A 54,825-nucleotide genomic window follows, 5' to 3' on the forward strand; every position below is an offset into this window, starting at 1 on the left:
GCGGTGGCGTATTCCGCCACCGCCCCGCCGCGCCGACCCCGAGGGGCCGCTGCCGTACGACGTCAGAGCACCGCGCCCAGGAACTCCCGGGTCCGCTCGTGGGTCGGGTCCTCGAACATCCGCTCCGGCGGACCCGACTCGATGACCCGGCCGCCGTCGAACATCAGCACGTCGTCGGAGATGTCACGCGCGAAGTTCATCTCGTGGGTGACGCACAGCATGGTGATGTCGGTGGACCGCGCGATGTCGCGCAGCACGTCCAGCACGCCGGCCACCAGCTCGGGGTCGAGCGCCGAGGTCACCTCGTCGAGGAGCAGCACCTGCGGACGCATCGCCAGCGCCCGCGCGATGGCGACGCGCTGCTGCTGGCCGCCGGAGAGCTGCGAGGGGTAGACGTCGCACTTGTCGGCGAGCCCGACCAGCTCCAGGAGCTCGCGCGCCCGCGCCTCGGCCTCGTCCTTGGACAGGCCGAGGACGGTGACCGGCGCCTCGGTGACGTTGCGCAGCACCTTCATGTTGGGGAAGAGGTTGAACTGCTGGAACACCATGCCGATGTTCTTGCGCACCTCGGCGACCTCCCGGCGCTTGGCCGGGTACAGCTTTCTGCCGTCGACGGTGATGGTGCCCTCGTCGGGCCTGGTCAGCGTCATCAGCATCCGCAGGATGGTGGTCTTGCCGGAGCCGGACGGGCCGATCAGGGTGACGTGCTTGCCGGCCTCCACGGAGAAGTCCAGCCGGTCCAGCACCGTGTTCTCGCCGAACCGCTTGGTGACCTGGTCGAACCGGATCAGCTCCCCGGGGGCGGCGGTGCGCGCGGGGGTTGGGGTCAGGGGATCAGGGGTGGGGAGGGTGTCAGACAAGACGTCGCTCCAGGGATCGCAGGAGGAGGGAGGCGAGGTAGGAGATGACGATGAAGGCCACGCCGATCACCGTCACCGGCTCGGTGAACCGGAAGGCGTTCTGCGAGAAGAGCCGCGCCTCGCCGAGCATCTCCAGGACGGTGACGGTCATCAGCAGCGGCGTGTCCTTGAGCATCGAGATCACGTAGTTGCCCAGCGCGGGCACCACGCGCCGCACGGCCTGCGGCAGGATCACCGCGGTCCAGGTGCGGCGCAGCGGCAGGTTGAGCGCCTTGGCGGCCTCCCACTGGCCGGCCGGCACGCCTTCGATGCCGGCGCGATAGACCTGCATGGTGTAGGTCGAGTAGTGCAGGCCCAGACCGATGACGCCCATGGTCAGGGCGGAGAGGGTCAGGCCCCATTCGGGCAGGACGTAGAAGAGGAAGAAGAGCTGCACCAGCAGCGGCGTGTTCCGGACGAACTCGGTGAACACGCCGACGGGCCAGCGCACCCAGCGGCTCGGGACCCTCATCAGCAGCGTCCACACCAGGCCGAGGGTGAAGGAGAGCAGGGAGCCCAGCGCCAGCGCCTGCAGGGTGACCAGCAGGCCGTCCCAGAAGTGCGGCATGAAGTCCGCGACAGCGTTCCAGTCCCAGTTCACGCGGCAGCACCCGCCTTCGAGCCGGCCGTGGCCTCGGGGGTGGCCGTCCGCACGGTCCGGCCGGTGCGGACCTTGAGGTTCTTCTCCAGTCCGCGCATGACCCGCGTCAGCAGGAAGGCGAGGGCGAAGTAGATGACCAGGATGTAGGTGTAGATCTCGGTGCTCTCCTGGAGGGCCAGCCGGATCAGGTTGCCGCTGAACGCCAGGTCGCCCATGCCCATGATCGACACCAGGGCGGTGCCCTTGAGCAGCTCGATCAGCAGGTTGCAGAACGGCGGGATCATCTCGGGCACGGACTGCGGGAGCAGGACCAGCCGCATCCGCTGCCAGGGGGTGAGGCTGAGCGCGATGCCCGCGTCACGCTGTCCCTGGGGCACGGCGGCGATGGCGCCGCGGACCACCTCGGCGCCGTACGCGCCGTAGGTCAGGCCCAGGGCGAGGGTGCCGGCCCACAGCGGGACCAGCTGCCAGCCGAAGGCGGTGGGCATCACGAAGAAGACCCAGAACATCATGATCAGCGCGGAGGTGCCGCGGAACACCTCGGTGTAGAACCCCGCCAGGAAGCGGACGATCCACAGCCGGTGCGTGCGGGCGATGCCGACGACGAAGGCGACGGCGGTGGCGAGGACGGCGCTGAGCACCAGCAGCTGGACGGTGATCCAGACACCGTTCAGCACCAGTTCCCACAGGCCGGAGGTCATCGAGCTGTTCATCGGGCGCACAGCTCCTTCGCGGTCAGGTCGGTCATCTCCGACTCGGTGAACCCGAAGGGCCGCAGGACGCGGAGCAGCTCGCCGCTCTTCTTCATCTTGTGGAGCTCGGTGTTGAAGGCGTCGCGCAGCCGGGTCTCGGTGGGCCGGAAGGCGAAGGCGCCGCCGTCGATCCGCTTCTTGCCGTCCACGATCGGGGCGAACGGCTCGGTGGCCTCGGCCTTGCCCGACTTCTTGACCACCTCGCGGGTGGTGACGGCGGTGCCCGCGAACACGTCGGCGCGTCCGGACTCGACTGCGTTCAGTCCGGCCACCTGGTCGGGCACGATCAGGATCTCGCTCTCCGGTATGCCGGCGTCGATCGCGTACTCGATCTCGGCGTAGCCGGTCCCGGTGGCGAACTTCGCCTTCTTCTCGACGACGTCCCGGTAGGTGCGCAGGCCCTTCGGGTTGCCCTTGCGGACGACGAAGGAGTCGAGCATCTGGTAGTCGGGGTCGGCGAAGATCACCTGCGCGCAGCGTTCCTTGTTGACGTACATGCCGGCGGCGACGACGTCGAACTGCTGGGAGTTGAGGCCCGGGATCAGCGAGCCGAATTCGGTCGGCACCGGCTGGACGGAGTCGACCCCCAGGCGCTTGAAGATCACCCGGGCGAGCTCGGGGGCCTCGCCGGTGAGGTTCCCGTCCTTGTCGATGTAGCCGAAGGGTATTTCGCCGGCTATGCCGACCCGCACCACGCCCAGCGCGCGCAGGCGTTCCAGCAGGTCACCGCCGTTCTTTCCGTCCTCGGTCGGGACCCGGCTGCACGCGGAGACGCCGAGCGCGGCGGCCGCGGCGGCCCCCACGCCCAGCAGGCTCCGCCGGGTGAGTGGTCTTTCCTTCTTGAAGGGAGGTGAAGACATGGCCGCGCGCCTACCCGAGCTCCGATGGCCTAATCCGATCGGTTTCCCGGGCGGTGCTGGGTACCCGGAAAGGACCGGAACGACGGTGCCGGTGCACGTGAAGGTGACGGAGAGGCTGACATGACCGCACTCGGATTCATCTACCCGGGCCATTCGGCCGAGGACGACTACCCCCGTATCGAGCAGCTCATCGGCAGCGACATCCGGGTCGACGTGGTCCACACCGAGCTCGGTGAGGACGTGCGGCGGGTGGATGTGCTGCGGGAGACGGGCGCGCCGGGGCCGCTGGCGAGCGCCTGCGAGCAGTTGCGGCTGTCGGGCGCCGAGGCCGTGGTCTGGGTGAACACGGCGGGCAGTTTCGTGGACGGCTGGGAGGCCTCGCGCGAGCAGGTGCGGTCACTGGCGGTGGCCGCCGGGATGCCGGCCTCCTCGGCCTCGTTCGCCTTCGTGCACGCGGTGCGCGAGGTGGGCGCGCGGCGGGTGGCGGTGGCGGCCACCTATCCGGAGGACGTGGCCGAGCTGTTCGTCTCCTTCCTGGAGGAGGGCGCGGGCGTCCGGGCCGTCTCGGTTCACGGCGCGGGCGCGGTCACGGCGTCGGACGTGGCGTCGTGGGGTCCCGACCGGGTGCACGAGCTGGTGCTGGCGGCCGACCATCCGGAGGCGGACGCCGTACTGGTTCCGGACAGCGCGCTGCACACCGTCTCCTCGCTGCCGGCGCTGGAGGCGGCGGTGGGCAAGCCGGTGCTCACCGCGAACCAGGTGTCGGCGTGGGAGGCCCTGCGCCTGACCGACCGCCGGGTGAACGCCCCGGAACTGGGCGCTCTCTTCACCCGTGAGCCGCTGGTGCAGGTCTGAGTTCGCGCTCCGCCGGCCCGCCGCCCCGGCCTTCATAAACTGGTGCGTTCCGCTGGCATATGCCACCTGCGAAAGCGCGCCGAGGAGATCGCGGCAGGGCCGGAAGGCCCTGTCCGAATAGCTACGCACCGGTATCGTGAAACGGGTCGATCGGCCCCGCTCCACCGGGAGTGGGGAACGGCCCGAACACGCTGGCGCAGGGGGAAACCGTGGCGCTGAACGAACCGGCCGCGTCGCGCCACACGGTCCAGGAGGCCCTCCGGGTCCTGGACGTCGTGGAGCGGCATCCCGCCGGAATCACCGACGCAGAGCTCGGCCGTCAGCTCGACCTCGCACCGCGGCGCCTGACCACGCTGCTGCGGATGCTGAGGCGGGAGGGCTTCGTCCTGCGTATGCCGGACGGCGCGTACGCCGTCGGTGACACCTTCGCCCGCCTGACCTCGGTGGACGGACGTGACCGGGCACTGCGCGCGAAGCTGCAGCGCACCCTGAACCGGCTGCGCGAGGACGTCGGGGCGGCGGTCTACCTCAGCCGTTACGTCGACGGCGAGGTGCACGTCTCCCAGTACGCCGCCGGCCCCGAGACCCCGGCGGTCAACGAGTGGGTGGACTTCCGCTGGGCCGCCCACGCCAGCGCCGTGGGCAAGAGCCTGCTGGGACAGCTCGACGGGGACGGCCGCCGCGACCACCTCTCCCGGCACCGGCTGGCCCGGCTGACCTCGCGCACCATCACCAGCGAGCGGCTGCTCCTGTCCCACCTGGAGGCCCAGCCGCCCACCGCGCCGATGCTGGACATCCAGGAGTACGCGGTGGGCACGGTCTGCGCGGCGGTCCCGATCTCCTCCGGCGCGCGGGTGACCAGCCTCGCGCTGTCCATGCCGGTGAGCCAGGCGCACCGGCTGCGCAGCGCCGCCGACAAGCTCCACCGGGAGGCGACGCCGGTGATGCTGTCCCTGTCCATCGGCGCGTGAGCGGCGGGGCGGGCCGGGCCCCCTGCCCGCCCCGGCCCGTGATCATGACCGGCGGAAATTGGTCACGAGCACCCCGGAGGACCAGGTAGTATTTTCTTCGTCGCCGGCCGCGGAAGCGGACGGCGGGAGTCATGCGCCGCTAGCTCAGTTGGTTAGAGCAGCTGACTCTTAATCAGCGGGTCCGGGGTTCGAGTCCCTGGCGGCGCACAGAAGAAGGGCCCCTCGCCTCGGCGAGGGGCCCTTCGACGTTCACGCGGTCCCGGGACGGGTCACCTCGGTCAGAAGGTGACGTCCGAGCAGGCGTAGAAGGCGTTCGCGGTGTCGGCGACCGTCCATACCGCGACGATCACGTGCCGGCCGCTGAGGCCGCCCGGCAGCGTGCCGCTGTGCGAGAGCGTCTGCGGCGGCTGCTGGTTGTTGTACGGCACCGTGAGGAACGGCGTCAGGTTGAGGTCCGACCGGGCCAGCGGGTGGCTCTGGTTCCAGCCCGGCTTGGTGACGTAGTAGCGGAAGTCGGTCGTCGAGTGCCGGGCGGTGAACTGCCACCGGAAGGTGTAGCTCTGCCCGGACGTGACCTTGGTGGCGGGCCAGGCGGCGCCCGACGGGGTCTTGGGCTGGTCGAGCTGGTTGAAGGTGGAGTGGCCCGCCGAGCAGATGTCTCCGTCGGCGGGGCCGGCGGCCGGGAAGCCCTTGGGGCCCTCGACGCTCTGCGGCTCCCACTGGATGGAGCCGCAGTTCGTCACGGTGCCGTTCTGACAGAGCTTCTGCCGGCTGACGGGCAGGTCCGTGTAGCCGTGGCCGGTGGCGCCACCGGTGGAGAGCACCATGGCTCCCACAGTGGCCAGACCGACCGAGGCCGCGTACAACTTCGTGCGTTTGCGCATGCCGACGCTCCCTGGGGGTGGGGGGTCCTTGAGCCGTACCGAACTGAACCGAACTGAGCCGAGCTGATGGTGCGGTGAAGGTCTAGACCAAGTCTCACAGTAGAAACGTGATCTAGACATGTCCATACCAATCTCGGCCGCTCTTGCGGAACGGGCGGATCCTCCAACTCCCGGAACCGGGACGACGGTCAGGGCGCGGCCTGCTAGGGCGCGGCCTCCCCGCGTCCCGCGCAGAAGGCGATGGTCAGGTCCTTCACCAGGACCTTGCGCTCGTAGTCGTCCAGCTCCACCAGCCCGCGCAGGGTGAGGCGGTTGACGGTGTCCTCGACGGAGTCCACCACCGCGCTGAGCACCCCGGCCCGCTGCCGGGCGTCGAGCGCGGCGATCCGCCGCCGCTGCATGACCGCGGCCACCTCGGGGGCGTACTCGACGCGGATCGGCCGCACGGCGAAGACCTCGAGCCCGACCGCCTTGGCGTCGGCGGCGACCTGGCCGGTCAGCGCCTCCTCCAGACCCGGCTCGTCCCCGTCCTCACCGGGACGCTCGTCGGCCGGCTCCATCGGCGGGTCCACCGGGATCCGGGCCAGTGCCGCCTCCACGCAGCGGCGCAGGTACTCCTCGTGGTCCTCCACCGCGTGCACCGCCCGGGCGGTGTCCTTGACCCGCCACACCACCAGCGTGCGCACCCGCAGTGCCACGCCGTTGGGGTCGCTCGCGCACAGCGGTTCACTGCGCCAGTGCCGCAGCCGGACGTCGACCCTGCGGCGCAGCAGCAGCGGGTTGACCCAGAGCAGGCCGGTGCGGCGGACGGTGCCGCGGTAGCGGCCGAACATGCCCAGCACCCAGGCGCGGCCGGTGTTGCCGCGGGCCAGGCCGCCGAAGCCGAACAGGCCGAGGGCGGCGGACCCGGTCCAGGCGGCCCACCGGCCGAGACCGAAGCCGCCCGCCCCGGCCTCCGCGACGGGCAGGCCGGCGATCTCCAGCGCGGCGGGCGGCACCACGCCGGCCCACCAGGTGGTCAGGACGCCGCCGGCCAGTCCGACGGCGCCCGCCAGCACCCCGAGCGCGCCCGGCACGGCACGGCCCGGCCGCTCCTCCAGCGCCGGGTCGACGTCGGCGGCCACCGCGGGGAGCGGGGCCGGACGCCGGCGGGCCGGGCGCGACGGGCGCTGCGGGCCGACGGCTCCGGCCGCGGCGGGTGCCCCGGCGCCGGCGCCGGTGGCCCCGAGGGCCGCGACGGTGCCGGTGGTCTCGACGCGGGCGACCACTGCGGGCTGCGCGCCGGTCATGGTGTCGTCGCGGAAGAGGAGGTGGACGGGGATCTCGGTGGTGGCCTCGTTCTGGATCAGCCGTCCCTGCGGACGGACGGCCGCCGGAGCGGGCTGCGCGGCGGACAGCGCCGCGGACACGGCGGCGGTGGCCGCGACGCCGGCGGTGGCGGGCACGGGGGCCGGAGCGTGCGGGTGGGGGTTGGCTGGTTCCTGGGCGTGGGCCGATACCTGAGCCGGTGCCGGTGCCGGTGCCTGGGCGGCTGCGGGGATCGCGGGTGGGGAGGGAGCGGGGGATGCCGCCGGGGGGAGGGCCGGGGGTCCGCCGGGGGAGGCGGGCCCTACGGCGGGTTCGGGGTCGGGTCCCGTGGCCGGGATCTCGTCGGTCGTCGCTGTCATGCCAGTTGCCCCTCGTTCCGTTCCGGTGCTGCTCGTCGCTTCGTCGCTTCTTCGGTTCAGGAGAAGAGCCGACGCCAGGTCTCCGGCCCCGGGTAGCCGTCGGCGGCGCCGCCGCGCCAGCCCTGGGCACGCTGGAATGCCTGGACCGCCCTGCGGTCGGCGTCCGTCCATTCGGGGCCGGGACCGTCGGTGTAGTGGCGGCCGTACCCCTTCTTCACCAGCTGCCGTCCCAGCTGCGTGACGTACGCGTTCTTCGCCCCCGGGCGGAACGCGGCCCGGCCGGGGTAGCCGGCGACCCCGTGCGAGGAGGGCGTTCCCGGCGGCGGGATGTCACGGCCGCGCCCGGTGACCAGCAGGCGCCAGGTGTGCGGCCCGGGAAGCCCGTCGGCCTCCTTGCCCGCCCAGCCCTGGGCGCGCTGGAACGCCTGGACCGCCCTGCGGTCGGCATCGCCCCATCGAGCGCCGGGACCGTCGGTGTAGAACCGGGCGCCGCCGCGTTCGACGAGCATCCGGCCCAGGCGGGTGACGTGCGCGTTGGTGGCCCCGGGGCCGAAGGAGGCGCGGCCCGGGAAGGCGGCCTCCTCGCCGGAGCCGCCGCCGGGGGCGAGCGCCCGGTAGCGGTAGGGAACGTAACGGTCGCCGTTGACCGGGTACGGGTGATCGAGCACCCGGCGCACGGCGTGCGGGCGGGTCTGCTCGTAGGCGACGTAACGGGTGTGGGTGTAGTCGGTCCAGCCGCCGAAGATGACGACGTGGGAGCCGGTCTGGGGGTCGGCGGCGTTGTGGAAGAGCAGGATGTCGCCGGGGCTGAGCTCCTCGTGGGAGATCCGCACGGCGTAGTCGTCGAGGTTGCCGGTCCAGGCGTTGCCGGGAAGGCCCCAGGCCATCGACACGAAGCCGGAGCAGTCCTGGCGGTAGCCGTCGGCCCAGGTCCGTTCCATGTCGTACGGAACGCCGGCCTCGGTCCACCGCCGGGCCCGCTCGATGATCTCCCCGCGGGAGGCCGGCCGCAGTCCCGCCCTGTCCCGCGCCCCCACCGCCGTCTCCCGCGGGGGCGCGGCCTGCGCTCCCCCGTTCCGCGGGGCCGCCACCGCCCGCACGCCTCCGTTCCCCGACCGCGCCACCTCACCCCGCGCGACCGGGGGCCGTCCGCCGCCGCCTTCCCGGCCCCCGACCCTCGCGGCCTCCTCCTGCCGCACCGCGGAGACCGGGGCGGCGCCGCCCGTCCCCGCGACGGCATGCTCGGCCGGGGCCGGGGCCTGGGGAGTGGCCTTGCCGTCCGCCTCCGAGGCCCCGACCTGCGGGGCTTCGGTCTGGACGGCCGGGGCGAGCGGCACGACCTCCGTGTCCGCCCCCGCCGCGGACGCACCGCCGCCTCCACTGACTCCACCCGGCGGGACCTCGCCCTGGACGGCCGTGGGGTGCGGGGGGACCTCCACCTCCGCCCCCGTCGCGGACGTGCCGCCGCCTCCAGAGGCTCCGCCCGGCGGGACCTCGCCCTGGTCGGCCGGAGTGGGCGGGACGACCTCCGCCTCCGTGACCGCCGCGGACGCACCGCCGTCTCGGGCAGCCTCGATCTGTGCCACCTCACCCTGGGCGGCGGGGGCGGGCGGGGAGACCTCTGCACCTGCCACCGCCGGGGGCGTACCGCCGTCTTCGGGTGCTTCGACCTGCGCCGTCCCGCCCTGGGCGGCGGGGACGAGCGGGCTGACCTCCGTATCCGCCTCCGCCGCGAGGACACCGCCGTCAGGCGAGGCCTCGCCCTGGGCGGCCGTGGCGTACGGAGCGACCTCGGCGGCCTCCGCGGGTGCGGCCCCGTCTCGGACGGCGCCGGCCGGTGCCATCTCGCCCTGGACGGCGGGGGCGGTGGAGGCGACTTCCGCGTCCGCCACCGCCGCGCGGGCGCCCGTGGCCCCGTCCGCGGTTGTCGGGCCCTCCGCACCGGCCGCCGGCTCACCGCCGTCCGGCGGAACCTCGGCTCCGTCCGCGGACCGCCCCTCGCCGGTCGCCGCGGTCATCCCCGGCGCGGCCCCGTACCCGGCCACGGCTTCCGCCACCGCCACCGCCTCGGCGGCCTCCACCCCCCGCGGTGCGGGTCCACCCGAGCCGTCCGTGGCGGCCACCGCGGGCACCTCCTGGTCCGCCGGCGCCGCGACGGCGGCGGGGGCGACGGCCGCGGCGGTGACGGGGGCCGCGGTCATCGCCGTGGCCGCCGCCGCGGTGACCGTGACGACCCGCGCCCCCGCCGGGTGCCGCGCGGCACCCGACGCGCCCCCCGCGGCCACCGGCATCGCCCGCCGCCAGTGGACGCAGCCGGCGCAGTCGCACTCCCCGGCGGGGTCGAACTCCTCGAAGGCCGGCTCAGTCATGCGATCTGCCTCACATTTCGTAGGGAAATGTCCGCGCTTGTGTGCGTACACCAGTCTCGCAACCCCGCGCGTGGAGCGCATGCTGACGGTCCGAATGATGTACGCGGCCACTCCACGGGACGAAAGGGGCAGGTGGGGTGGTCGGGAGCACCCCGCCAGGTGGGGTAGAGTTTTCTCTGTCAGCAGGCGCCGCTAGCTCAGTTGGTTAGAGCAGCTGACTCTTAATCAGCGGGTCCGGGGTTCGAGTCCCTGGCGGCGCACGACGAGGCCCTCGCGCAAGCGGGGGCCTTTTGCTGTGCCCGCACCCGTGCGAAATGTCCGGTGACGCCCGGAGCGTCCGGGGGGCACGGCGGCACGAGGGGGCGCGCACGCATCCCACTTGCCCCACCCTCACCCCTGACCGCCCCATTAGGCTCGTATGACCGGTTAAGACCGCGTTTCGCGTCTTGCGATCATGCTCGGGGCCGTAGAACCCTTGGACACAAGTCGCCGCGGAGACGCGGCGGTTGGGGGGAGCGCGGCGCCCGGTTGCCGCCGCGCGGGCGGGGGTGGGGCCCCGTACCGGACGAAGACGCTGGGGGGCGTCACAGCAGCCGGCCAGGGGGGACGTACCACAACGCAACGGACACGCGCCGCGGCATCGCCGTGCGCGTGCGGGGGGATGACTTCATGACGTCGACGCCGACAGGCGCCGCGCAGGACTTCGGCGCGTCCACGACCACGCCGCTGAACAGAACGGCGGCCTCGCCGCACCACGGACCGGCGTCCGCCGGCCACACTCCGCCGACCGGCACGACCACCACCACCGGCGTCTTCCGGCGGCTGCGGCGGAACCTGCCGGCCTACGACTACGAGCACTACAGCCGGCTCGCCGGGCCGCTCACCCGCCCCGACCCGTCCCGGCCGTACACGGTCCGCTACCGCTCGCTGCTCTCGCAGGAGCCGCACCGCATCCGGGTCTCGCTGATGCTGGTCGCGGCGCCGCTGCTCTCGGTGGGGCTGCTGGTCTGGCTGCTCCAGCCCGCGCACTGGACCAGGCGCGACTACCCGACCTTCGACCTCCTGCCGGCGCTGGACGTCGTGATGCTGGTGTCGATCGGCCTGATCGAGCTCTTCCGCTGCGCCAACGTGCTCTCCAACGCACACGCCACCCTCGTCGCCCGTGACCCCGTCCCGGTGGTGCCGCAGGCGGGGACACGGGTCGCGTTCCTCACCTCGTTCGTGCCGGGCAAGGAGCCGCTGGCCATGGTGACGAAGACCCTGGAGGCGGCGGTGCGCATCCGCCACCGGGGCGTGATGCACGTCTGGCTGCTCGACGAGGGCGACGACCCCGAGGTCAAGGCGGTGTGCGCCCGGCTCGGCGTGCGCCACTTCTCCCGCAAGGGCGTCGAGAGGTGGAACCGGGCGAAGGGCCCGCACCGCGCGCGGACCAAGCACGGCAACTACAACGCGTGGCTGGACGCGCACGGCGACGCGTACGACTTCTTCGCCTCCGTCGACACCGACCACGTGCCGCTGCCGAACTACCTGGAGCGGATGCTCGGCTTCTTCCGCGACCCGGACATCGGGTTCGTCATCGGCCCGCAGGTGTACGGCAACTACGACACGTTCGTCACCAAGGCCGCCGAGTCGCAGCAGTTCCTCTTCCACGCCCTGATCCAGCGGGCCGGCAACCGGTACGGCGCGCCGATGTTCGTCGGCACGTCCAACGCGGTGCGGATCTCCGCGCTGCGGCAGATCGGCGGGCTGTACGACTCGATCACCGAGGACATGGCGACCGGCTTCGAGATCCACCGCCACCGCAATCCGGTCACCGGCCGCAAGTGGAGGTCGGTGTACACGCCGGACGTGCTGGCGGTCGGCGAGGGGCCGAACTCCTGGACCGACTTCTTCACGCAGCAGCTGCGGTGGTCGCGGGGGACCTACGAGACGATCCTCAAGCAGTACGTGAAGGGCTTCTGGTCGCTGCCGCCGGGCAAGCTCTTCAACTACACGATGATGATCATCTTCTACCCGATCTCCGCGCTGAACTGGATCCTGGCGGCCCTGAGCTGCGCGCTCTTCATGGGCCTGGGCGCCTCGGGCGTCGACATCGACCCGGTGGTCTGGCTGATGCTGTACGGCAACGCGTCGGCGCTGCAGATCGGGCTGTACGTGTGGAACCGGCGGCACAACGTCTCGCCGCACGAGCCGGAGGGATCGGGCGGGGTCGCCGGCATGGTGATGTCCGCGCTGTCGGCGCCGGTGTACGCGCGGTCGCTGCTGGACGCGGTGCTGCGGCGCGGGAGCCGGTTCGTGGTGACGCCCAAGGGGGACTCGGCGAGCCCCGACACGCTCTTCGGGACCTTCCGGATCCACCTCTTCTTCATCGCGGTGTTCGGCGGCGCGATCGGGGCCGGGTTCTGGCAGGGGCACGCGCATCCGGCGATGGTGGTCTGGGCCTCCCTGGCCCTGCTGATCACCGCGACGCCGATCGTGGTGTGGCGCCTCACGCTCCGGGCGGAGCGGCGGGGACGTGCGGCCGGGGACCGGGCCCCGGCGCAGGCGGCTCCCGGGGCCGTCGCGTCCCGGGTCACGCCGCCGCACGGCACGCCCGTGTGGTCCGGGGTCCGTCCGCCGGTGGGGGCGGGCGCGCACGCCCGTCCGATGCCGGCGCAGGTCCCGGCCTCCGTGGGGGCGGGGCCCTCGATGCCCTCACAGGTGACCGCATCGCCGTCCGTGGAGGGCGCCGGTTCCGCCCAGGAGCAGGTCGCGTCGCGAACCGGGCGCCGCCCGAGCTGGGCCACCGACTCCCCCGCCACCCTGACCCTGCCCCCGCTCGACGCCACCCGTCCCGCCGCCCCGCTCCCGGGCGCCACCGCCTCCGCTCCGGCGGAGCCCGGGGGCACCGTGCCCGGGGACACCGTGCCCGGGGACACCGCGCCCGCGGACACCAGATCCGAGCAGCTCTGGCCCGAGCCGGCGGACGCGGCGGCCACCGACGCCGGGGGCGCGGACATCGCCGCCACCCAGCGCTGGCCCGAGTTCACGGCCGCGCAGCGCGCGGCCGTCGAGCGCCCGAACCCGGAGCGCGCGGACGCCGGGCTTGTGGACACAGGGCCTGCGGGTGTCGAGCCCGCGGACGCGAAGCCTGCGCACGCCGGTCCTGCCTGTGTCGAGCCCGCGGACACGGAGCCCAGCGACGCCAAGCCCGCAGACGCCAGTCCCGCGGGTATCGGTCCCGCGCACGCGAAGCCTGCGCAGGCGAAGCCCGCGGATGCGGAGCATGCGCACGTGAAGCCCGCGGATGCGGAGCATGCGGACGCGGAACACGCCGACGCGGAGCCCACCGACGCCAAGCCCGCAAACGCCGGGCCTGCAGGTGTCGAGCCCGCGGACGCGAAGCCTGCGCACGCGAAGCCCGCGGACGCAGAGCCTGCGGACACGGAACACGCCGACGCCAAGGGGGCAGACACCAGGCCCGCGGGTGTCGAGCCCGCAGAGACGGAACCCACGGGCGCGAAGCCGGCGGACGCCGCGTCCGCGGACGCGGGACCCGCCCATGCGGGTCCCGCCGACGCGGAGCCGAGGGGGACGGAACCCGCCGACGCGGGGCCCACCCGCGTGCGGACCGGCCGCGCGGAGGCCGCCGGCCCCGGTGAAGCGGACGCGGGGCTCGGCCTCGCCGCACCCGCCGGCACCGGCCACGCGGCCACCGCCGAGGAGGGACCGCGGGCATGACGCCTCGTCGGACGAGCCCTTCGCGGCGCAAGGCCCGCCGCATCGCCCTGGTGACCGCCGTGGTGCTGGCCCTGGCCGGCGCCAACGGCCCCTGGCTGTACCGCTTCGGCACGGAGAAGTACCACGCCTACGCGATCGACCGCCCCGAGTACAAGGCGGGCAACGGCCGCTGGGAGATCGTCGAGTTCCCCGAGGGGTACCGGCAGAACACCATCCACGCCGCCCTGCTCCGCACCGGCAAGGTGCTGCTGGTCGCCGGTTCCGGCAACGACCGGAGGAACTTCGACGCCAAGCGGTTCGACACCCGCGTGTGGGACCCGGCGAAGGGGACGATCAAGAAGGTCCCCACGCCCAGCGACCTGTTCTGCACCGGCCACACCCAGCTCGCCGACGGCAACCTGCTCGTCGCCGGCGGCACCCAGCGCTACGAGCGGCTGAAGGGCGACGTCACCAAGGCGGGCGGCCTGATGGTCGTCCACAACGAGAACCCCGACAAGCCGATGACCATCAAGGGGGGGACCCGCTTCACCGGGAAGAAGAACGGAAAGACCTTCGTCGCCCAGGACCCGGTGCTGGTCCCGCGCGCCACCAAGAAGTTCGACCCGGCGACCGGCAAGTTCCTCGGCAACGACGCCGGCCTCGGCCGCGTGTACGTCGAGGCGGCCCGGAGCGGTGCCCGCTACCGGACCGGAGCGGAGGACAACTACCGCATCGAGGGTCTGACGGGCGCGGACGCCCGCAACACCTACGGCATCGCGCAGAAGCTCGCGCTGGACAAGCGGGACTTCCAGGGGATCCGCGACGCCTACGAGTTCGACCCGGTGGCCGAGCGGTACATCAAGGTCGACCCGATGAACGAGGCGCGCTGGTACCCGACGCTCACCACGCTCTCCGACGGCAAGGTGCTGTCCGTCTCGGGCCTGGACGAGGTCGGGCAGCTGGTGCCCGGTAAGAACGAGGTGTACGACCCGCGGACCAGGAAGTGGTCGTACACCCGGAAGGAGCGTCAGTTCCCCACCTACCCGGCCCTGTTCCTCACACGGAACGGCAAGGTCTTCTACTCGGGCTCCAACGCCGGGTACGGTCCCGCCGACGTGGGCCGCGACCCGGGGATCTGGGACGTGGAGACCGACCGGTTCACCCGCATCCCCGGGATGAGCGACCCGGACCGGCTGGAGACCTCCGGCACCGTGCTGCTGCCGCCGGCACAGGAGGAGAAGTACCTGGTGATCGGCGGCGGCGGCATCGGCGAGTCACGCCGGTCGAGCGAGCGGACCCGGCTGGTCGACCTGAAGGCGAAGAAGCCGCGCTTCACCGACGGCCCGTCGCTCGGGCGCGGCACCCGGTACCCGCAGGCGTCGATCCTGCCGGACGACACCGTGCTGGTGTCGGGCGGCTCGCAGGACTACCGGGGACGGTCCGGCTCCGACATCCTCGAGGCGCGCCTGTACGACCCGGAGAAGAACTCCTTCCGCCGCGTCGCCGATCCGCTGGTGGGCCGCAACTACCACTCCGGGTCGCTGCTGCTGCCCGACGGACGGGTGATGTTCTTCGGCTCCGACCCGCTCTACGCCGACCCGGCCAACTCCACACCGGGCGTGTTCGAGCAGCGCATCGAGATCTACACCCCGCCGTACCTGTTCCGCGGCGAGCGGCCGGTGGTGGAGGACGGGCCCGGGACCCTTCGCCGGGGCGGTGAGGCCACCTTCCGCACCCCGGACGCCGGCCGTCTCGCGACGGCGCGGCTGATCCGGCCCAGCGCCTCCACCCATGTCACGGACGTGGACCAGCGCTCGATCGCCCTCGGGCTGAGGAGGACGCCGGGCAAGGCGGGCAAGGCCGGAACGGTCACGGTGACCGTTCCGAAGAACCGGAACCTGGTGCAGCCGGGCTGGTACATGCTCTTCCTCACCGACCGGGACGGGGTGCCCGCGACGGCACGGTGGGTGAAGGTCTCCTGAGCCCACCCGGGTGGGGGACGGCCCGGGTCACCGGACCGCCCCCCACGAACCTCGGCCCGGCGCCTACGCCGCCGTCACCGCCACCGCCGTCACCGCTTCCCGCACGGTCACCGGGAGGCCCGCGCGAGCTCCAGGGCGTACTCCGGCCACCACTCGCCGGCCTTGGGGCCGCCCTTGCAAGTGCCGTCGGACTCCCCGGGCCGCTTGGCCCACACGTAGGCGTCGACGAGCGGGTCGGCCGTCCGCGTCGTCGGCCTCTCGCCCAGCGCGCGGCCCGGCGGGTTGCACCACCGCTCGCCCGGGTCGCCCTCCTGATAGGGCCCGTTGCCGTTGCGGCTGGTGTCGACGACGAAGTGCTTGCCGCCGATCTTCTCGGAGAGCGTCCTGCCGTAGGCGATGGAGTCCTCGGTGGAGTAGAAGTTGGAGACGTTGACGGCGAAGCCGTCGGCCTTCTCCGCCCCGGCCCGCCGCAGCGGCTCCCAGATCTGCTCCGGCCGGCCCCAGCCCGCGTTGCCCGCGTCCACGTACACCCGGGTGTTGCTCAACTGCTTCAGCCGGGCCACCGCCTCGCCGAGCAGCGCGTAGCGCTCCTCGTGGAACTCGGCGGGCGTGCACCCGTCGACCAGGTGCAGCACGGCGTCGGGCTCGAGGACGACCGTCGCCGGGCGGTCGCCGATGCCGCGGATCACGCCTTCCAGCCAGGCCCGGTAGGCGTCGCCGTCCGCGGCGCCGCCGCCGCTGTAGTTGCCGCAGTCGCGGTGCGGGATGTTGTAGAGCACCAGCAGCGCCCTGCGCCCGTCCGCGACGGCGGCCTCGGTGAGCCCGCGGGCCTCGCCCTCCGGGTTCTCGGTGCCGATCCACTCCCCCACCGGCTGTTCCGCTATGCGCCGGATCGCTTCGGCCTCGGCCTCCCGGCCCTCCTGTTCGTAGGCATGGACCTGCCGGGCCGCGTTGCCGTCGGGGTTGACCCAGAACGGCGCCCCCTTCGCGGCCGGCGCGCCTCGCTCCCTGAGCTTCTGCTGCCGCTCCTCCTTGTCGTCGGAGCAGCCCGCGGCGGTGAGCAGCAGCGCCGTGCCGAGCGCCGCCGCACAGAGCCGTCTGCCGACCCCGGTCCGCCTGTTGGCGTCCATTCGTTCCCCCCTCGCTGTCCCCCCTGGGCGCACTGTCGTCCTCATTCTCAGTCCTGACATTTCAGTTGTCACCCACGCGAATGCAACGAGCGGTGACAACACGGAAGTTCCGGATCATCGTCCACCCGATCCGGTGAGATAGGCGAAGACCACCACATTGGCGGTGTAGGCCCGCGCCGCCTCGTCCCAGGCCCCGGCGCAGGTGATCAGCCGCAGTTCCGCGCGGCCCGGCCGGCGGGGGCCGTAGGCGAGGCGGGCGTCGAAGCCGGCGCGGCGCAGGGTCCGCACCTCCTCCACGGTGAAGCGGGCCGCGCGGCCGTCGCTGCGGTAGACGTCGATCGCGTCGCCGGGCCGCAGGTCGCCGAGCCGGTGGAAGACGGCGGCCCGGCTGCCGGTGTCCCGGTGGCCGGCCAGCAGGGCAGGGCCCGCGGCTCCGGGGGCGGGGCCCCGCTGCCACCAGCCGACCGCGCCCGCCATCTCCATGGGGGGAGTCCCGGGAGCCCCCGAGGGGTCGAGCGGCCGGGGCACCACCGGGGCGCTCAGCCCGAGCGAGGGCACGTCGATCCGCCGGGGCTCGGCCGCGGGCAGCGGCCGGCGGGCCGGGGGAAGCCGGACGCCCGGGCCGGGAGCGGCGGGCGGGGCGGCGTTCGCCGGGGCGTGCCGGCGCTCCCCGGCAGGCGAGTCGAGGTCGGTGAGTTCCGCGGCCCAGACGAGGGTCGCCGCGAACAGCGTCAGCCAGGTCAGGGCGGTCAGCAGGCGGGAGCCGCGGGCCGTCATCGTCGCCCCGCACGTCGCCTCCGGGCGGTCCTGGCGGTCCGTGCGGTCCGCGGCAGGAACACCACCACGGCGGCGGCCACCCCGGCCAGCACCACTCCGGTGACCGTCTGCGCGGCGCCCGGGGCGGCCGCCTCGGCCTCGGCCTCCGCGCGGGCCCTGGCCTCGGCCTCCGCACGGGCGAGGCCGCCGCCGCCGGCCGGGACCGGGGCGGTCGGCGAGGCAGGGCGGCCCGGGACGACGGCGTCGCCGCGGGAGCCGGCCACCCGCACCTCCGTGAAGCGATCGGGCACGCCGTCGCAGCGCACCCGCACCCGGTACGCGCCCGGCCGGACGCCGGTGCGGACGCGGGTCTCGCCGGTGAGCGCGCCGTCGGTCCCGGTGCCGGTCAGCCTGGCCTCGGCCACGAACGCGTCGGACGCGGCGGTGCCGGTGCGGCCGCCGCAGCCGTTCACGGTCACCCGTACGTCGGTGCCGGGACGCGGCGCGACCGGGGCCACGGCCACGTCGCCGTCCCCCGTGAGGGAGGCGCCGGCCACCGGGGTGAGCGCGACGGCCACCGCGGCGCCCGCACAGCTGAGCGTCGTACGTAGTGCACCCATCACGAACCTCCCGTTACCAGGAGGCTCCCCCGGACCGCGCCGTCCCGCATCGGGGGCGGGCCGGGTATGCCACGAACGAACGGGTGCGCGCCGCCCGTTCGGAGCAGCGCGCGCCCGGCGGCGGCCTCAGACGAGGTCGACGATGTCCGCGATCGAGGCGACGACCTCCGAGGGGCGGAACGGGTAGTTCTCCACCTGGTCCTTGCCGGTCGAGCCGGTGAGCACCAGGAAGGTGCGCAGCCCGGCCTCCATGCCGGCCAGCACGTCGGTGTCCATCCGGTCGCCGATCATCGCGGAGCTCTCCGAGTGCGCGCCGAGGCGGTTGAGGCCGGTGCGCATCATCAGCGGGTTGGGCTTGCCGGCGAAGTACGGCTGCTTGCCGGTGGCCCGGGTGATCAGCGCGGCCACCGAGCCGGTCGCGGGCAGCGGGCCCTCGGTGGAGGGGCCGGTCTCGTCGGGGTTGGTGGCGATGAACCGCGCGCCGGCGTTGATCAGCCGGACGGCCTTGGTCATCGCCTCGAAGGAGTAGGTGCGGGTCTCGCCGAGGACGACGTAGTCGGGGTCGTGGTCGGTGAGCACGTAGCCGATGTCGTGCAGCGCCGTGGTCAGGCCGGCCTCGCCGATCGCGTAGGCGGTGCCGCCGGGGCGCTGGTCGTCGAGGAACTGGGCGGTGGCCAGCGCGGACGTCCAGATGTTCTCCACCGGCACGTCCAGGCCCATCCTGCGCAGGCGGGCCTGGAGGTCGCGGGGCGTGTAGATGGAGTTGTTGGTGAGGACCAGGAACGGGCGGTCCTTGTCCTTCAGCCGCTTGATGAACTCCTCGGCACCGGGGATCGGGACGCCCTCATGGATCAGCACGCCGTCCATGTCCGTGAGCCACGACTCGATGGGCTTGCGCTCGGACATCCACAGCCTCCTGAACCTCTCCTGCCACCGGGGCCCCAGCCTATGCGCCCCCTGCCACCCCCAGCCAGGTCCAGGGGCCCTGTATTCCCCCTGGCCCGCACCTGTCCGACCTGCGGACACACCACGTTCGATCCGGGGACGTCCGCGACGCCGTGCCCCCGCCCGGGCGGCCGGTGCGGAAGGCCTCGGAGGAGCCGGCCGGGTCGCCCTCAGGAGCGACGGCGACGGCGGCGGAGGGCCCAGGCCGAGGCGGCGGTGAGGGAGAGCGCGAGCGTGCCGACGGCGAGCGGCGCCCAGGGGAAGGCGGGGTCGCGGTCGGCCGAGGGGCCGGCGGCCCCGCGCACGTGGGGCGCGGCCGCCGAGCTGATGCGGAACCGGTAGGGGTCCTCGGACCGCCCCACCCACTCCCCGTCCGCCCCGCCCCGCCCGGTGCGCCGCACCACGACCGCCTCCGCGGCCACCTCGTTGGCGCGGGCGTCGGACGCGACCGCCAGCAGCACCCGCACCCGTAGGGTCTGCCGGGCCTTCACCGTGAACCCCTCGAAGCCGCCCTTGCGCCGCTTCCCGTCCTCGCCGAACACGCCCACCAGCTCGTCGCGTTCGGTGCCCTCGAAGTCGACCGCCCTGGGCCGCTCGCCGTCGAAGAAGAACAGGGCCGCCTGCGCGGGCAGCAGCGCACGCCGCTCGTCGGTGAGCACCACCACCGGGTGCAGCCCCGCGCACGCCCGCGCCGACCGGTTCGTCAGCTCCAGCGTCCACGCCTGCGGCACGTCACCCGCCCGGTACACCCGCGGCCCCCGCAGCCGGGCCACCACCGGGAAGTCCCGCTTCCCCTTCCCCACCCCCTCGCACCCCTGCCCCGCCCCGGGCGCCGCGAGGACCCCGGCCGCCGCCGGGGCCACCCCCGCCGACGCCGCCGAACCCACCGCGGCCGCGGCCAGAGCCACGGCAGCCGCCCACCGTCGCATGCCGGGTGAACTTCCCCGCACCCCGCCCGCGATCCCCGACACGCTGTCGCACCACCCGAACGGCCGCAGGCAACCCCCCGCCCGGACCAGCACGGGAACCCTCCATGCCAGAGTGTTCGTATGACTACTGCACCGCTGCGTGTGGCCCTGGTCGGCTACGGCCTGGCCGGGTCCGTGTTCCACGCGCCGATGATCGCCGCCGCCGAGGGCCTGACCCTCGACACCGTGGTCACCTCCAACCCCGAGCGGGCCGCCCAGGCCCGCGCCGAGTACCCCGACGTGCGGATCGCCGCCTCGGCGGACGAACTGTGGCCCCGCGCCGGCGAACTGGACCTGGTGGTCGTCGCCTCCCCCAACCGGACGCACGTCCCGCTGGCCACCGAGGCGCTGCGCCGGGGCCTCCACGTGGTCGTGGACAAGCCGGTCGCCGGCACCGCCGCCGAGGCCCGTGAACTGGCCGCGCTGGCCGAGGAGCGGGGCCTGCTGCTCTCCGTGTTCCAGAACCGCCGCTGGGACGGCGACTTCCTCACCCTGCGCAAGCTGCTCGACGACGGCGCGCTGGGCGAGGTCCAGCGGTTCGAGTCCCGCTTCGAGCGCTGGCGCCCCCAGCCGAAGGGCGGCTGGCGCGAGTCGGCCGACCCGGCGGAGCTCGGCGGGCTCCTGTACGACCTCGGCAGCCACGTCGTCGACCAGGCGCTGCACCTGTTCGGCCCGGCCGAGTCCGTCTACGCGGAGGTCGACACCCGCCGCCAGGGCGCGCAGGTCGACGACGACGTCTTCATCGCCGTCACCCACACCGGCGGCGTCCGCTCCCACCTGTACGCGTCGGCGACGACCGCGCAGCTCGGCCCGCGCTTCCGGGTCCTCGGCTCCAAGGCGGGTTACGTCAAGTACGGCCTGGACCCGCAGGAGAACGCCCTGCGCGAGGGCCTGCGCCCGGCCGCCGAGGGCGAGCGCTGGGGCCACGAGCCCAAGGAGCTGTGGGGTGCGGTCGGCGCGGGCGAGTCCCCGCTGACGGGCGGCGGCGAGCCGGTGCCCACGCTGCCCGGCGACTACCCCTCGTACTACCGCGCGGTGGCCGCCGCGGTGAGCGGCGGCGGGCGCAACCCGGTGACCGCGCTGGAGGCGGCGGACGCGCTGGCGGTGCTGGAGGCGGCGGCGCGCTCCGCCCGTGACGGCGGGACGGTGAAGCCGGCATGACCAGGATGACCCCGGAGCTCTCCCCCACCGTCGAGGAACTCGAGGCGCAGGAGCGCCGCCTGGTCCTCCCCCGCTTCAGCAACGAGGACGCCTGGGAGCTGGGCTCCCTGCTGGTGGCGCTGGCCCGGGAGCGGCAGGCCCCGGTCGCGGTCGACATCCACCGGGCCGGCCAGCAGCTCTTCCACGCGGCGCTGGAGGGGTCCGCGCCGGAGAACGACGCGTGGATCGACCGCAAGCGCCGCGTGGTGATGCGGTACGGGCACGCCTCCTTCCTGGTCGGCACCCGGTTCCGGGCCAAGGGCCAGAACTTCGACGAGTCCTCCCGCCTCGACCCGGACGTCTACGCGGCGCACGGCGGCTCGTTCCCGCTGCGGGTCGACGGGGTCGGCGTGATCGGCGCGGTCACCGTCTCCGGACTCCCGCAGGCGCAGGACCACGCCCTGGTCGTCGAGGCGCTGGAACGCTTCCTGGGCCTCACCCTCGACTGACCCGCCCGGCGCCCGGCGCCCGGCAGGACCTCATGGCCCTGCCGGGCGTCAGGGCTCAGCTCGGCTGCGGTGAGGCGGGGCCGGTCGGGGCGACCGGGCAGACCGGCGGCGCCTGCACCCGCGTGTCCTGCGCGTCCCCGAGCGTCACCGCGGCGGTCAGCACCATCCCCGCCGCCGCGGCCGCCGCGGCGGTGACCGCCGCCGACCAGCGCCGCCACCGCAGATCCTGCTCCGTCACCACGGGGAGCGGGACGCCCGCCGCCCCCGCCACCGGGGCGACCCCGGCCACGCCCCCGAGCGCCCGGGGGGTCATCGCTCCGGCCTCCGTCCGGGGACACGGCACCGGCAGCGGAACCTGGCCCGGGCCCGTGCCCGGCAGGGCGGCCGCCGCCGGCCCGGACAGGGTTCCGGCAGCGACTTCGGTACCGGCTCCTGCTTCGCTTCCGGCACCCGCTCCGGCTTCCGTCCCGGCGCGGACCGCATCCCTCTCCCCCGTACCTGCGGACGCCCTCGCCCCGGCACCCACCGAGGCCGCGACCGGACGTGGGACCGGGGACGCCGCCCCCACGCTCCCGCCGCCGGAACCATCGACCGGCCCCACGCCGGTGGGCGCCGCCCCATGACCTCCGGCCGGACCGAGGTCCACGCCCGTCGCGGTGCTGGTCCCCGCACCCGCGCCCACCCGCACCCCGGGCCCCGGGCCCACCGGCGAGCCGGCAGCACCCACCACGCCCGCCGCGCCCCCGGTTCCCGCCGCGGCGCCGCCCGCGTCGTCCCCCCGCGCCGCCGCGAGGAGTTCCAGCGCCTCCTCCAGCTCCGCGTCGCCGCGCTCCAGCACGGCGTGCAGCGCCCGGACGACGTCCAGGCGGGCCACGGTGGGCCGGGTGCGGTGCAGGTACCGGGAGAGCATCTCCTGGCTGGTCTTCACTCCCCGCTCGCCCAGCTTCCGCGCCAGCGACGACTGCGTGGCCCGGCCCGGATCCTCCTGCCACCAACTCCGCAGGAGCGCCGCCAGCTTCAGCCGCGCCACGCTCCCGCTCTTCGCGAACTCCTCACAACTCCGGCCGGATTCCTCACGCATTTGATGCGCCTCCCCCACGCTTCCATGCATGATCGCTGGTCAGCCGCGTGCATAGAAGCCGATTTGTGCATGAATCAACTGACCCGCCGGAAGTATAGAACTGGCCGGATTTGCCGGGGCAGGGTTGAGACGTCCAACCCACCCGGTCGAGCGTCTTCGGCCGGGTGAAACCACCGTCGTCAGCGATCCACGACGCGACCACGACGGCAGTCGAAAGGACCCGCATCCGTGCGTAACGCCACCGAGCAGCTCGCCCCGGCCACCGAGGCCGCCTCCTCCGCCACGCCGGCCCGCCGGCGCAAGGGGGCCGTCGCCGCCCTCCTCGCCACCGCCCTGGCCGGCGGCCTGATGGCCTTCGCCCCGGTCGCCTCCGCCGCCCCCGCCGCGGCCGACTCCGTCGCCTCGCGGCCCGGTGAGCGCCTCAACGACCGCCAGGCGGACCGCATCCTCGACCGTGCGGGCGTGCGCCGTGTCTCGCCGGGCGACTGTCACAACGTCAACCGCTCCCGCTGCACCAGCTACCAGGGCATCCAGGAGGACACCGTCCGCGGCCTGGTGAAGCTCAAGCGCGACAGCCGCTGCAACGTGGTCGTCGTCAACGGCACCGAGGTCGGCAACGACTGGGACAACCGCCGCGGGCGCTACACCCACGCGAACGGCTACAAGGTCGACCTGCGTGAGAACCGCTGCCTGGACAGGTACATCCGCGACACCGCGGACCGCGTCCGCGGCTCGCGCGGCGACGTCGTCTACCGCGACAGCCACCGCGGCCGCGCGTACGTCCAGTACGAGTTCGAGCGCGGTGTCCTGGACGTCACCTACTTCTGACGTCCACCGATCGGCAGGCGCCCGGACCCGACCCGGGTACGGCTCCCCGCCCGGGCGCCTGCTCCGGACCGCTCCGCCCCTCACACCCACGCCACCCGGCGGCTCCCTGCGGCCGCCGGGTGGCGTGCGAGCGGCGGGCCGGCGCCTGCCCCACCGTGACGCTGCCGACACCGTGACCCCACTCCCCCCACCGCGTCGGACCCCGGCGCTACCGTGAGGACATGCGTCCCGACATGCCTGCAGAGAACGCCGTCGACCACACCGAAGAAGCGGCCCGCCTGGAGCGCGCCGCCGCTCTCTACCCGGCGGACGCCGAGGCCCTGCTGCTGCGGGCCGCCGCGCACCGCGAGCTGGCCGGTGACCGCCCCGCGGCCACCGCCCTGTACGACCGGCTGCTCGCCGCGCCCGCCGAGCTGGACGACCCGCAGCTGGTCCGCGCGCTGAAGGCGTCCAACCTGTGGCGGTACGACCACGTCGCGGAGGCCCGCGCGATCATCGACGGCGTTCGGGCGGCGGCACCCCGGACGCCGGAGGCGTGGGTGGTCGTCGCGGAGGCCCTGGAGACCCACGACGAGCTGGTGCTCGCCGAGGAGACGTTCACCGACGGGGCCCGGCTGCTGATCGGCGACTCGCAGGAGCCCACGTCCGCGACCCGACCGCTCCTCTACGGCCGGCACCGGGTGCGCCGCATGCTCGGCGCCGACCACGACGCCTGGGACTCGCTGGCCGACCGCCTGCACGACTCCGCCTCGGCCGTCCGCCTCGACGAACTGCACGACCCCAAGCGGGTCTGGTCCCTCGGCTCCTCCGACCCGGGCGAGCTGTCCGCGGAGATCGCCCGCCTGCGGGCCGAGCTCGGAGCCTTCCGCCGCGAGATCTCCCGCCCGTTCCCGGTGGCGGTGCTGCACTGGCCGGAGCGGGAGCTGGAGGAACTGCTGGCCGCCTACCCGGGGCTGTCGGCGGAGTACCCCTCGCATGCCGAGCACGTCGCCGCGATAGAGGCCAGCCTGCGGGAGCTCGCCGCCTCCGGCACTCCCAACCTGGGCATCGTCTCCGGCACGGTCCCCTCCTACGAGGCCTTCGCCGCCTCGGAGGCCGCCTCCCCCGAGGACGCCACCCTGCTCCCGCAGTACGCCACCACCCTCGCCGCCCGGGGCCGGGCCCTCCCCTGGCCGCCGGAGCCCACCGCCGCGTGCTGGTGCGGGTCGGGGAGCCAGTACCACACCTGCCACGGCCGGCGCTCGTGACAGACCGAAAACATCCATAATCCCGTCACACAATATTCACGGACGTAGACTTCCCCCCTCGCTTCACCCGTTCGACCGAGGGGGGAATCCTCATGCGCAAGTCCACCGTGGGCGCGGCTCTGCTGGCCGCCGTCTCCACCGTCAGCCTGGGCGTTCTGACCGCCGCCCCGGCGCAGGCCGCCGAGTACACGTCCGCGCTCAAGATCCGGGGCGTCCAGTACGACGCCCCGGGCGCCGACCGCAACAGCTGCTCGTCGGGCAACACCAGCCAGGAATACCTGACGTTGAAGAACTACTCGAAGACCGCGACGATCAACCTCCGGGATTACGTCGTGAAGGACGCTACCGGCAACACGTTCACCTTCACCGAGTCCCACTCGCTGCAGCCCGGCGACTACGTCCGCCTGCGCGGCGGCAACGGCACGGACTCGGACGCCAAGAACGTGGTCTACCGCGGCAACTGCAACTTCATGTGGAACAACGACCGGGACACCATCTACCTCTACAAGCCGTCCGGCCCGCGCTCGGACGTCCACGCGTACAGCAAGTCCGGGAACGACCGCGACGGCAACGGGTACATCGGCTTCCACGGCTGACCGCCGCTCCCCGCCACCGCGCCCGAGCGGGCGCGCTCCCTCGGGGGCGCGCCCGTCACGGGACCACCCGCAGCCGCTCCGGCCAGCCGAGCGCGTCGAGCCTGCGGAAGAGGTCCTTGATGTCCTCCGGCCGCAGCTTCACGCATCCGTCGGAAAGGTAGTCGGCCTCGCCGTCCCAGCGGCGCGGCTCGGTGTCCCCCTGGCTGCCGTCGCGGTGCATCTCGGAGTGGACGAACATGCCGGTCCGCGTCACCTCGCCCCCGGCGCACCTCATGTCGCCCAGCTGGAGTCCGTAGCCGCGGACCTTGCCGCCCTTGAACCGCCGGTCCTTGAGCACGATGCGCCACTGTCCGTCCGGCAGCCACCCCCGCCCGGCGGCGCAGTCGTCGGTGCTGCCGTCGCCGGAGCCCGCCCGGTAGCGGGCCTGCCGCTCACCGCCGCGGCTCAGGGTCAGGGTGGACCGGTCCGGGTGCTGCGGATTCTTGTCGAACACCAGGGTCACCTCGGGCCGCGCCGCGGTCGAGGCCTCCGCCGTCCCCAGCACCCCCGCCGCCACGGCCAGGGCGACCGCCGCCCCGCACGCGCCCCGCGCCCGCCACGTCCTCGTCGCCCACCACGTTCTCGTCGCCCACCACGTTCTCGTCGCCGCCACCGCACTCCCGCCTTCCACCCGTCACTCCGTCCGTGCGTCCGTCGGCAGCATCGGCAGCGCGGGGCGGGCCGGGAAGCCCTGCCCGGCAGCAGCCACCCGAACGGCAGGAGCGCACCCTGGTCGCGCGCCCCCCGCGCGCCCGGTGAGCCCCGTGGTTCCGCCGGTCCGGACACGCCGAAACGCCGGCCTTTCCCCGAGAGGTGCGGTACGGGGAAGGCCGACGCTTCAGCGTTCAGGGCAAGGAGGAGTCACCGCTCAACGGCGGCTCCCACCACGGCCGTAGTGGGCCGCGTCCACGAACTTGCCCCGCGCGTCCCGAAGGGTGGCCGTCTCACCGTGGTTGTCCCACACGTAGGTGTGGCGGCCCTGGTACACGTGGCCCCGGCCGTCGTGGCCACGTCCGCTGTGCACGAGCACCGACTCACGGGGCGCCAGGCGCACGTTGCCCCGGAAGGTGTAGACGTTGCGGTCCTGGTCCCGCAGGGTCCACCCCCGCAGGCTGACGCTGTGCCGGCCCTTGTTCGTCACCTGGACCCACTCGCCGTTCAGGGAGCGGTTCGACCCGGTCTCCGGGCCGGGCGAGTCGGCCCGGACGGCGGTGATCTCGACCGAGCCACGACGGTCACGGTCTCCGCGGTGGTCGTCCGCGGAGGCCGGCAGGGCCGTCGCGCCGAGGGCGGAGCCGGCGACGAGAGCGGCGGCGATGAAGCGCTTGATGGGAGACATGCGGTCCCTTTCGTGCGGCCCCGGCCGGCCCACGTGGGCGGTGGGCCGGCTGAGGCGATGTGCAGGTCCCGGCGGGCTGCCGAGGGGTCGAACTCTGCCGCCGCCGACCCGGCGAAAGGGACCCGAATCAGGCGCTGTTACGAATCACGGACATTGGCGTTACTTCCTTATATGCCGCTCAATGTCACTCGGTTGGGTGCAACCAGCGGTTACTTTCGATATGCACCCATCCCGGAACTCAGGGCTGGAAGCACCGCCCGCGTCCCAAACCTCCCCTCTCCAGAACTCCTTCACATCTCCGTCCGGCACCGTTACGCATCGACCCCGCAAGATCGAACGCGCATGTCAGTCGGCGCTGTCGAGCGAACATCTGCGCGCCACCTGCCTTCGCCCCCCCTGGGCCGGCACGCTCAGCCGTCCCAGACCTCCGAGCGTGGGTTGACCCATGCCGTGGACGTCGCCCTCCACCGCCTCGCCCCGAACACCACGCCCGCCGCCAGCCCGACCGTCAGGCGCAGGAACTCCCCTCGTGTCATCAGCACTGTCCTTCCAGGTGAGGGCCCTTCCGGATCGATCAACAGGGCCCGTTCCCGCAGGATCAGCACGAATCGGCGCGCCGCACATACCTCTCCCCGTCCGTTCACCCGGACGGCCGGAGCCCACCCCCTTCGCACGCCGCGCCCCGCCCTCGTCTCCTCCGGCGAACGCGCCGCGTGAGCCCCGCGCGAGAGGTGTCCAGACATACGGATGCGCCGCCACCTGGCCTGATAGATAGACTGACCTACCTAATTAAGGGAGGGAGGGCCGGATGAGCGAGAGCACCGGACCGGTGGAGGCGGTACGCCCCGGCAGGCGGCGCGGAGCCGCCCGGGAACGGCTGCTGGCCGCGGCGGCCCGCCGTTTCTACGCCGACGGCGTGACGGCGACCGGCATCGACGCGATCACCGCCGAGGCGGGCGTGGCGAAGATGAGCCTGTACAACAACTTTTCCTCCAAGTCCGACCTGGTGATGGCCTACCTGGACGCCCGGCACCAGGAATGGCTCGGTCTCTACGGGCGACGGCTGGAGACGACCCACGACGCGCGCGGACGGGTCCTGGCGGTCTTCGACGCCTACGCCGACCACGCCGCCTTCGCCTACGACCGGGGCTTCCGCGGCTGCGGCCTGCTGAACGCGGCCGCCGAACTGCCTGCCGGGGACGAGGGCCGGGAGGTGGTGCGCCGGCACAAGGAGGAGGTCGAGGGCCTGCTCGCCGGGCATCTCGACGAGCTGCTCCCCGGTCGTCCGGAACGGGCGCGGGCGACGGCGGAACATCTGTCCTTCCTGCTGGAGGGCGCGATGGCCCGGGCCGGTCTGGAAGGCGGCGGCGCCCGGCTGGAGCGGGCCAGGGCGATGGCGGCCGACCTGCTGGACCGGCCGTGAGGCGGCCCGGCGACCGCTCGGGCGGTGCGTCGCAGGGCCCGCAGCGGGGCGTCGGGCGCTCGGCGGGCGTCGGGGCCGTGTGCGTCCTGCTGGCCTCGGTGCTGTGGGGCACCACCGGCACCGCCGCCACCTTCGCCCCGGCGGTGGGGCCACTGGCGATCGGCGCCGTCGCGATGGGCCTGGGCGGCCTGCTCCAGGCGCTCGTCGCCGCGCCCCGCATCCGCCGGGAGTCCGCGGATCTGCGCGGTCACCCGGGTGTGGTGCTGCTCGGGGCGCTCTCGGTCGGGGCCTACCCGCTGGCCTTCTACACCTCCATGCACCTCGCCGGGGTCGCCGTCGGCACCGTGGTGTCCATCGGTTCCGCCCCGCTCGCCTCGGCCCTGATCGAACGCGTCGCCGACGGCCGCCGCCTGACCCGCCGTTGGACGGCGGCGGCCGCGCTGGGCCTGTCCGGCACGGTCCTGCTCTGCGCCGCCCAGGCCGCCGACTCCGGTCCAGGCCACGCGGGGGCGGGCTCCACCGGGGCGAACGTGCTCGGCATCGGCCTCGGCCTGGCCGCCGGTCTCACCTACGCCCTGTACTCCTGGGCCGCCCACCGCCTGATCAGCCGCGGCGTCACCTCGGGCGCGGCCATGGGCGCCGTCTTCGGCCTGGGCGGGCTGCTGCTGATGCCGGTCCTGCTGGCCACCGGCGCCCCGTTGCTGGCCTCCTGGTCCAACGCCGCCGTCGGCACGTACATGGCGCTGGTGCCCATGTTCCTGGGCTACGTCCTCTTCGGCCGGGGTCTCTCCCATGTGCCGGCGAGCACCGCGACCACGCTCTCGCTCCTGGAGCCCGCGGTCGCGGCGCTGCTGGCCGTCCTGGTGGTCGGCGAACGCCTTCCGGCACCGGGCTGGACCGGCATCCTCCTGGTCGTCGCCTGCCTCGCCGTCCTGACCACACCGGCGCGCGCCCCGCGCGGACGCCGGACCGCCCCGGCAGGCCCCGCGGCAGCCGTCGACGCGGGGGATCCGGTCACCGTTCCGGGACCGGGCGGGGGCGTCGGCAGGCGCGCCTGAAGCGGGCGCGTCCCCGGCCGGACGACCGGTTCAGGCGGCCCCGCCGACGCCGAGCAGGGGTGCGAGCGCCGTGCGCAGGTCGGCGACCCTGCGATGGTGCAGCGCGGTCATCCCGGTCTCCCGGGCGGCCAGCACGTTGGCCTCCGTGTCGTCGACGAACAGGCAGCGCCCGACCGGCACGCCGAGTCGCTCGGCGGCATGGCGGACGACGCGCGGGTCGGGCTTCGCCACCCCGATCCGCGCGGTGTTGACCACGAGGTCGGCGAGGTCGTCGAGTCCCTGCCGCTCCAGGTCCCGCTCCAGCCGGGTGGTCGCATTGGTGACCAGGGCGACTGCGGCGACCTCGCGCACCTGCCGGAGCAGGGCGACGACATCCTCGTCGACCACCGGCAGGACCGCCGACCAGTCCGCGACCATGGCCTCGGCCCCGCGCCTGGACCCGTGACGCGCGGCGAGGTCGTCGGTGACGGCCGCACGCCACTGCTCGTCGGTGACCTCGCCGGTGACGGCGGGGTGCAGCCGGGCCGGGGCGAAGGCCGCGGCGGCCAGAGCGCCGACGGGAAGGCCGTTGGCCAGCTCCAGGGTGTCGGCGGGCGGCCAGTGGCGTACGACGCCGTCGAGGTCGCAGAGCACGGCGTCGAAGGGGCGCGGGCGCGAGGAAGTCGTGGACATGCCGCGCATTCTCGTGCAGTGACGGGCGCGCCCACCCCTCCGCGTCGGGGGTCGGCCTGCTCGTGAAGGCTTCCCACGCCCGGGAACCCGCCACCGTCGTCGCCCCGTCCCGCCGGGGACGGCGGCCACGAAGGACTCAGGTCGGTGGCGTCACGGGCACACCGGTGGCCCGGACGCACCTCGGGATGGGTCCGATGGGTGAACGGTGGGCGCGACACGGGGCCGGCGGCGGCTCCGGGCGGCTCGCGGCTGGTGCCATGGGTCCACCGGACGCGAAGACCCGCCCGACCGTTCCGCGTCCGGGGACCGATCCCTGAGGAGGAACCATGCGCGTTCGCCGCGCCACCGCCACCGTTCTGGCCGCCTTCGCCATCGCCGCCGCCGGCCTCGGCGCCGGGACGGCCGTCGCCCACGACGACGACGACCACTCGCCGAACATCTTCTCCGGCACCCAGTGGACCTCCGAGGAGGGCAACTACGGCACCGCCAACGCCGGTCACGACGACTGACGGTTCCGGCTGCTCCGCAGGTCCTGCCTGTCTGTTCGACCGTTCTGCCGTGACGTCGCCGACGATGCCGACGTCACGTCCTCTCCGCCCCGCACCCCCGCGGGCCCCGCGTCCGGCGACGCGACGGCCCCGGGGGTGCGGCGCGTTCTCGGGGGCCTGTGACGACGGAGACGTTTTCGCAGGTCAGGGGCGCGCGTGTCACCCGTTCCGCCCAGCCTGGATGCCGCCGTCCGGGGGCGGCCGGAGGATGGAGCCACCTCGACCGCCTCCCAGGAAGCGAGCGTGCCCATGTCCCCCACGCAGCCCAGCGAGCGCACCGTGCGGCTGACGGCCCGTCGGACCGCCGTGATCGCCGCCGCCACCCTCACCGTCGGAGCCACCGCCGCCGCCCTCTGGCCCTCCGACCCGGCCGCGGCCGCCGCCCGCACCGCTCCGGCCTGCGTGCAGCCCTACGTCAATGCGACCCACGCGGGTTTCGACGTCGACCTCGCCAACGAGTGCGGGAGCGCGATGCGGGTCAGGGTCGTGGTGGACGACTCCGGCGACAGCCCTTGCTACGCGCTCGGGCCGGGAGCTTCCGTGATCTACGCGCACGAGTCGATCACCGGCGCCTACGAGCGCACGGTCATCTGCTGACCGGGCCGGCGGGCGGATCGCCCGGACGGCCCCGCGGACGTGCGGGGTGCGGCGCGCGCTGGTGGGATCGTCACGTCGGCCCCGCGCCGTCCAGGCGGCCAGAGCCGAGCGGGGCCGACACTCCCGTCTCCGGGCGCGCCACGGTCCTCGCGCGCCGCGGCTCCCGGCAACGGGCCTCGATGACCCCGCGACTCCGGCATCGGGCTCCCCCGGCAACCGGCTTCCGCCGCGGCACCGGGGGACGGCCCGCCCGGGTCAGGACGCCGAGGTCGGCGACTTCTCCGAGCGGTCCTGCTGCGGCGGCACCGTCGACAGCTCGACGGACCCGGTGGGCCCGGCGCCGTCCGCGAGGACCGGTACCGGCGGCACGTAGTTCTTGTACGCCTCCGGCACGATGACGCCGGCGTTGCTGTCCGCGCCGGGAGCCAGCTCGGCCATGACCCGGTCGAAGTCCTTCGTGGAGAGCCAGAACTTGTACATGATCAGCAGCTCGAAGGAGAGCATCAGCGCCGCCGCCACCGCCGTGGTCCACAGAAGCTGACCGATCAGCGGGCCCACGATGAAGACGAACATCTGGAACTCGATGCCGCTGACCAGGTGCGGCCGGACCCGGCGGTCCACCAGCGCCCGGCGGACCCGGGTGTACCAGGGGAACTTGGCGTGGAACCCGGTGTGGAGGTCGATGACCTGCCGGTTGCTCGCGGTGAGCGCCCCGGCCCGCAGTTCCGCGGCACGCGCCTCGGACTCGTTCTCACCCTCCGCCTCGCCCTCGCGGAGCAGGTCCTCCATGAAGACGACGTTCTCGTCCGAGGCGGCCCCGGGGCCGACGGCCGCGGCGGCGGCCAGCGTGTCGGCGACGTCCTCGCCCAGCTCCGCCGCGGCGAGAGCGGACGCGGCGGCCTCGGCACGGGCCTCGGCGGCGCGGCGCGCCTTCAGCGTCTTCCTGATCTTGCCGCGCATCCCGGCGCGCATCTTGTAGATCTGCAGCGCGTCCAGGTACCGGAGGCTGTCCAGGAAGACCACGAGCAGTCCCGCGGCGAGGTATATGCCCTCGCCAGTGCGCAGGTACTGACCGCCCATCAGGCCGAAGGCGCAGGCCAGCACGCGGATGCGGTCGAAGACGTAGTCCAGCCAGCCGCCGAACAGCGAGCCGTTGTTCTTCAGTCGCGCCAGCTTCCCGTCGACGCAGTCGAGCACGAAGCTGAAGTGGTAGACGACCGCGCCGACGACGAGCAGGACCGGGTCCGCGGTCAGGAAGAGCCCGGCCGACGCCAGACCGAGGACGAGGGCGGCCCAGGTCACCCCGTTGGGGGTGATGAACCGGAACTTCGCCATGACCAGCAGCAGGCGGGTGGCCAGCGGGTCGACGAGGAACACCGTCCACCAGGCGTCCCTCTTCTTACAGGTGAGATGCTGCACGGCTTTCAGCGAAAGTTGGCTCATAACTCCTCGTCACACGGGACGTCTCAACAAATGCGCGTCGCGCCGTCGGCGACCCGACGACCGCCCCGACCAGGAAGGCGAAATCAAGATCACGCCCCGTGGGGAATTCGGACTGTAGCAATCCCCGACGCGCCGGCCACCCGGACTTCACCTTCCGTATGGGCGGGGTTTGTCACAGACATTGCCCTACAACCTTGCGCCTTCTCAGCCGTCCTTGTCACTGAATGATGAAATCCCGTCACAAGCGGATGGGGCCGTACAACCTTTTTCTTTCTCAGTTGTCCCACCAGTCGCACACGCCGCGGATATCGATTTGATTTCGGCGTACAACCTTTCCTTTTCTCGGCCGTCCTTGTTGCTGTGCGCTGGCGTGCCGCGCCACCGTCCGAGCTTTCGGCGACGGCTCCGCGGAGGAAATGTGCGGTGACGGGCAGGGGTACCGGGCGTGGGTGCCGTGGCCCACCATCGGGGGGTGAGCAGCCACTGGATGTCCTCCGAGCAGGCGGCCGCGGCCCTGGGGGTGCGGCTGTCGACGCTCTACGCGTATGTGTCGCGCGGGGTGATCGCGCGGCAGGTGGCCTCGGTCCCCGGGGGCAGGCGGGTGTCGCGCTTCCGGCGGGACGAGGTGCTGGCGCTGGCCCGGGCGCGTGAGCGGCCCCGGGCCGGTACGTGGGCCCCGCTGATCGAGTCCGACGTCACGCGGCTGGACGGCGCGGGACGGCTCGCCTTCCGTGGGGTGGACGTCGAGAAGTGCGCCGGGTGGGGGTTCGAGCGCACGGCCTGCCATGTACTGGGGCTGCCGGACGGCGCCTGGGGTGGTGACGGCGGGACGGCGGTCCTCGATGCCGTCGTACCCGAGGGGTCGCCGGTGCCCGGGGCCCACCGGTTGCCTGCGGCGCCCCCGCCAACCGGAGCGGGGCGGGCCACCGACGTGATCCGCTCCACGGTGCTGCGGCTGGCCGCGTCGGACGCCCACCGTGAGCGGATCGACCCCGCCCACTGCCGGGCCGTGGCCGTCACGGCGGTCACCGTCTCGACCGAGGCGTTGACCGGCCTTCGCGCCGGGACGGTCGCCGAACGGCTGGCCCTCGCCTGGACGTCCGACGCGGGGACCGCGGCCGGCACGGCCGATGCCCCTGATGCTGCCTCAGGCGCTGACTCGGACCGTGCCTCACGCGCTGCCTCAGGCCCCGTCTCGGGCCCTGCCTCAGGCCCCGTCTCGGGCCCTGCCTCGGGCACTCAGGAGGGCTCCGACTCCGGTATCGGCTCTCCTGACGACTGCGACAGCCACGACGGCCCCCACGGTCGGCACGACCGGCGTCCCGCCCCCACGTCGGCACCCCTCACCGCGGCGCTCGACGTCGCGTTGAGCGTGCTGGTGGACCACGAACTCACCGCCTCCACCCTCGCCGCCCGCGCCGCGGCCGGAGTCCGGGCGGACCCGTGGATGGTGCTGCTCACCGGCCTGGCCGCGATGAGCGGCCCCCATCAGGCGGGGGCCGCCCGGAGGGCCGCGGCGGCACTGCGGGCCTGGGACGCCACCGGGACCGCACCCGCGGACCCGGTCCCCGGCTTCGGGCACGCGGTGTACACCGGCCCCGACCCCCGCGCCGTGCTGCTCCTCGACCGCGTCGCCGCCGTCCGCCCCGCGACCGCCGACCTGGTCGACGGCCTGGCCCTCCACATGGCCCGGGCCCACGGCCTGCACCCGAACGTCGATCTCGCGTTGGGGGCCCTGACGCTCGCCGCCGGTCTGCCCGAGGACGCGGGAGAGGTGCTGTTCACCCTCGCCCGCGTCCCGGGCCTGATGGCGCATGCCCTCGAGGAGTATCCGCTCGGGCTCCGCCTGCGTCCCCGCGCCCTCTCCTGACGTCCGGCACCGGCGGGGGCACCGACGTTGACTCCGTCAACGTCGACCCGGTCGCGTGCCGCACGGCACCCTCACCGCTCATGACCGACACCGGCCTTCCCGACGCCTCGCCCGCCACGGCCTCCGCGGCCTCCGCTGCCTCCGACGTCGACGCCGTCGCCGGGCGCTACCGCGCCTTCGCCGCCGCCCAGGCCGCCGGCTCCTCCCCCACCCTGTGCCGCTGGGCGGTGGCCGTCGCCGAGGACCCTGAACTGCTGGCGCTGCTCGCACCTTTGCCGGCCGCCAAGCAGCAGCCCAACCTGCTCTTCGCGGCGGCACGTCTGCACGGCGCGCGCCCCGGGGACGTGCGTTCCCTTCGTGCGCTGCTCACCACCCGGTGGCCGGCCGTCCGCGCCACGGTCCTCGCGCGGGCGACGCAGACCAACGAGGCCGCCCGCTGCGCGGCGCTCCTGCTGGGCCTGCGGCACGTCCCCGGGCCGGTCGCCCTGCTGGAGGTCGGGGCGGCCGCCGGTCTGTGCCTGATCCCGGACCGGTTCTCCTACACCTTCGGCGACGACGGTCCCCGCCTCGACCCGGTGGACGGCCCGAGTCCCGTCACCCTGCCCGTCCGCCTCGGTGACGGCCTCGTCGCCCCGACGGTGATGCCGGACATCGTCTGGCGCGCGGGCCTCGACCTCAACCCGCTGAACCCCGCGGACCCCGACACGCTCGACTGGCTGCGGACCCTGGTCTGGCCCGAGCACCAGGCCCGCCGCGACCGCCTCGCCGCGGCCGCGGCCCTCGCGGCGGAGCACCGGGTACGCGTCAGGGCCGGCGACCTGCGGACCGACGCCCTCGAAGCCCTCGCTTCCAGGGCCCCGGGCGACGCCACCCTCGTCGTCACCCACTCCGCCGCCCTCGCCTACCTCGACGCACCGGCCCGCCGGGAGGCCGTGGATCGCGTCACGGCCCTCGGCGCGCGGCGCGTCGGCTTCGAGGCGCGGGGCGTCGACCCGGCGGTCCCTCCCCTCGCCCGACCCGTCACGCCGGCCACCCTCTTCGTGGCCGCCCTCGACGGCACTCCCTTCGCCGTGGCCGACGGCCACTGCACCGTCCTGGCCCTCCCCTGACCCGGCCTTCTCATCCCACGGGCGTGCGTGCGGTGTCCGCGCCGCCGGAGGCCCGGCAGACGTCCGCCAGGGCGGTGACCGTCCGGACCGTGCGGGCCCGCAGGTCAGGGGGCGCCACGACCTGGGCCCCGGCGCCGAGCCGCAGCAGCAGCACGTTGACGGCGACCAAGGGCTTCGGCGGCCTGACGCTGCGCCTCTTCGGCCCGGTGGGCGAGCAGTGGTCGCCGAACTGGGCGAACAACTCGACCGGGCGGCTGTTCCGTCCCCTCGTCGGCCGGTTCGACAGCGAGGGTGGCGGCGAGTTCCACGGTGAGGACCACCACGAGGGCACCCCGGTCGCGGTGGTGTGCCGCTTCCTCCGGTCGGGCGTCACGCGCCGGCCGGAACCTCCGAACGGTCGCGGACGACGATCTTGCCGACGTTGCGGCCGTGCAGCATGCCCAGGAAGGCGTCGACGAGGTGCTCGAACCCGTCGACCACGGTCTCGTCCGGCACGAGCCTGCCGCTCCGCAGATGCGGCACCGCGAAGTCGTGCAACTCCTCTTGCACGTCACGGTAGTTGCGGACGAGGAAGCCCTCGATGCGGAGACTCTTCTCCACGACCTCCTCGTGCACCAGGAGCGGCGGCGGCGCGTCGGGAGTGTTGTACCGGCTGATCGTGCCGACCCGCACGATCCGCCCGAACTCCCGCAAGGCCCCGACCGCCGCGGCCAGTTGCTCGCCTCCGACGTTGTCGACGAACACGTCGATCCCGTCCGGGGCGACCTTGCCGAGCTGGTCTGCGGCGGGCCCGTCGTGGTAGTCGAAGGCGGCGTCGTAGCCGACCTCCCGCAGCAGGTGGTCCACCTTCGCCGCCGAGCCCGCGCTGCCGACGATCCGCCCCGCGCCGAGCAGCCGGGCGAACCGGCCGGTGGCCGTGCCGACCCCGCCCGCGGCAGCCGACACGAACAGGTCCTCGCCCTGCTGGAGCCGGGCAATACGGGTCAGGCCCACGTAGGCGGTCAGGCCGGTGCCGCCCAGGATGCTCAGGTGCACGCTCGGCGGCACGCCGTCGACGTGGGGCAGCCGCCGGGTCTCCTCGGGCGTGACCACGGCGTGCGTGCGCCAGCCCTGCCGGTGGAACACGATCTCCCCCTCGGCCAGCGCGGGCGTCCGCGAGGCCACCACCCGTCCTACGGTGCGGCCCTCCAGCGGAACGCCGAGGCCGAAGCCGCCGGGCAGGTCGTCCATCATCTCGCGGTGGTAGGGGTCGACGGACCAGTAGAGGTTCCGCACCAGGGCGCTGCCGGGCGCCGGTTCGGGGATCGGGGACTCCACGAAGGCGAAGTCCGCGGCCGTGGGGAACCCGCGGGGGTGGGCGGTCTGGTGGACGGTCACGGCGACGTCGGGGTCGGTCCCGGCCCTGGTCCCCCTCACCGCCCGGGGCTGCGTCGCTGTCGCGGTGCCGGGCCGTCCGGCCTGTCCGGCCGTGTCGTTGTGGTCGAGGTTGTCGTGGCCGTTGTCGATGCCCGTGCCGTTGCCGTTGTCGTTCATGCACGGACCGTAGGACGGGAATGCCTCCGCCCGGCAGCCCGTTGGGCTCATGGGGACGTACCGTCCCATGAGCAGTTCTCATGGAACGAGGTGAGTGACCCGTGGTCCCCACACCCGAGGCCCACGCGTCCGGTGCCCGTGCACCCGGTGCCCGTGCACCCGGTGTTCGCGCACCCGGGCCACGGACCGGCGCGGCGGCCGGTTCCGACCTCGCGCCGCACGAGCTGCGCATCCTGGTGGCGGTGGCGGACACCGGCGGCTTCTCGGCGGCCGCCGTCGCGCTGGGTCTGACCCAGTCCGCCGTCTCCCACTCGGTGCGCGGCAGCGAACGGAAGATCGGCGCCGTCCTCTTCGACCGTGACCGCACCGGCGCCCGTCCCACGCCGGCGGGCGAGAAGGCCGTCGCCCACGCCCGTCGCGTTCTGCGCCTGCTGGACGTCCTGGTCACCGAGGCGCGCGCCGCGGCGGGCGCGGGGGCGGACGGTCCGGTGGGGCCGCTGCGCATCGCGGCCTTCCGCAGCGCGGCGCTCCACCTGCTGCCGCCCGTCCTGCGACGGCTGCGCGACCGGCACCGCGGGATCGAGCCGCGGGTGCGGATCGTCCGCGAGGTGGGGGCGGGCACGGCCGGTGAAGTGGCGGCGGGGCGGGCGGACGTGGGGATCGCGACCCTGGGCGGCAGTACTCCGCCGCCCTCCGGGCTGACCACGGCCGTGCTCTTCAGCGAGCCGTACTCCTTGGTGCACCCGGCGGGCCACTCCGCCCCGCGTTCCCTCCCCTTGGTCGACTGGGCCGAGAACTGCGGCTCGTACACGCGCGGTTGGTGGGCAGCGCAGGACTGGATCCCCGAGGCGACCGTCGAGGCCGAGGACGACGGAGCAGTGCTCTCACTGGTGAGCAGCGGTCACGGTATGGCGGTCATGCCCGCACTCTCCCTGACCGGAGCACCGCACTCGGTCGGGATCACCGCTCTCGGTTCCGACCGCCCCTTCCGGCAGGTCGGTTACGTGACCACACCCGAACTGGCCGCCACGGCCGCGGTCCGCGCCCTGGTGAGGGAACTGCGGGGCACGATCCCACCGGGCTGCGACCGCCCGTAGCCCGCGCCCACATCTCGGCGTCGCGCGACCTCATGCGTCGCGCACCTCAGGCGTCGCGCCCGAGGGCTCCCTCGATGAGCGCGACGGCCGCCCGCGGGTCCTCGACCTCCACCACCAGGCGGTCGTACGACTCCTCGTCCGCGAGCTCGACGACGACCGTCTTCTCGGGGTTCTTCACGTCCCAGAACACCCACTCCCCGTCGCGGCGGAAGCGGCCGGCCGTGATGACGCCGGGGAAGTGCGTGCCGGCGACCCGGACGCCCTTCGGCTCGCGCGCGAAGCCGGGGTCGTGGGTGGCGCCCCGCACGTGGGCGAGGGGGATCTCCAGGCGGCTCTTGAGCGCCCAGAGCTTGTCGAGACCCTGCATGTCCGCGATCAGCAGGCTTCTCTCACGGTCGATGGAGATCAAGGCCATGTCAGTACTCCTTGGGGTCGGCCGGCCGGGCCCGCAGGCGCAGACGGGCACCGAGAACGGTGGAGGCGAGCTGGGCGGCGGCGTCACCGTGGCTGGGACGCAGCGCGTCCTCCAGTGCGGTGACGCCTTCCTCGACGAGCGCGGCCACCTCGGGGTCGTGGGGGGCGCGTTCGGCGGCGGCGAGGAGCAGGAGTCCCGCGGCGGGACCGTCGTCGAACGTGGCGACGGCCCTCTCCAGCGCCTGCCCGGGATCGGTGATCGCGGCGACGGCCTCGACGGCCGGCCCGACCTCCCCCTCGAGGTGGGCGCGCAGGGCGGTCAGGTGCAGGCTCCGCTTGGAGCCGAACACCTTGTACAGGCTGCCCCGGTGGACGCCGGTGGCGGTGACGAGGTCGTCGACCGAGGTGCCCTCGAAGCCGTGGGCGGCGAAGAGGACCGCCGCGGCGGCGACGGCCTGGTCGGTGTCGAAGGCACGAGGTCTTCCCATGCCGGTGATCGTACGAGATATGAGAACGATCAGTCAAGAACGACCGTTCTTATACGGACACCAGCCGCGGCCCGCGCCTCAGGGGTGCAGCACGAGTTTCCCCACGTGCCCCCTGCGGGCCAGTTCCTCCTGCGCCGTCGCGGCCTGCTCCAGCGGGAACGCGCCGGCGATCACGGGCTCGACCTCGCCCCCGCGGGCCATCTCCATGAGCTGGTCGAACAGCCTCGGCGTGTGCATCGCCGAGCCGATCACCTGCGCGTTGTGCAGGTACAGACGGCGGACGTCGAACACCACGTCGTAGCCGCCGAGCGCCCCGGCCACCACCCACCGGCCCCCTTCGCGCAGCCACGGCAGTCCGTCGCCCAGCAGGTCGCCGGCCACCACGTCGAGCGCCACGTCGACGCCGTCCGGTGCGAGCGCGCGCACCTGCTCGTCGATGTCCTGGGCCCGGTCGACGACGTCGTGCGCGCCGGCCCGGCGTACCGCGTCGAACTTGTACACGCTGCTGAGGGCGAGCACCCGTGCGCCGCGGGCCCGCGCGATCTGCACCAGCGCCAGTCCGACGCCGCCGGACGCCCCCGACACCAGGGCGGTCTCCCCCTGCCGCAGCCGGCCCCGTTCGACCATGCCGAGCGCCGTGCCGTAGGCGGTCGGCAGGGCGGCGAGCTGGTCGTCGGTGAGCGGGGAGGCGGTCACGTCGTGCGCCCGCTCCGCCGGTGCGGTCACGTACTCGGCGTAGCCGCCGTCGCGTTCGCTGCCCATGAGGCCCACCGGGTTGGCGTCGGGCCCTTCGGTCTCGTACACGGCCGGGTCCACCACCACCCGGCGTCCGACCGTCCCCTCGTCCACGCCGGGTCCGACCGCGACGACCCGTCCGGCGACGTCGGCGCCCTGGATGCGCGGGAAGTCGATCGGGCCCCGCCAGCCCGACAGCGCCCGCGGGGCCCCGGGGCGGCCGTACGCGCCGTCCCGGGTCCACAGGTCCGTGTTGTTCAGCGCCACCGCCGCGACCTGGACCAGCACCTCCCCCGCACGCGGCGTGGGCACGGCCACCTCCGCGGCCTCCAGCACCTCCGGCCCTCCGTGCCGCGTGATCCGCACCGCGCGCATGGTCCCGGGCACCACCATGGATCGACCTCTCGCGAACTCTCGACGCACCGGCCGGGCCGCCGCACAGGCGATGCCACCGGCCTCCGACCCACCCCGCGTACCGCGCCACGTGCCCCGGAAACCCCCGCCGGCCGGACCGGCCCCGGACTGCCCTGGACGTCACGCGACGCGTCCGCCCCGTTGCGGGAGACGCACTCGACGCCCCACACTCGCCCCGGCCACACCGGGTGGCCGGCCACCCGACACAGGAGGTTCCGCGGTTGTACGAGCACGAACGCGTCCTCAACGAGCTGGCCCAGGGCCTGCGGCCGCTCCCCGACGACCTCGCCTGGTTCGAGGCGCTGGACGAGGAGGAACAGTCCGTCGTGCTGCGCAACCTCGGCCACTTCTGCTATCAGGCCCATCCCACCCGCGAGGAGGCCGTCGAGGCGGTCCGCCTCTCGGGGCTCCGGCCCACCCATACGCCCTGTGTCCTGATCGTCCGGGGCCGGGCCGACGAGCAGGCGGGGCGCGTCGCCGCCCTGCGGCCGCGGCACGAGCGGATCAAGGCCTTCCGGCTCCTGGTGCGCCTTCTCGCCGTCGCCGACGCACGCCGTCGGCGGTACTGCGGCGGCAGGTGCTCCCATGCCTGGCACCGGCTCCCGGCCCCGACCGGCAAGGCGGACCCGACCGGCGAGGCGGACCCGACCGGCGAGGCGGCGTCCCGTTCCCCCGGTGACGGGACGTGAGCCGGTTCGCATGCCCGTGCCCCTGCCCGTCCGCCTGTCGGTGGGGCCGCCCCGCCGCGTAGGGTGCAGCGACGCCGCACCGCATGCCGAGAGGGAGGTCAGGGCGGGTGAACACGACCCGGTACCGGATCGAGGACCTGGACAAGCTGCCCCCGGCATTCGCCACGGCCCTGGGCATCGTCCTGCTGGGCATCCTCGCCCTGGTGGCGTGGGGCCTGTGGAAGATCCCGGACCACACCAAGCTCAGGAGCCCCGCCGCGCGGGAGCGGGCCGAGCGCCGCAAGGAGAGCCAGAAGCGGCAGAAGGCGCTGCGCGATCGCCGCGAGGCCCTGCAACGCAAGGCGGGGCGGCGCCGCGACGGGGCCGCCTGACCGCCCCTGCGCCCACACCGCCCCACCCGGACCTCACCCGCCGGCCCTGGCCCTGGCTCTGACCCTCGGCCTACGGGGCCTCGACGACGTTGCCGTCCTTGTCGAGCATGTGGGTGCGCCAGTACGTGTCCCACTTGTCGTCGACCTTCTTCGGCTCCTTGCCCTCGGGGTAGCGCGCCATCCCCTTCGGCGGCTCCTCGCCGTTCGTGACGCACGCGCTGCCCGTGTCGCCCACGGCCAGCACCGGGTACTCGCCGTCGCCGCAGATGTTCTCCTCGTACGCGAGGCCGGAGCACCCGGTCAGGGCCACCGCCGCCGCCACGCCCACGAGGGCGGCCACCACTCGTCCACGGCGTCCGCCGCGGGCCAGGCCGCTCCCCACGCCGCCGTCACCCTTGCCACCCCTGAGGCCCCTGCGCATGTCTCCCCCTGCTCCCGGTCTTCGGTCGTTCGCTGTGCCTCAACTGTCGCCGCGGAGGGCTCGCGCCTCCTGAGTACCGCTACTCATCACCGGGCGCGGGGTTACTCAACTCGCCCCAGGTGTCCGGACCTCAGTCGAACAGGGCGACCAGGCCGATCACCCAGATCGCGAGGAACGCGAGGACCGCCAGCAGGCACCCGATCCCGGCCAGGGCGCCTCCGACGCCACCGCTCCCGCTCTCCGCTTCCGTCTCGTCCGCGGAGGGCAGCGCGTCCCAGTCGACCGGACGCCCCAGCTCGTCGGAGCACCGCTTCCGGAGGGCGGCCAGTTGCTCGCGGGCGAAGGCCGTCGCGGCCCGGGACTCCGGCCCCCGCCAGGCCAGGGCCCGCATCCGCTCCACAGCGGTGCGGTGCCTCGCCTCGAACGCCGCGGTCTCGGCGGCGTCCCGGTCGTGCTCGAGGTACATCCACCGGCCCGCCTCGGCGGGCTCCCCGTACAGCCGGTACACCTCCGCCAGACGGCGACGGAGGGCCAGGTCGTCCGGGTAGGAGGACACCAGCCCGCGCAGTCGTTGGCGCGCGGCGGGGATCCGGCCGGCGGCCAGGTCCGCGTCGATCCGGGCGAGGGTGTCGTTCAGGGGCATGTGCGCATGGTGGAGCACCACGACCGGCGCCGTCGATCGATTTCCGACCGCCCCGGATTCCGGCCACCCCGGACCGGCCGGCCCCGCCGCGGCGGTCACGCGTGGGCCCGCTGTCGAGCCGCCTCGTCGCTCCGCCGCACCCGGTCCGCCACCCAGCCGATCAGGGCGGCGATCCACGGCGATCCACGACGGTCCAGGCGATCCATGACGGTCCGCCCGTGGCCTCGTAGGCTCTCGGGGCGTTGTACCGGTGGGCTGTCCGTGGCCACGCCCGGGCCATAGCCTTCCGAGTGGCCGACCTCCGAGGCGAAAGGTTGCCGTGACATGACGGATCTGGCGGACGCGACCGAATCGATGGACCAACTCCGCACCGCCTGGCGCGCCATGGTGCTGGACCGCACCCCCGACGCCGACGTGCGTGACCTCCCCGGGGTCGCCGTGCGGTGGGCCGACTGCCGATTCCCGTTCTGGAACGCCGTCACCCTCACCGAGGTCGGCGTGGACGCGGCGCTTCTCGACGAGCGCCTGCGGCAGGCGGCGGAGGTGATGCGGAGCAAGGAACAGCCCGGTTTCCTGTGGCTGTTCGAGGACCTGCTCGGGAACGACGCCCGGACGGAACTCCCCTCGGCGGCGGAGCGGGCGGGCCTGCGGTACGCGTTCCCCGGCACCGGCATGGCCGGAGACCTGCTGCCCCTCCCCGAGCCGAAGCACCCCGACCTCACCTTCCTCCGCGTCACCACCGACGGCCAGCTGAAGGCCTACGCGGACCTCAACTCCCGTGCGTACGGCTTCGATCCGGTCGCCGGCCGGGACGGCATCGCGGGCTCCGCACTGTGGAAGACCGAGGTTTTCGCCTACCTCGGTCTGCGTGACGGCGTGCCCGTGACCTGCGCGGCGACCGTCGAGGCGGACGGCCGGCTCTTCGTCGCCCTGGTGGCCACAGCTCCCGAGCACCAGCGCCGCGGCTACGGCGAGGCGGTCACCCGCATGGCCCTCCATGAGGGCGCCCGCGCCACCGGCCTCACCCGCGCGACCCTGCACGCGACCGAGGCCGGCGCACCGGTCTACCCGCGGATCGGCTTTCGGCCGAACTCCCCGATCCGGTTCTACGCCCTGCGGCCGTGACCCGGCCGGGTCCGGACCGATCCCTCCAGGTCCGTCCGGCACCCCTCAGGCGGAGTGACCGCCGTCCTCCTCCCTCAGGAAGACGGAAACAGTGTGCGGACGCGGTACGCCCTGTACGCGTACCCTCGTCCTCCACCGTCCCGCACGGGGAAGCCGGACCGTCTCGCTGTCCGGGTCCACCGGGTCGGCGACGCACACGGTCCCGGAGGTGAACTCCATTTCCGCGTCCAGGACTTCACGACCGTGCCCGGGCTCGGGATCCCCCCGCCACACCTCGACCCGGACCTCCCCGTCGGTGTCGGACCGCGTGGCCACATACGTCTTCCCGGGAGAGAAGATCACCTCCTCCTCCCCCGTCCCGGCCACCGGGTTGTCCGTGGTCCCGAAGTCCCGGATCGAGATGAGCCCGTACTGAGCTCTGAAGTGGTCGGCCCACAGAAGTCGTCTCATGGTTCTGGCTGCGGGCGTCACGCCTTGGTGAGGGTGAGGTCGGCGGCCTGTTCGCCGGTGCTGACGGTCACCGGGTAGTCCTGGTCGGGCGCCTTGGCCGTGGCCCTCACGGTGAGAGTGCCGGGCCGGAAGACCTGCCCGGTGTCGCGCGGCGTGACGGTGGCCGACCAGGGAACGGGACCTCCGGGCACGCAGTTGACGACGACGTTCTCGATCGAGCCGCCGATGGCCGCGTCCGTGGCGTGCTTCTGGTACTGGTGGACGGCGCCCATGACGGTGACCCGTGCCGGCTTGTCGCAGCTGATCGCACCGCCGACGGTGGCCTGGCCGGTCTTCGCGTCGACCGTGCCGGTGGAGTCGAGGGTCATGCCGAGTGTGAGCTCCACGGGCGGCGCGGGCATGACCGCGTGCACCTCGCCGCGCAGCGGCACCGTGGAGTCGCCGCAGTACTGCTCGAACGACGCGTCGAGCTCGCGCACGTAGCCGTAGGGGCCGAACGAGATGTGGTCGACGGTGAACGAACCGGTGCTGGTGCCGCACCAGCGGTCGGTCTCCGAGAACTCCAGCTGTGGATCGGTCGGTTCGGCGTAGGGCCAGCGCAAGGCGTTGGCGAAGGTGTCACCGTCGGCGAGCCTCCGGCCGTCGGGTGCGGCCATGGTCAGGGTCCAGCGTTCGCCCTCGGGCGTGTTGACCGTGATGGACACGCCATCGCCTCCGGTGTAGCCCTGTACGTCGAACATGTCGACCGTGTCAGCACTGAGGGCGTACGCCTGCCCGCCGCTGACCGGCTCGCCGGCCTCGCCGCTGAAGCTGAGCGTTCCTGACGCCGCCGGCCAAGCCTGCGCCGTCCCGGTCAGCGAGGGCGCGCTCACCGTCAGGAGTATGGCGGCGGTGCAGGTGGCAGCCGCGCGGGCCGTGACACGGCCCAACGGGTTGTTTCTCATCATGTCTCCTCCAAGGTCATGCCTCGGTTAATGTCAGGTACAGGACAATACGGTGACCGGGGCCGCGGATGATCTCTTCCGACGGCGCTCCAGGAACGTAACAGCGCGCTCCGACAAACGACTGCCGGTCCGACGGGCCGCTCCCGACCGGCCGATTCCGGCCGACCGCTTCCGGCCGGCCGATTCCGGCCGACACCGGAGTACGGTCCGACACCGACACCGACTCCGCGGTGCGGCTGACACCGTGGCACGCGGTGCCGCTGACGCCGCCGTGCGCGATCAGCCGTGGTCGTAGACGGTGACGTCGATGTCCCTGGCGCACAGGGCGGTGACGACGAGGGGCTCGACGCGCTCCCACCGGCCGCCCGCGAGGCCGCAGCCGATGCGGGGCATGTGCACGGACGCCTGGTGGGCGAGGGCGTGCCCGGCCAGCGCGTTCAGGCAGCGCTCGAGGGCGTCGTAGCGGATGGGCGGGCCCCCGCTGCCGGTCCTGATGCCCCGCTACCCGACCATGTTGGCGACCTGGACGTCAGGCTGGACGGGCACCAACTGCACCGCACCGAGGGCGAAGTCGTTGCCGGCCCGCTCCCGGTGCCAGCGGCGGTAGGCCCGCTCCGGCTCCGGCCAACGGCGGGAGACCGCCAGGACGAAGCCCTTGCCCCATCCGCCCAGGTCGTTGCAGACGTGCGCAATGATCTTCGGCCCCTTGGCCTGGGGGCTGGTCGCGTCGCCCGCGACGATGTTCAGCGGCTTCATCGCAGCATCCTCGCCCGGCCCGGTCACCGGGTCCACCGCCTTGTTCCGCCCGCCACGGCCGCGGGGGATCATGAGGCATGCACCCGGACGACTGGCACCTCACCGACGACGTCGACGCCTTCCTCGCCAAGGCCGGCGGCTTCCTCCGCTCCCGACCCGGCCGTCACGTCATGCAGCTGACCTGGGCCGAACGGATCCGCACCCGCGGAGCCGGAGCCGTGGCCGAGGCTTTCGGCACGGACGCCCCCTCCTTCGGAACCCTGGTCCGGGCGGGCGAGGTGTGCGGCACCTTCTACCGGCTGAGCGGCCTCGGCCTCTCCCCCCTCACCCCCGAGCAGGCCGACTCCCTCGCCGTCCGCCTGGCCGCTCCCGGCCACGTGCTCCCCCGCGTGAGCGCCGACCACGACACGGCCACCGCCTTCGCCGAGGCGTGGCAGCGGCACACCGGCGCGACGCCGAAGCTCCGCGCCACCCGGCTCAACCTGTACGGCCTGCACGCCCTCACCCCGCCTCGGCCGCACCCCGCCGGGCGGGCCCGCCTGCTGGGCGACAGCGGCGCCGACCTCGACGAAGCCGTGCGCTGGTGCGCCGATTTCGCCGGGGCCGTCGGCGAGGACGTGTCCGTCGACGCCGCCACCTGGCCGTCCACCCGTTACGCCGACAAGCGCTACACCCTCTGGGAGACCCCCGAGGGTGTCCCCGTCTCCGTCGCCGGCATGAACCCGCTGATCGGCGGCCAGATCCAGATCGACATCGTGTACACCCCCGCCCACCTGCGCGGACACGGTTACGCGGCCGCGGTGACCGCGGCGGTCACCCGCACCGCCCTGGCCGCCGGCGCGAGGGACGTCGTCCTGTTCGCGGACGCCGGAAACCCCACCAGCAACGCGCTGTACCAGCGCCTCGGGTACCGGGTGCTCACCGGGTGGTCGGTGTACGACTTCTCGTGAGGTCGGCGGCACCCGCGGGGTGACGCTCACACACGCCGTGCCGGGCGCCGCAGACCGCCCGGCTCACGCACTCGTGATCGTGGAGTGTGGGACCCACGACGCGCTAAGCCGGCGTGACGACCCGGAACCGCAGGCACACCAGCGGTGTGTCGTCCTGCACCGGCGTGCCGATGTCTTCCCAGAAGCGCCGGTGCCCGGCCCGCCATTCGTCCAGCGACCGGTCGCCCTCACCCTCCGCGGCGGCGTGCTCCCACGTGACGGCGCCGAAGGGAGCCTGCTCCACACCGGTGATCTCGATCGTGGCGACGTGGTCACCGTCGTTCCCGAGGAGCGACAGACGCTCACCCACGAACTCCAGACCCTCCGTCTCCTCCACGTACTCGGCCAGCAGCCCGGTGGTGGCGACCTTCCTGCCGGCCAGGACCAGGGCGTTGAGCCGCTCCCGCATCTCCCCGACCGTGCCGAGTTCCAAGGCCCGCATGCCGTTGCTCCGTGGCCACACGCTCCCACCACTCCCTTTCCACATCCACATGCCGTCATCCGCCACGGCCCCTGAACGTCCCGCACCGTGGTACCGGCGGGACAACTCTCCCACCGACGCGCCGGCAGCCTACCCAGCCGCACGAGACGGGCCGGGCCACGGCGGGCCTACTCGGCACCCTCGACGCCCTCGGTGTCCTCGGCGTCACCGGCGCCCTCGGCGTCACCGGCGCCCTCGGCGTCACCGGACGCGAGCAGGGCCAGCGCGTGCAGGCGCTCGAAGTACGCGCGGCTCGACGGATCGCTGATCTGCGGGATCACGACGTCCAGGTCCTCGACGCAGGCCCGCAGGATGCGGCCGAGCTTGAGGGTGAGGGCACCTTCGTCGCCGATCCAGGCCTCGACGCACATCGCGGTCTCCGCGTCGAGCATCACCATGTCGATGCCTTCCCGTTCGGCCCCTCGCAGGACGGCGGGGAAGTCGGCGTCGGCGTGTTCCTGTCGGAGCCGGGCCGCCTCACGCACCCGGCCGGACAACCCGGCCTCCCCGCCGGACTTCTCGTCGCGAACCCCGTCGCCCAGCGCCTCGCGGTCCCGCGCCTCCAGGTCCTGCGCCTCCTCGGCCCGCTCCGCGAGCTCCCGCGCCGCCCCGTCCCGCGACGCCCCGTCCCTCGCCTCCCCATCGCGCGCCGCCTCACCGCGCGGCTCCCCGTCGCGCGACTCGTCCTCACCCCGCAGTCGTTGTGCACGCTCGGCGAGGCCGCTGGAGAGCTTGCCCGTGACCGTCCGGGCCTTGCCGAACGTCTCGCTGCCGACGCGCAGGGCGACGTCGAAGCCCTCCCCGCCCACGGCCAGGGCCTTGTCGCGCACCTCCGCGACCGCCTCCACCCACCGTCGCGCCTGAAGCGATTCCTGACCGCCCTCGATCCCGAGCCGGCCCTGGAAGTCCACGACGGAGGTCGCGACCTGGTTGCTGGAGTGCACGACGGCCCATGACGTGGTCGGGTGCAGCAGGACCTTGGCGTTGGCCGTGCCGGCGGCCGCGTTCATGCGGCCCAGCAGATGCTCGGTGCAGCGGGCGATGTGGTCCAGCCGCTTCTGCCGGGCGGCCCGCAGCCCGAGCCGGTGCCGGTCGAGCTCCTCGGGAGACGCGTCGAGCACGCGGTCGAGCTCCAGCACCGAGGTCGCGTCGTGGAGCTGGCAGCTGCGGGCCAGGACGGCCAGCCACTCCCGCACCTTGGGCTCGATCTCCCTGGTCGCCTTCGCGAGCTCGCCGATCTTCGCCTTGTGCTCCACCTTCTGCGCCAGCCCGTCCAGCTGCCGCAACGCGTACGCCTGCGTCGTCGCCACGGTCGTCGACGTCGCCTGCACCTTCGACCAGGTGACCTCGGAGACCCGGCCCACGGCCTCGCGGACGGTCATGGCCTCCTCGATGACGAAGTCCGCGCCGATCATGCCCGCCAGCGCGGCGTCCTTCTGGGCCCGCAGCACGTCGTCGACCTTCTCGTCGATGGCCGCGAGGTAGTCGGTGATCTCGTCCATGGCCTGCTGCCGCGCGACCTGCGCCATGATCCCCGCGGCGCCGGACAGCAGGGCCGGGTTGCCCAGCAGCGTGCCGGGGCCCCGCACGAACTCGACGAACCCCCTGATCTGGCCCTTGTCCCCCTTCAGGACCCCCGTCGCGAGCCCCGACTTCGAACTGGTCCGCAGCCCGTACTTCTGGATCGCCTCCGCCGACTGCTTGGTCAGCTTCACCCAGCGGCCCGAGTTGGCGGCGAGCTCGGAGGCCATCTGCGCGGCCTCGGAGGCGGCGAGCAGGGCCGGCCCCAGCCGCTGCAGTCCCAGGTCCCTGGACGGCAGGCTCTCGGAGACGAGGAAGCGCTCGACAGCCGTCGGATCGCCGATGACGGCCAGGCCGTCGTCGTCCTGGATCAGCTGAAGCTCGCTCTTCATCGTGAACTCCTGGGTACGGGCGGGAAGTCCCCGGACGACGGGGAAGGACCCTCACGGGCATCGACGTGCCGACGCTACCTTCGGCCGTCCTGACCTGACCATGACTCAGGGAAGAGAGCGGCCCGGCCCCGCCGTCACGGCATAATCCGCGCATGGTCCTCACTCCGCGGCAGCTGGCCCTGGCCACCCTGGAGCGTCAGTTCCTGCTGGAACGCCGGCGTCTCGACGTGGCGGAGGCGGTCCGCCGGGTGTGCGCGCTGCAGGCGCAGGAGCCGGCCTCCCCCTACCTTGCCCTGTGGAACCGGGTGCGGGACTTCGCACCCGAGGACCTCGACGCGGCGTTCGCCGAGGGCCGGGTCGTGAAGGCGTCGCTCATGCGGATCACCCTGCACGCCGTCCACGCCGAGGACTACGCGTACCACCACGCCGCCATGCTGAGCACCCTGCGCGCATCGCGGCTCTACGACCGCCGCTTCGGCGCCACCGGGCTGTCCCCCGACGAGGTGGACGCCTTGTTCCCGGAGCTCGCCGCGTTCCTGGCGCAGCCGCGCACCGGCGTCGAGGTGCGGGACGAGCTGGCCGGCCGGTTCGGCGAGCACGCGGACCGGGTGTGGTGGGCGCTGCGCACGTACGGCACCGTGCACCACGCACCTACCGGCGGCCCTTGGTCGTTCACCCGGCGCAACGCCTACCGCGCCGCCGCCCCCACCGCCTCACGCACGGGCAAAGGCACGGACACGGGCGTGGATCCGGGCGTGGATCCGGGCGAGGGCGTGCGACGGCTGCTGCTCTCCTACCTGGGCGCGTTCGGACCCGCCACCGCCCAGGACTTCGCCCGGTTCACGCTGCTCACCAGCCCGGTGATCAGGCAGGCCCTGCACGAACTCGACGCGGAGGGCCGGGTGGTGCGCGTGGCGGGTCCCGGTCGCGACCCGCTCTTCGACCTGCCGGACGCCACCGTGCCCGCCGAGGACACCCCGGCCCCGCCGCGGCTGCTGCCGATGTGGGACAGCACCCTGCTGGCGCACGCCGGTCCCGGCCGGCTGATGCCCGTGGAGTACCGGCCGCTGGTCGTACGGCGCAACGGCGACGTGCTGCCCTGCCTGCTCGTCGACGGGCAGGTCGCCGGCGTGTGGCGGGCCCGCGAGGGCGCGCTGGAGCTCACGGCGTTCCGCGCGCTCGACACGGCCGCGTGGGAGGGCCTGTCGGAGGAGGCCGAGGCGCTGCTGAGCCTCCTCTCCACCCGCGAGCCGGAGGTGTACCGCCGCTACGGGCACTGGTGGGACAAGGGGCTGCCCCCCGGCGCCGAGACACGGACGGTCAGTGCCTGACCGTCCGACCGCCCCGGAGCGCAGGCGCCCGCCCCCGCGCCTTACCGCCCGCGCGAACCAGCAACCCGACGCCCCGGATAGGGTCTCCGTCACCATGATCACAACACAGCTTCCACGGAACCGAGTTGGGCTCCGCCTCTCCCTCGGCCATGATCTGCGAGGCAGCTGCCGATGAGCACCTCCCGCCGGATCACGCCCCGCCGCCTCGGAGTCGCCGCCGCCGTGTACGGAGTGTTCGTCGCGGGCTGGTACCTGGGGCAGCCCGTCTCCCCCGAGTGCCAGGTCGACGAGGCCGCCCGCGATCGGCTGGCCGAGGAGTACGCGCAGCCCGAGCCGTCCCCCACCCTCCCCCCGGCGGAGATGGCTCCCCCTTCGGCGCACGACCCGTCCTCGGCCACCGACTCGTCGGTGGTGGCGATCAGCATCTCTACCTACGTCCTCCCCTGCACCAATGACATGACCGAACTCCCCCGCCTCGAGAAGTGGGTGACGGGGGGCACGTGGTGAAGGGAGATCGACCCGTGTCGTGGGACACTCCGCTGCAGCCCGCCTGGAACACCGCGCGGGGCCTGCGTGCCGCCACCGCCCTGTACGCCGTGTTCCTGGCCGGGTGGTGGCTGGGCAAGCCGGTGCTGTCCGACGCCTGCTTCGAGGACCCGCCCGCGGCCGGGGCCGGCAGCCGTCCCGCGTCGATGGAACCAGCCGCACCCGGACGGTACTTCGGGAACGTCGACCTGGACTTCGGGCTCCTCGACCTGCTCGACGGTCTGGACGGTTCTGTCGACGGCGCGTACGGCCCCAGCGACTGGGCGTACGGACCGCGGGTCGGGGAGGCCGCATCCGGTGCCGACCACGACATCTGCCCGCACAGGAAGCGGGCCCGGCTGGTCGCGTGGGTCAACGGCGACTGGCGCTGACCTCACGAAGAGGCCCCACGCGGCCAGGTCCGGGCTACGGGCGGCGGCCCAGCAGATGGACGTCGAGGTAACCGCGCTCGCTGCCCGGGTCGTTGACCAGCCGGGCCTGGTCGACCAGCCCGGCCCCGGTCAGCAGCCCGGCGAACCGGTCCACCGGCCAGCTCCACGCGGGCGTCACCTTGTGGTCGAAGCGGACCGGCTCCGGCCCGTCGCCCCCGGCCGCGAGCGGGGACCAGGACCCGGTGCCCGTCCCGGTCCCGAGTCCGAAGAAGGAGACGAGCAGCAGGCCCCCGGGTGCCAGGACCCGCACCTGTTCGGCGAGCACCGCGGGCAGTTCCTCGGGCGGCGTGTGGATCATCGAGTAGTGGGCCAGCACACCCCCGAGGGCGCCGTCCTCGACCGGCAGGGCCTCCATCCGCGCCTCCTCGAACCGAAGTTCGGGGTGCGCCCGCCGGGCGTGCGCGACCATCCCGGGGGAGAGGTCGATCCCGAAGGCGTCCAGCCCCAGCTCGTGCAGCATGGCCGTCAGGTGTCCGGGGCCGCAGCCCACGTCGGCCGTGCGGAGGTTTCCGGTGCCGCGCACCAGCTCGGCGAAGGTCGCGATCATGTTCCGCGCGAACGGCTGCGTCTCCAGCCGGTCGGCGAACAGCGACGCGTACAACTCGACGACCCCGTCGTAGGCCGCCCTCGTCTCGTCCTGGTGCTTCGTCCGCTCCGTCATGGGGAGGGAAGCTAACAGCCGCCACCGACACGGTGCACGGAGCCCTTCACGCCGCCGGCTCCAGCAGGACGGCCGGCAACGCGCCGCTCACGATCCTCTCCTCGGGCAGCGAGAGCCCGAAGAACTCCCCCACGACACCCAGCGCGACCCGGTACACCTCCCGGCCTTCCCGCTCCTGGTCCGGGAGGCCGGCGGCAGCCAGCCGTCGCTCCAGGCGGGCGGCCGTCCCTGGATCGCCGTCGATCCCGTCGTACCCCCACGACGCGTCCAGGTGCATGTTGAACACACTCACCGCCCGCCCGTCGCGCAGGTACGCGAAGTGCGGCGGCACGGGCTTGCCGTTCATCTCCTCGTACTCCAGGACGCAGACGTCCGTGCCGTCCTCCGACACGGAGGTCAGCGGACCGAACTCGCTCGGCCACCCGCCGTACGCGACGGCGTACGACCACTCGCCGGTGCGGCCGAGACGCAGGCCGATGCCGTCGTAGTGGTCGCCGTACCTCTCCTCGATGAGATCCAGCAACGAGGCCCCGGTGTGCTTCCCCACCGGCACGACGACGTGCTCCGAGCGATACAGGAGGGCCGTCGAGAGGCGTGCGGTCAGCTCGTCCAGGGAGAGCCCACGGGCCAGCACCACGTAGTGGCCCGCGTAGGCGACGCATCCGGGTTCGGCGAGCCACGTCAATCCGTCAGTCATGCGGGCCATCCTGTCGGCCGGCGCCGACAGCGCGGTCGCCCAACCGTCCTGCGCTGCCTCTGCCGCTGCCGCGCAGGTCAGTTCGCCACCCCGGCCGCGCCCGCCGCCCGCAGCAGGGCCGCCGTCTCCTCGTCGGCCGGGAAGAACGTCTCGACGGCGATCTCGTCCAGCGTCACGTCCCGCGGCGAGCCGAAGACGGTGACCGTGTACAGCAGCGAGAGGTCACCGTGCGCGGACGCCAGCCGCAGCGGCGTGACCAGGTCGCACTCCGGCCCCGCCTCCGCGTGGGCGGGCCCGGACTCCGCCCCCGCGGGCGCCGGGTAGCCCTCGAGCTCCGCGAGCAGCTCCGCCAGCGCGGGATCCGCCGTCCGCTGCAGCTGGCGGCGCACCCTGCGCAGCACGTGTCCCCGCCACTGGTCCAGGTTCCGGATCCGGCGCGCCAGGCCGTCGGGGTGCAGCGTGGCCCTCAGCACGTTGAACGGGGCCCGGGCCGGCTCTCCCGTGATGTCGCCGAGGAACGAGCGGGCCGCCGGGTTCGCGGCCAGCAGCTCCCAGCGGGCGTTGACGGCGAGGGCCGGGTTCGGCGCGTGCCCGGCCAGCACCGCTTCCACGGCGGTACGCGCCGCGCCCAGGTCGGCGAGTGGGCGCTCGGGGTGCACGGGGGCGAACCCGGCGGCCAGGTAGAACGCGTTGCGTTCCCGCAGCGGGACGTCCAGCTCGTCGCACAGCCGCCGGATCATCTCCCGGCTCGGGTTCGCCCGGCCGGTCTCGAGGCAGCTGAGGTGCCGGGTGGACAGCTCGGCGGCCAGCGACACGTCCATCTGCGAACGCCGGCGACGCTCACGCCACCGTCGCAGCAGCACGCCGACCGGCTCACTGTGGATCGTCGTCGTCATGGGCCCAGCCTGCGGCGCGACGGGGGGTGTGGCAATGACCTCGGAGGTCATCGACATGCCGCGCGGCGGGTCGCAGAGTCGAAAGCAGGAACCGGGCCGACGTGAACCACTCCGCCGACGTGAAGGACTCGGCCGACGTGAAGAACTCGGCGGAAGCGCACGGCTCGGCCCACACGACCGAACGACGCGGACGCGCCGGCCAACCGGCTCGCCCCGTCGACCGACCCACCGGAAGGAACGATCCGCCATGACCGACACGACGACCGCGCAGTCCACCCCCGCCGCCTCCCCCACGCCCCGCGTCGACGCCACCCCGGAGGGCGCCGCCCGGCTGGACCCCTACCTGCGCTTCTGGAACGCCGCCACCTCGGGCGAGGCGGACCGGCTCGCACAGCAGGTGTTCACCTCCGGCGTCGAGTACCGCGCGCACATCGGCGTCCTCCAGGGGGCGCAGGCGCTGCTGGACTTCCGGGAGCAGTTCCTCTCCCACATGGGCGACATCGCGCTGCGGATGCGCGAGCAGCCCCAGCTCCATCACGACAGCGCCCGCCTCGAGTGGGAGCTCCTCACCGGGGGCGCGGGCGACGCCGGTACGTCCTTCGCCACGGGCACGGACGTGATCCGCTTCGAGGAGGACGGCCGGATCAGCACCGTCACCGTGTTCCTCGACCGGGCCCCCGAGGGGTTCGGCACGGCGGCGCACGACTGAACACCTCCCTCGCTCCGTCCCCTCCCTCCCCTCGGCCCGCCTCGGTCCGCCTCAGCGACAATGCGAGACGGGTCGTAGGAGAGGCGGACAGGGTCCCGGATTTGATTAGTGACGTGTAGTGATCGTAAGGTGACGGTGTGTCGCTTCGTGGGGTGAAGGCCCTGTCTCTGGTATCGCTCGCTGCCTCCGGGCGGGGCCGGGCGGCTGCCGGGTGAGCCGGAAACTGCCGCTGGCCGAGGGCGAGTCGGCGCGCACGGCGTGCGCACCCGCCGTGCTGCGGGGCGGGGTCGACGAGCGCACCGGGGAGGTCCTCTCGTCGCGGGTGCTGGCGGAGCGGGTGGGCTGGTGCGCGGACCTGGTCGCGGGAATGCAGCGGATGCTGCTGGCCGAGCATTTCAACGCCGCGGACGTCCGCCTGCTGGCCTCGGGGGCCGACATGGCCGGGGAGGCATTGCCGTCGAAGGCGTGGATGGCGCTGCGCAGGCTGGGCTGGACGGTGTCGGTGCCGGAGGGGGTGCGGGTCAACGACCGGATCGTGCGGATGGCGCAGGAACAGGCAGGCCGCCTCCTGCGCTCCGTGGCCTGGCGTGTTGACCTGACCGACGCGGTGCTGAAGACCTGGCCCGTCAACCCG

The 54,825-nt window shown here is 73.6% G+C and carries 56 protein-coding genes, 2 tRNA genes and 2 pseudogenes (1 of these 60 only partly in view); 27 read left to right on the top strand and 33 right to left on the bottom strand.

Annotation, left to right across the window (positions count from 1 at the left end; all coding sequences use genetic code 11):
* Positions 1–62: 62 nt before the first annotated feature.
* The 4 genes from ehuA to ehuB are packed head-to-tail and all read right to left on the bottom strand — an operon-like array spanning position 63 to position 3,112.
* The gene (gene ehuA, locus ACFRAV_RS02330; RefSeq protein ID WP_382550719.1) at positions 63–860 is read right to left on the bottom strand and encodes an ectoine/hydroxyectoine ABC transporter ATP-binding protein EhuA; all 798 of its coding nucleotides are present in this window, start codon (positions 858–860) and stop codon (positions 63–65) included.
* Positions 853–1,500, bottom strand: a complete 648-nt coding sequence (gene ehuD / locus ACFRAV_RS02335; protein ID WP_382550722.1) for an ectoine/hydroxyectoine ABC transporter permease subunit EhuD — start codon at positions 1,498–1,500, stop codon at positions 853–855. Before ehuD ends, ehuA begins: the two co-directional genes overlap by 8 nt.
* Positions 1,497–2,201 carry an ectoine/hydroxyectoine ABC transporter permease subunit EhuC gene (ehuC, locus tag ACFRAV_RS02340; protein ID WP_382551099.1) on the bottom strand — a complete coding sequence of 235 codons (705 nt, stop codon included), beginning with the start codon at positions 2,199–2,201 and terminating at the stop codon, positions 1,497–1,499. Before ehuC ends, ehuD begins: the two co-directional genes overlap by 4 nt.
* 8 nt (positions 2,202–2,209) lie before the next feature.
* On the bottom strand, positions 2,210–3,112 hold the full coding sequence (ehuB, locus tag ACFRAV_RS02345; protein WP_382550726.1) for an ectoine/hydroxyectoine ABC transporter substrate-binding protein EhuB: 903 nt from the start codon (positions 3,110–3,112) through the stop codon (positions 2,210–2,212).
* A 120-nt stretch (positions 3,113–3,232) separates the two neighbouring features.
* Between ehuB and ACFRAV_RS02350 the strand changes: the two genes are divergently transcribed.
* The 3 genes from ACFRAV_RS02350 to ACFRAV_RS02360 all read left to right on the top strand — a co-directional run bounded on the left by ACFRAV_RS02350 (position 3,233) and on the right by ACFRAV_RS02360 (position 5,145).
* On the top strand, positions 3,233–3,967 hold the full coding sequence (locus ACFRAV_RS02350) for a decarboxylase (RefSeq protein WP_382550729.1): 735 nt from the start codon (positions 3,233–3,235) through the stop codon (positions 3,965–3,967).
* Positions 3,968–4,176: 209 nt separating this feature from the next.
* Positions 4,177–4,938 (top strand): IclR family transcriptional regulator, encoded by a 762-nt coding sequence (locus ACFRAV_RS02355; protein ID WP_382550733.1) that lies wholly within the window; start codon positions 4,177–4,179, stop codon positions 4,936–4,938.
* 133 nt (positions 4,939–5,071) lie between these two features.
* A tRNA-Lys gene (locus tag ACFRAV_RS02360) sits at positions 5,072–5,145 on the top strand.
* A gap of 71 nt (positions 5,146–5,216) precedes the next feature.
* On the opposite strand, the gene ACFRAV_RS02365 is transcribed toward ACFRAV_RS02360, so the two are convergent.
* The 3 genes from ACFRAV_RS02365 to ACFRAV_RS02375 all read right to left on the bottom strand — a co-directional run bounded on the left by ACFRAV_RS02365 (position 5,217) and on the right by ACFRAV_RS02375 (position 8,688).
* Positions 5,217–5,822: a lytic polysaccharide monooxygenase gene (locus tag ACFRAV_RS02365; RefSeq protein ID WP_382550735.1), complete on the bottom strand. Its 606-nt coding sequence runs from the start codon at positions 5,820–5,822 to the stop codon at positions 5,217–5,219.
* A 203-nt stretch (positions 5,823–6,025) separates the two neighbouring features.
* Positions 6,026–7,231: an SPFH domain-containing protein gene (locus ACFRAV_RS02370; protein ID WP_382551101.1), complete on the bottom strand. Its 1,206-nt coding sequence runs from the start codon at positions 7,229–7,231 to the stop codon at positions 6,026–6,028.
* Positions 7,232–7,545: 314 nt separating this feature from the next.
* Positions 7,546–8,688, bottom strand: coding sequence for a peptidoglycan-binding protein (locus ACFRAV_RS02375; RefSeq protein ID WP_382551104.1), 1,143 nt, complete (start codon positions 8,686–8,688; stop codon positions 7,546–7,548).
* A gap of 1,356 nt (positions 8,689–10,044) precedes the next feature.
* On the opposite strand from ACFRAV_RS02375, the gene ACFRAV_RS02380 reads away from it, so the two are divergent.
* The 3 genes and pseudogenes from ACFRAV_RS02380 to ACFRAV_RS02390 all read left to right on the top strand — a co-directional run bounded on the left by ACFRAV_RS02380 (position 10,045) and on the right by ACFRAV_RS02390 (position 15,539).
* Positions 10,045–10,118 (top strand) — tRNA-Lys (locus ACFRAV_RS02380).
* Between the two features lie 409 nt (positions 10,119–10,527).
* A pseudogene (locus ACFRAV_RS02385) lies at positions 10,528–12,525 on the top strand (glycosyltransferase family 2 protein); the annotation flags it as partial.
* A 1,049-nt stretch (positions 12,526–13,574) separates the two neighbouring features.
* Entirely contained in the window at positions 13,575–15,539 is a 1,965-nt protein-coding gene (locus tag ACFRAV_RS02390; RefSeq protein ID WP_382550738.1) for a galactose oxidase-like domain-containing protein, read from the top strand.
* A gap of 107 nt (positions 15,540–15,646) precedes the next feature.
* Here ACFRAV_RS02390 and ACFRAV_RS02395 read toward each other — a convergent pair whose 3' ends face one another.
* From ACFRAV_RS02395 to ACFRAV_RS02415, 5 genes are all read right to left on the bottom strand, one after another.
* Positions 15,647–16,669: a glycoside hydrolase family 6 protein gene (locus ACFRAV_RS02395; protein WP_382550741.1), complete on the bottom strand. Its 1,023-nt coding sequence runs from the start codon at positions 16,667–16,669 to the stop codon at positions 15,647–15,649.
* Between the two features lie 114 nt (positions 16,670–16,783).
* A complete protein-coding gene (locus ACFRAV_RS02400) occupies positions 16,784–17,446 on the bottom strand; it encodes a class F sortase (protein WP_382550744.1) in 663 nt (220 codons plus the stop codon).
* Positions 17,443–18,045: a hypothetical protein gene (locus ACFRAV_RS02405; RefSeq protein ID WP_382550747.1), complete on the bottom strand. Its 603-nt coding sequence runs from the start codon at positions 18,043–18,045 to the stop codon at positions 17,443–17,445. Before ACFRAV_RS02405 ends, ACFRAV_RS02400 begins: the two co-directional genes overlap by 4 nt.
* Positions 18,046–18,171: 126 nt before the next feature.
* The gene (locus tag ACFRAV_RS02410; RefSeq protein ID WP_351114107.1) at positions 18,172–18,951 is read right to left on the bottom strand and encodes an HAD-IIA family hydrolase; all 780 of its coding nucleotides are present in this window, start codon (positions 18,949–18,951) and stop codon (positions 18,172–18,174) included.
* Between the two features lie 209 nt (positions 18,952–19,160).
* Positions 19,161–19,898, bottom strand: a complete 738-nt coding sequence (locus ACFRAV_RS02415) for a hypothetical protein (protein WP_382550750.1) — start codon at positions 19,896–19,898, stop codon at positions 19,161–19,163.
* A 141-nt stretch (positions 19,899–20,039) separates the two neighbouring features.
* Between ACFRAV_RS02415 and ACFRAV_RS02420 the strand changes: the two genes are divergently transcribed.
* On the top strand, positions 20,040–21,119 hold the full coding sequence (locus ACFRAV_RS02420) for a Gfo/Idh/MocA family oxidoreductase (RefSeq protein WP_382550752.1): 1,080 nt from the start codon (positions 20,040–20,042) through the stop codon (positions 21,117–21,119).
* On the top strand, positions 21,116–21,607 hold the full coding sequence (locus tag ACFRAV_RS02425) for a heme-degrading domain-containing protein (protein WP_351114110.1): 492 nt from the start codon (positions 21,116–21,118) through the stop codon (positions 21,605–21,607). The genes ACFRAV_RS02420 and ACFRAV_RS02425 overlap by 4 nt, the downstream gene beginning before the upstream one ends.
* Before the next feature lie 55 nt (positions 21,608–21,662).
* Here the strand turns inward: ACFRAV_RS02425 and ACFRAV_RS02430 are convergent, their stop codons facing one another.
* The gene (locus ACFRAV_RS02430) at positions 21,663–22,688 is read right to left on the bottom strand and encodes a hypothetical protein (RefSeq protein WP_382550756.1); all 1,026 of its coding nucleotides are present in this window, start codon (positions 22,686–22,688) and stop codon (positions 21,663–21,665) included.
* 228 nt (positions 22,689–22,916) lie between these two features.
* Between ACFRAV_RS02430 and ACFRAV_RS02435 the strand changes: the two genes are divergently transcribed.
* From ACFRAV_RS02435 to ACFRAV_RS02445, 3 genes are all read left to right on the top strand, one after another.
* Positions 22,917–23,516 carry a hypothetical protein gene (locus ACFRAV_RS02435; RefSeq protein ID WP_382550759.1) on the top strand — a complete coding sequence of 200 codons (600 nt, stop codon included), beginning with the start codon at positions 22,917–22,919 and terminating at the stop codon, positions 23,514–23,516.
* Between the two features lie 221 nt (positions 23,517–23,737).
* Positions 23,738–24,763 (top strand): SEC-C domain-containing protein, encoded by a 1,026-nt coding sequence (locus ACFRAV_RS02440; protein WP_382550761.1) that lies wholly within the window; start codon positions 23,738–23,740, stop codon positions 24,761–24,763.
* Positions 24,764–24,855: 92 nt separating this feature from the next.
* Positions 24,856–25,359 carry a lamin tail domain-containing protein gene (locus tag ACFRAV_RS02445; RefSeq protein WP_382550764.1) on the top strand — a complete coding sequence of 168 codons (504 nt, stop codon included), beginning with the start codon at positions 24,856–24,858 and terminating at the stop codon, positions 25,357–25,359.
* A gap of 55 nt (positions 25,360–25,414) precedes the next feature.
* Here ACFRAV_RS02445 and ACFRAV_RS02450 read toward each other — a convergent pair whose 3' ends face one another.
* The 3 genes from ACFRAV_RS02450 to ACFRAV_RS02460 form a co-directional block, all read right to left on the bottom strand.
* Complete coding sequence (locus ACFRAV_RS02450; RefSeq protein WP_382550767.1) at positions 25,415–26,011, bottom strand: L,D-transpeptidase family protein; 597 nt, start codon at positions 26,009–26,011, stop codon at positions 25,415–25,417.
* Positions 26,012–26,266: 255 nt separating this feature from the next.
* Positions 26,267–26,737, bottom strand: a complete 471-nt coding sequence (locus ACFRAV_RS02455; protein WP_382550770.1) for a lamin tail domain-containing protein — start codon at positions 26,735–26,737, stop codon at positions 26,267–26,269.
* A 410-nt stretch (positions 26,738–27,147) separates the two neighbouring features.
* Positions 27,148–27,273, bottom strand: coding sequence for a hypothetical protein (locus ACFRAV_RS02460; RefSeq protein WP_382550772.1), 126 nt, complete (start codon positions 27,271–27,273; stop codon positions 27,148–27,150).
* A 272-nt stretch (positions 27,274–27,545) separates the two neighbouring features.
* On the opposite strand from ACFRAV_RS02460, the gene ACFRAV_RS02465 reads away from it, so the two are divergent.
* Positions 27,546–28,160: a TetR/AcrR family transcriptional regulator gene (locus tag ACFRAV_RS02465; RefSeq protein ID WP_382550775.1), complete on the top strand. Its 615-nt coding sequence runs from the start codon at positions 27,546–27,548 to the stop codon at positions 28,158–28,160.
* 77 nt (positions 28,161–28,237) lie between these two features.
* Positions 28,238–29,218, top strand: a complete 981-nt coding sequence (locus tag ACFRAV_RS02470) for a DMT family transporter (protein WP_382551107.1) — start codon at positions 28,238–28,240, stop codon at positions 29,216–29,218.
* A 30-nt stretch (positions 29,219–29,248) separates the two neighbouring features.
* Here the strand turns inward: ACFRAV_RS02470 and ACFRAV_RS02475 are convergent, their stop codons facing one another.
* On the bottom strand, positions 29,249–29,890 hold the full coding sequence (locus ACFRAV_RS02475; RefSeq protein WP_382550777.1) for an HAD-IA family hydrolase: 642 nt from the start codon (positions 29,888–29,890) through the stop codon (positions 29,249–29,251).
* Between the two features lie 326 nt (positions 29,891–30,216).
* Between ACFRAV_RS02475 and ACFRAV_RS02480 the strand changes: the two genes are divergently transcribed.
* Positions 30,217–30,399, top strand: a complete 183-nt coding sequence (locus ACFRAV_RS02480) for a hypothetical protein (RefSeq protein WP_351114122.1) — start codon at positions 30,217–30,219, stop codon at positions 30,397–30,399.
* A gap of 282 nt (positions 30,400–30,681) precedes the next feature.
* Entirely contained in the window at positions 30,682–31,035 is a 354-nt protein-coding gene (locus tag ACFRAV_RS02485) for a beta-Ig-H3/fasciclin (RefSeq protein ID WP_382550781.1), read from the top strand.
* Positions 31,036–31,290: 255 nt separating this feature from the next.
* Here ACFRAV_RS02485 and ACFRAV_RS02490 read toward each other — a convergent pair whose 3' ends face one another.
* On the bottom strand, positions 31,291–32,478 hold the full coding sequence (locus ACFRAV_RS02490; protein ID WP_382550783.1) for a CDP-alcohol phosphatidyltransferase family protein: 1,188 nt from the start codon (positions 32,476–32,478) through the stop codon (positions 31,291–31,293).
* A 472-nt stretch (positions 32,479–32,950) separates the two neighbouring features.
* Between ACFRAV_RS02490 and ACFRAV_RS02495 the strand changes: the two genes are divergently transcribed.
* Positions 32,951–34,348, top strand: a complete 1,398-nt coding sequence (locus ACFRAV_RS02495; RefSeq protein ID WP_382550786.1) for a citrate synthase — start codon at positions 32,951–32,953, stop codon at positions 34,346–34,348.
* Between the two features lie 80 nt (positions 34,349–34,428).
* On the top strand, positions 34,429–35,457 hold the full coding sequence (locus tag ACFRAV_RS02500; RefSeq protein WP_382550789.1) for a DUF2332 family protein: 1,029 nt from the start codon (positions 34,429–34,431) through the stop codon (positions 35,455–35,457).
* Between the two features lie 10 nt (positions 35,458–35,467).
* On the opposite strand, the gene ACFRAV_RS02505 is transcribed toward ACFRAV_RS02500, so the two are convergent.
* Together ACFRAV_RS02505 and ACFRAV_RS02510 are read right to left on the bottom strand one after the other, a co-directional pair.
* Positions 35,468–35,830, bottom strand: coding sequence for a hypothetical protein (locus ACFRAV_RS02505; RefSeq protein WP_382550791.1), 363 nt, complete (start codon positions 35,828–35,830; stop codon positions 35,468–35,470).
* Positions 35,827–36,990: an NADP-dependent oxidoreductase gene (locus ACFRAV_RS02510; RefSeq protein ID WP_382550793.1), complete on the bottom strand. Its 1,164-nt coding sequence runs from the start codon at positions 36,988–36,990 to the stop codon at positions 35,827–35,829. Before ACFRAV_RS02510 ends, ACFRAV_RS02505 begins: the two co-directional genes overlap by 4 nt.
* Positions 36,991–37,214: 224 nt before the next feature.
* Between ACFRAV_RS02510 and ACFRAV_RS02515 the strand changes: the two genes are divergently transcribed.
* The gene (locus ACFRAV_RS02515; RefSeq protein ID WP_382551110.1) at positions 37,215–38,087 is read left to right on the top strand and encodes a LysR family transcriptional regulator; all 873 of its coding nucleotides are present in this window, start codon (positions 37,215–37,217) and stop codon (positions 38,085–38,087) included.
* Between the two features lie 46 nt (positions 38,088–38,133).
* Here ACFRAV_RS02515 and ACFRAV_RS02520 read toward each other — a convergent pair whose 3' ends face one another.
* The 3 genes from ACFRAV_RS02520 to ACFRAV_RS02530 all read right to left on the bottom strand — a co-directional run bounded on the left by ACFRAV_RS02520 (position 38,134) and on the right by ACFRAV_RS02530 (position 40,117).
* Positions 38,134–38,502: a hypothetical protein gene (locus tag ACFRAV_RS02520; RefSeq protein WP_382550796.1), complete on the bottom strand. Its 369-nt coding sequence runs from the start codon at positions 38,500–38,502 to the stop codon at positions 38,134–38,136.
* Position 38,503: 1 nt separating this feature from the next.
* Entirely contained in the window at positions 38,504–38,989 is a 486-nt protein-coding gene (locus tag ACFRAV_RS02525; protein WP_382550799.1) for a TetR/AcrR family transcriptional regulator, read from the bottom strand.
* Between the two features lie 78 nt (positions 38,990–39,067).
* Positions 39,068–40,117, bottom strand: a complete 1,050-nt coding sequence (locus ACFRAV_RS02530; protein WP_382550801.1) for a zinc-binding dehydrogenase — start codon at positions 40,115–40,117, stop codon at positions 39,068–39,070.
* A 242-nt stretch (positions 40,118–40,359) separates the two neighbouring features.
* Here ACFRAV_RS02530 and ACFRAV_RS02535 point away from each other — a divergent pair, with 242 nt between their 5' ends.
* Positions 40,360–40,827, top strand: coding sequence for a DUF5958 family protein (locus ACFRAV_RS02535; RefSeq protein WP_382550804.1), 468 nt, complete (start codon positions 40,360–40,362; stop codon positions 40,825–40,827).
* A 107-nt stretch (positions 40,828–40,934) separates the two neighbouring features.
* Positions 40,935–41,198 (top strand): hypothetical protein, encoded by a 264-nt coding sequence (locus tag ACFRAV_RS02540; protein WP_382550806.1) that lies wholly within the window; start codon positions 40,935–40,937, stop codon positions 41,196–41,198.
* 70 nt (positions 41,199–41,268) lie between these two features.
* Here the strand turns inward: ACFRAV_RS02540 and ACFRAV_RS02545 are convergent, their stop codons facing one another.
* Positions 41,269–41,538: an SCO0607 family lipoprotein gene (locus tag ACFRAV_RS02545; protein ID WP_382550808.1), complete on the bottom strand. Its 270-nt coding sequence runs from the start codon at positions 41,536–41,538 to the stop codon at positions 41,269–41,271.
* Positions 41,539–41,749: 211 nt separating this feature from the next.
* Complete coding sequence (locus tag ACFRAV_RS02550; protein WP_382550810.1) at positions 41,750–42,262, bottom strand: DUF6584 family protein; 513 nt, start codon at positions 42,260–42,262, stop codon at positions 41,750–41,752.
* A gap of 324 nt (positions 42,263–42,586) precedes the next feature.
* Here ACFRAV_RS02550 and ACFRAV_RS02555 point away from each other — a divergent pair, with 324 nt between their 5' ends.
* Positions 42,587–43,387, top strand: coding sequence for a GNAT family N-acetyltransferase (locus tag ACFRAV_RS02555; RefSeq protein WP_382550813.1), 801 nt, complete (start codon positions 42,587–42,589; stop codon positions 43,385–43,387).
* A 45-nt stretch (positions 43,388–43,432) separates the two neighbouring features.
* Here ACFRAV_RS02555 and ACFRAV_RS02560 read toward each other — a convergent pair whose 3' ends face one another.
* From ACFRAV_RS02560 to ACFRAV_RS02570, 3 genes and pseudogenes are all read right to left on the bottom strand, one after another.
* Positions 43,433–43,837: a hypothetical protein gene (locus ACFRAV_RS02560; RefSeq protein ID WP_382550815.1), complete on the bottom strand. Its 405-nt coding sequence runs from the start codon at positions 43,835–43,837 to the stop codon at positions 43,433–43,435.
* A gap of 17 nt (positions 43,838–43,854) precedes the next feature.
* Positions 43,855–44,709, bottom strand: a complete 855-nt coding sequence (locus tag ACFRAV_RS02565) for a hypothetical protein (protein WP_382550818.1) — start codon at positions 44,707–44,709, stop codon at positions 43,855–43,857.
* Between the two features lie 351 nt (positions 44,710–45,060).
* Positions 45,061–45,537, bottom strand: a pseudogene (locus tag ACFRAV_RS02570) (macro domain-containing protein).
* 77 nt (positions 45,538–45,614) lie between these two features.
* On the opposite strand from ACFRAV_RS02570, the gene ACFRAV_RS02575 reads away from it, so the two are divergent.
* Positions 45,615–46,487: a GNAT family N-acetyltransferase gene (locus ACFRAV_RS02575; protein ID WP_382550821.1), complete on the top strand. Its 873-nt coding sequence runs from the start codon at positions 45,615–45,617 to the stop codon at positions 46,485–46,487.
* 103 nt (positions 46,488–46,590) lie between these two features.
* On the opposite strand, the gene ACFRAV_RS02580 is transcribed toward ACFRAV_RS02575, so the two are convergent.
* The gene (locus ACFRAV_RS02580) at positions 46,591–46,968 is read right to left on the bottom strand and encodes an ASCH domain-containing protein (protein WP_382550823.1); all 378 of its coding nucleotides are present in this window, start codon (positions 46,966–46,968) and stop codon (positions 46,591–46,593) included.
* 167 nt (positions 46,969–47,135) lie between these two features.
* A complete protein-coding gene (locus ACFRAV_RS02585) occupies positions 47,136–48,920 on the bottom strand; it encodes a hypothetical protein (protein WP_382550826.1) in 1,785 nt (594 codons plus the stop codon).
* A 152-nt stretch (positions 48,921–49,072) separates the two neighbouring features.
* Between ACFRAV_RS02585 and ACFRAV_RS02590 the strand changes: the two genes are divergently transcribed.
* The 3 genes from ACFRAV_RS02590 to ACFRAV_RS02600 all read left to right on the top strand — a co-directional run bounded on the left by ACFRAV_RS02590 (position 49,073) and on the right by ACFRAV_RS02600 (position 51,168).
* A complete protein-coding gene (locus ACFRAV_RS02590) occupies positions 49,073–50,251 on the top strand; it encodes a winged helix DNA-binding domain-containing protein (RefSeq protein ID WP_382550829.1) in 1,179 nt (392 codons plus the stop codon).
* A 171-nt stretch (positions 50,252–50,422) separates the two neighbouring features.
* A complete protein-coding gene (locus ACFRAV_RS02595; protein ID WP_382550831.1) occupies positions 50,423–50,758 on the top strand; it encodes a hypothetical protein in 336 nt (111 codons plus the stop codon).
* A 14-nt stretch (positions 50,759–50,772) separates the two neighbouring features.
* Positions 50,773–51,168, top strand: coding sequence for a hypothetical protein (locus ACFRAV_RS02600; RefSeq protein ID WP_382550834.1), 396 nt, complete (start codon positions 50,773–50,775; stop codon positions 51,166–51,168).
* A 34-nt stretch (positions 51,169–51,202) separates the two neighbouring features.
* Here the strand turns inward: ACFRAV_RS02600 and ACFRAV_RS02605 are convergent, their stop codons facing one another.
* The 3 genes from ACFRAV_RS02605 to ACFRAV_RS02615 all read right to left on the bottom strand — a co-directional run bounded on the left by ACFRAV_RS02605 (position 51,203) and on the right by ACFRAV_RS02615 (position 53,482).
* Entirely contained in the window at positions 51,203–51,889 is a 687-nt protein-coding gene (locus ACFRAV_RS02605) for a class I SAM-dependent methyltransferase (RefSeq protein ID WP_382550836.1), read from the bottom strand.
* Between the two features lie 46 nt (positions 51,890–51,935).
* On the bottom strand, positions 51,936–52,586 hold the full coding sequence (locus tag ACFRAV_RS02610) for a hypothetical protein (protein ID WP_382550838.1): 651 nt from the start codon (positions 52,584–52,586) through the stop codon (positions 51,936–51,938).
* A gap of 77 nt (positions 52,587–52,663) precedes the next feature.
* Positions 52,664–53,482 carry a helix-turn-helix domain-containing protein gene (locus ACFRAV_RS02615; protein WP_382550841.1) on the bottom strand — a complete coding sequence of 273 codons (819 nt, stop codon included), beginning with the start codon at positions 53,480–53,482 and terminating at the stop codon, positions 52,664–52,666.
* 247 nt (positions 53,483–53,729) lie between these two features.
* On the opposite strand from ACFRAV_RS02615, the gene ACFRAV_RS02620 reads away from it, so the two are divergent.
* Positions 53,730–54,191, top strand: a complete 462-nt coding sequence (locus ACFRAV_RS02620) for a nuclear transport factor 2 family protein (protein WP_382550843.1) — start codon at positions 53,730–53,732, stop codon at positions 54,189–54,191.
* A 211-nt stretch (positions 54,192–54,402) separates the two neighbouring features.
* On the top strand, positions 54,403–54,825 hold the 5' portion of the coding sequence (locus ACFRAV_RS02625) for a zinc ribbon domain-containing protein (protein WP_382550845.1). It continues 1,701 nt past the right edge of the window; only the first 423 of its 2,124 coding nucleotides appear in the window; the start codon lies at positions 54,403–54,405; its stop codon lies beyond the right edge, outside the window.

The sequence above is a fragment of the Streptomyces sp. NPDC056600 genome, assembly GCF_042792855.1.
Lineage (GTDB): Bacteria > Actinomycetota > Actinomycetes > Streptomycetales > Streptomycetaceae > Streptomyces.

Coding starts and splice junctions, on each gene's coding strand:
- ehuC (WP_382551099.1), bottom strand. CDS start 2,201: ATGACCTCCGGCCTGTGGGAACTGGTGCTGAACGGTGTCTGGATCACC.
- ehuB (WP_382550726.1), bottom strand. CDS start 3,112: ATGTCTTCACCTCCCTTCAAGAAGGAAAGACCACTCACCCGGCGGAGC.
- ACFRAV_RS02350 (WP_382550729.1), top strand. CDS start 3,233: ATGACCGCACTCGGATTCATCTACCCGGGCCATTCGGCCGAGGACGAC.
- ACFRAV_RS02365 (WP_382550735.1), bottom strand. CDS start 5,822: ATGCGCAAACGCACGAAGTTGTACGCGGCCTCGGTCGGTCTGGCCACT.
- ACFRAV_RS02390 (WP_382550738.1), top strand. CDS start 13,575: ATGACGCCTCGTCGGACGAGCCCTTCGCGGCGCAAGGCCCGCCGCATC.
- ACFRAV_RS02395 (WP_382550741.1), bottom strand. CDS start 16,669: ATGGACGCCAACAGGCGGACCGGGGTCGGCAGACGGCTCTGTGCGGCG.
- ACFRAV_RS02400 (WP_382550744.1), bottom strand. CDS start 17,446: ATGACGGCCCGCGGCTCCCGCCTGCTGACCGCCCTGACCTGGCTGACG.
- ACFRAV_RS02405 (WP_382550747.1), bottom strand. CDS start 18,045: ATGGGTGCACTACGTACGACGCTCAGCTGTGCGGGCGCCGCGGTGGCC.
- ACFRAV_RS02410 (WP_351114107.1), bottom strand. CDS start 18,951: ATGTCCGAGCGCAAGCCCATCGAGTCGTGGCTCACGGACATGGACGGC.
- ACFRAV_RS02420 (WP_382550752.1), top strand. CDS start 20,040: ATGACTACTGCACCGCTGCGTGTGGCCCTGGTCGGCTACGGCCTGGCC.
- ACFRAV_RS02425 (WP_351114110.1), top strand. CDS start 21,116: ATGACCAGGATGACCCCGGAGCTCTCCCCCACCGTCGAGGAACTCGAG.
- ACFRAV_RS02430 (WP_382550756.1), bottom strand. CDS start 22,688: ATGCGTGAGGAATCCGGCCGGAGTTGTGAGGAGTTCGCGAAGAGCGGG.
- ACFRAV_RS02440 (WP_382550761.1), top strand. CDS start 23,738: ATGCGTCCCGACATGCCTGCAGAGAACGCCGTCGACCACACCGAAGAA.
- ACFRAV_RS02445 (WP_382550764.1), top strand. CDS start 24,856: ATGCGCAAGTCCACCGTGGGCGCGGCTCTGCTGGCCGCCGTCTCCACC.
- ACFRAV_RS02455 (WP_382550770.1), bottom strand. CDS start 26,737: ATGTCTCCCATCAAGCGCTTCATCGCCGCCGCTCTCGTCGCCGGCTCC.
- ACFRAV_RS02460 (WP_382550772.1), bottom strand. CDS start 27,273: ATGACACGAGGGGAGTTCCTGCGCCTGACGGTCGGGCTGGCGGCGGGC.
- ACFRAV_RS02465 (WP_382550775.1), top strand. CDS start 27,546: ATGAGCGAGAGCACCGGACCGGTGGAGGCGGTACGCCCCGGCAGGCGG.
- ACFRAV_RS02475 (WP_382550777.1), bottom strand. CDS start 29,890: ATGTCCACGACTTCCTCGCGCCCGCGCCCCTTCGACGCCGTGCTCTGC.
- ACFRAV_RS02480 (WP_351114122.1), top strand. CDS start 30,217: ATGCGCGTTCGCCGCGCCACCGCCACCGTTCTGGCCGCCTTCGCCATC.
- ACFRAV_RS02490 (WP_382550783.1), bottom strand. CDS start 32,478: ATGAGCCAACTTTCGCTGAAAGCCGTGCAGCATCTCACCTGTAAGAAG.
- ACFRAV_RS02500 (WP_382550789.1), top strand. CDS start 34,429: ATGACCGACACCGGCCTTCCCGACGCCTCGCCCGCCACGGCCTCCGCG.
- ACFRAV_RS02510 (WP_382550793.1), bottom strand. CDS start 36,990: ATGAACGACAACGGCAACGGCACGGGCATCGACAACGGCCACGACAAC.
- ACFRAV_RS02520 (WP_382550796.1), bottom strand. CDS start 38,502: ATGGCCTTGATCTCCATCGACCGTGAGAGAAGCCTGCTGATCGCGGAC.
- ACFRAV_RS02525 (WP_382550799.1), bottom strand. CDS start 38,989: ATGGGAAGACCTCGTGCCTTCGACACCGACCAGGCCGTCGCCGCCGCG.
- ACFRAV_RS02530 (WP_382550801.1), bottom strand. CDS start 40,117: ATGGTGGTGCCCGGGACCATGCGCGCGGTGCGGATCACGCGGCACGGA.
- ACFRAV_RS02550 (WP_382550810.1), bottom strand. CDS start 42,262: ATGCCCCTGAACGACACCCTCGCCCGGATCGACGCGGACCTGGCCGCC.
- ACFRAV_RS02555 (WP_382550813.1), top strand. CDS start 42,587: ATGACGGATCTGGCGGACGCGACCGAATCGATGGACCAACTCCGCACC.
- ACFRAV_RS02560 (WP_382550815.1), bottom strand. CDS start 43,837: ATGAGACGACTTCTGTGGGCCGACCACTTCAGAGCTCAGTACGGGCTC.
- ACFRAV_RS02575 (WP_382550821.1), top strand. CDS start 45,615: ATGCACCCGGACGACTGGCACCTCACCGACGACGTCGACGCCTTCCTC.
- ACFRAV_RS02580 (WP_382550823.1), bottom strand. CDS start 46,968: ATGCGGGCCTTGGAACTCGGCACGGTCGGGGAGATGCGGGAGCGGCTC.
- ACFRAV_RS02585 (WP_382550826.1), bottom strand. CDS start 48,920: ATGAAGAGCGAGCTTCAGCTGATCCAGGACGACGACGGCCTGGCCGTC.
- ACFRAV_RS02590 (WP_382550829.1), top strand. CDS start 49,073: ATGGTCCTCACTCCGCGGCAGCTGGCCCTGGCCACCCTGGAGCGTCAG.
- ACFRAV_RS02595 (WP_382550831.1), top strand. CDS start 50,423: ATGAGCACCTCCCGCCGGATCACGCCCCGCCGCCTCGGAGTCGCCGCC.
- ACFRAV_RS02605 (WP_382550836.1), bottom strand. CDS start 51,889: ATGACGGAGCGGACGAAGCACCAGGACGAGACGAGGGCGGCCTACGAC.
- ACFRAV_RS02610 (WP_382550838.1), bottom strand. CDS start 52,586: ATGACTGACGGATTGACGTGGCTCGCCGAACCCGGATGCGTCGCCTAC.
- ACFRAV_RS02615 (WP_382550841.1), bottom strand. CDS start 53,482: ATGACGACGACGATCCACAGTGAGCCGGTCGGCGTGCTGCTGCGACGG.
- ACFRAV_RS02620 (WP_382550843.1), top strand. CDS start 53,730: ATGACCGACACGACGACCGCGCAGTCCACCCCCGCCGCCTCCCCCACG.